At 65.7% G+C, this 54614-nt stretch carries 56 protein-coding genes and 1 other RNA gene (1 of these 57 cut by a window edge); 22 read left to right on the plus strand and 35 right to left on the minus strand.

All coding sequences use genetic code 11. The annotated features are described in order from the left end of the window. Together pgaC and pgaD are read left to right on the plus strand one after the other, a co-directional pair. Positions 1-873, plus strand: the 3' portion of a protein-coding gene (gene pgaC, locus G315_RS0111260; protein WP_018146198.1) for a poly-beta-1,6-N-acetyl-D-glucosamine synthase. It extends 390 nt beyond the left edge of the window; only the last 873 of its 1263 coding nucleotides appear in the window; its start codon lies beyond the left edge, outside the window; it ends in the stop codon at positions 871-873. A 34-nt stretch (positions 874-907) separates the two neighbouring features. After that, the gene (pgaD, locus tag G315_RS0111265; RefSeq protein WP_018146197.1) at positions 908-1423 is read left to right on the plus strand and encodes a poly-beta-1,6-N-acetyl-D-glucosamine biosynthesis protein PgaD; all 516 of its coding nucleotides are present in this window, start codon (positions 908-910) and stop codon (positions 1421-1423) included. 112 nt (positions 1424-1535) lie between these two features. Here pgaD and G315_RS0111270 read toward each other — a convergent pair whose 3' ends face one another. After that, a complete protein-coding gene (locus tag G315_RS0111270) occupies positions 1536-2210 on the minus strand; it encodes a rhodanese-like domain-containing protein (RefSeq protein ID WP_038032300.1) in 675 nt (224 codons plus the stop codon). Between the two features lie 260 nt (positions 2211-2470). Between G315_RS0111270 and G315_RS0111275 the strand changes: the two genes are divergently transcribed. After that, complete coding sequence (locus tag G315_RS0111275; RefSeq protein ID WP_231370716.1) at positions 2471-3073, plus strand: Sbal_3080 family lipoprotein; 603 nt, start codon at positions 2471-2473, stop codon at positions 3071-3073. A gap of 35 nt (positions 3074-3108) precedes the next feature. Here G315_RS0111275 and G315_RS0111280 read toward each other — a convergent pair whose 3' ends face one another. The 3 genes from G315_RS0111280 to G315_RS0111290 form a co-directional block, all read right to left on the minus strand. Then, entirely contained in the window at positions 3109-4413 is a 1305-nt protein-coding gene (locus tag G315_RS0111280) for a redoxin domain-containing protein (protein WP_019612524.1), read from the minus strand. 108 nt (positions 4414-4521) lie between these two features. Next, on the minus strand, positions 4522-6036 hold the full coding sequence (locus G315_RS0111285) for a GGDEF domain-containing protein (protein WP_019612525.1): 1515 nt from the start codon (positions 6034-6036) through the stop codon (positions 4522-4524). A 111-nt stretch (positions 6037-6147) separates the two neighbouring features. Next, positions 6148-6381 (minus strand): hypothetical protein, encoded by a 234-nt coding sequence (locus G315_RS0111290; protein ID WP_018146192.1) that lies wholly within the window; start codon positions 6379-6381, stop codon positions 6148-6150. A 137-nt stretch (positions 6382-6518) separates the two neighbouring features. On the opposite strand from G315_RS0111290, the gene G315_RS0111295 reads away from it, so the two are divergent. The 5 genes from G315_RS0111295 (at position 6519) to G315_RS0111315 (ending at position 11180) form a co-directional block, all read left to right on the plus strand. Next, positions 6519-7835: a rhodanese-like domain-containing protein gene (locus tag G315_RS0111295; RefSeq protein WP_019612526.1), complete on the plus strand. Its 1317-nt coding sequence runs from the start codon at positions 6519-6521 to the stop codon at positions 7833-7835. 220 nt (positions 7836-8055) lie between these two features. Beyond that, the gene (locus G315_RS0111300) at positions 8056-8700 is read left to right on the plus strand and encodes a TetR/AcrR family transcriptional regulator (protein ID WP_018146190.1); all 645 of its coding nucleotides are present in this window, start codon (positions 8056-8058) and stop codon (positions 8698-8700) included. Further along, positions 8697-9188: a DsrE family protein gene (locus G315_RS0111305; protein WP_018146189.1), complete on the plus strand. Its 492-nt coding sequence runs from the start codon at positions 8697-8699 to the stop codon at positions 9186-9188. Before G315_RS0111300 ends, G315_RS0111305 begins: the two co-directional genes overlap by 4 nt. 70 nt (positions 9189-9258) lie before the next feature. Continuing rightward, positions 9259-9759: a DsrE family protein gene (locus G315_RS0111310; protein WP_026182152.1), complete on the plus strand. Its 501-nt coding sequence runs from the start codon at positions 9259-9261 to the stop codon at positions 9757-9759. A 380-nt stretch (positions 9760-10139) separates the two neighbouring features. Beyond that, complete coding sequence (locus G315_RS0111315) at positions 10140-11180, plus strand: GGDEF domain-containing protein (protein WP_019612527.1); 1041 nt, start codon at positions 10140-10142, stop codon at positions 11178-11180. A 16-nt stretch (positions 11181-11196) separates the two neighbouring features. Here the strand turns inward: G315_RS0111315 and G315_RS0111320 are convergent, their stop codons facing one another. The 3 genes from G315_RS0111320 to mscL form a co-directional block, all read right to left on the minus strand. Continuing rightward, positions 11197-11964 carry an ABC transporter permease gene (locus tag G315_RS0111320; protein WP_018146186.1) on the minus strand — a complete coding sequence of 256 codons (768 nt, stop codon included), beginning with the start codon at positions 11962-11964 and terminating at the stop codon, positions 11197-11199. Further along, a complete protein-coding gene (locus G315_RS0111325) occupies positions 11961-12929 on the minus strand; it encodes a daunorubicin resistance protein DrrA family ABC transporter ATP-binding protein (RefSeq protein ID WP_019612528.1) in 969 nt (322 codons plus the stop codon). The genes G315_RS0111320 and G315_RS0111325 overlap by 4 nt, the downstream gene beginning before the upstream one ends. 67 nt (positions 12930-12996) lie before the next feature. Further along, a complete protein-coding gene (gene mscL, locus G315_RS0111330; protein ID WP_019612529.1) occupies positions 12997-13407 on the minus strand; it encodes a large-conductance mechanosensitive channel protein MscL in 411 nt (136 codons plus the stop codon). 227 nt (positions 13408-13634) lie between these two features. Here mscL and G315_RS0111335 point away from each other — a divergent pair, with 227 nt between their 5' ends. Beyond that, on the plus strand, positions 13635-15128 hold the full coding sequence (locus G315_RS0111335) for a plastocyanin/azurin family copper-binding protein (RefSeq protein WP_026338873.1): 1494 nt from the start codon (positions 13635-13637) through the stop codon (positions 15126-15128). Positions 15129-15286: 158 nt separating this feature from the next. Here G315_RS0111335 and G315_RS0111340 read toward each other — a convergent pair whose 3' ends face one another. Further along, a complete protein-coding gene (locus G315_RS0111340; RefSeq protein ID WP_019593882.1) occupies positions 15287-15634 on the minus strand; it encodes an antibiotic biosynthesis monooxygenase in 348 nt (115 codons plus the stop codon). 263 nt (positions 15635-15897) lie between these two features. Then, a complete protein-coding gene (locus tag G315_RS0111345; RefSeq protein ID WP_019612531.1) occupies positions 15898-16200 on the minus strand; it encodes a DUF3817 domain-containing protein in 303 nt (100 codons plus the stop codon). Positions 16201-16309: 109 nt separating this feature from the next. Here G315_RS0111345 and G315_RS0111350 point away from each other — a divergent pair, with 109 nt between their 5' ends. After that, entirely contained in the window at positions 16310-16927 is a 618-nt protein-coding gene (locus tag G315_RS0111350; RefSeq protein WP_019612532.1) for a class I SAM-dependent methyltransferase, read from the plus strand. A 38-nt stretch (positions 16928-16965) separates the two neighbouring features. Here G315_RS0111350 and G315_RS0111355 read toward each other — a convergent pair whose 3' ends face one another. From G315_RS0111355 to G315_RS0111375, 5 genes are all read right to left on the minus strand, one after another. Then, positions 16966-17235 (minus strand): hypothetical protein, encoded by a 270-nt coding sequence (locus G315_RS0111355; RefSeq protein ID WP_019612533.1) that lies wholly within the window; start codon positions 17233-17235, stop codon positions 16966-16968. Between the two features lie 172 nt (positions 17236-17407). Beyond that, positions 17408-17842, minus strand: a complete 435-nt coding sequence (locus G315_RS0111360; protein ID WP_019612534.1) for a DsrE family protein — start codon at positions 17840-17842, stop codon at positions 17408-17410. A 340-nt stretch (positions 17843-18182) separates the two neighbouring features. Continuing rightward, entirely contained in the window at positions 18183-19817 is a 1635-nt protein-coding gene (locus tag G315_RS0111365) for a methyl-accepting chemotaxis protein (RefSeq protein WP_019612535.1), read from the minus strand. 264 nt (positions 19818-20081) lie between these two features. Next, a complete protein-coding gene (locus tag G315_RS0111370) occupies positions 20082-20714 on the minus strand; it encodes a hypothetical protein (RefSeq protein WP_019612536.1) in 633 nt (210 codons plus the stop codon). A 69-nt stretch (positions 20715-20783) separates the two neighbouring features. Next, positions 20784-21413 (minus strand): alternative oxidase, encoded by a 630-nt coding sequence (locus G315_RS0111375; RefSeq protein ID WP_018146176.1) that lies wholly within the window; start codon positions 21411-21413, stop codon positions 20784-20786. A 236-nt stretch (positions 21414-21649) separates the two neighbouring features. Here G315_RS0111375 and G315_RS0111380 point away from each other — a divergent pair, with 236 nt between their 5' ends. After that, positions 21650-22069, plus strand: coding sequence for a rhodanese-like domain-containing protein (locus G315_RS0111380; protein ID WP_018146175.1), 420 nt, complete (start codon positions 21650-21652; stop codon positions 22067-22069). Between the two features lie 165 nt (positions 22070-22234). Next, positions 22235-23164, plus strand: a complete 930-nt coding sequence (locus tag G315_RS0111385; RefSeq protein WP_019612537.1) for a hypothetical protein — start codon at positions 22235-22237, stop codon at positions 23162-23164. 86 nt (positions 23165-23250) lie between these two features. Here the strand turns inward: G315_RS0111385 and pyk are convergent, their stop codons facing one another. Continuing rightward, complete coding sequence (gene pyk / locus G315_RS0111390) at positions 23251-24714, minus strand: pyruvate kinase (RefSeq protein ID WP_019612538.1); 1464 nt, start codon at positions 24712-24714, stop codon at positions 23251-23253. A gap of 293 nt (positions 24715-25007) precedes the next feature. Further along, positions 25008-25592: an ion transporter gene (locus G315_RS0111395; RefSeq protein ID WP_018146172.1), complete on the minus strand. Its 585-nt coding sequence runs from the start codon at positions 25590-25592 to the stop codon at positions 25008-25010. A gap of 478 nt (positions 25593-26070) precedes the next feature. Here G315_RS0111395 and G315_RS0111400 point away from each other — a divergent pair, with 478 nt between their 5' ends. Beyond that, complete coding sequence (locus G315_RS0111400) at positions 26071-26718, plus strand: HD domain-containing protein (protein ID WP_019612539.1); 648 nt, start codon at positions 26071-26073, stop codon at positions 26716-26718. Between the two features lie 328 nt (positions 26719-27046). Here the strand turns inward: G315_RS0111400 and G315_RS0111405 are convergent, their stop codons facing one another. Together G315_RS0111405 and G315_RS0111410 are read right to left on the minus strand one after the other, a co-directional pair. After that, the gene (locus G315_RS0111405; protein WP_019612540.1) at positions 27047-28138 is read right to left on the minus strand and encodes an SEL1-like repeat protein; all 1092 of its coding nucleotides are present in this window, start codon (positions 28136-28138) and stop codon (positions 27047-27049) included. 168 nt (positions 28139-28306) lie between these two features. Further along, on the minus strand, positions 28307-30103 hold the full coding sequence (locus G315_RS0111410) for an SLC13 family permease (protein ID WP_038034829.1): 1797 nt from the start codon (positions 30101-30103) through the stop codon (positions 28307-28309). A 94-nt stretch (positions 30104-30197) separates the two neighbouring features. Here G315_RS0111410 and G315_RS14350 point away from each other — a divergent pair, with 94 nt between their 5' ends. Then, positions 30198-30347 (plus strand): integrase core domain-containing protein, encoded by a 150-nt coding sequence (locus G315_RS14350; protein ID WP_081612137.1) that lies wholly within the window; start codon positions 30198-30200, stop codon positions 30345-30347. 96 nt (positions 30348-30443) lie between these two features. After that, positions 30444-31178 carry an NYN domain-containing protein gene (locus tag G315_RS0111415; RefSeq protein WP_018146167.1) on the plus strand — a complete coding sequence of 245 codons (735 nt, stop codon included), beginning with the start codon at positions 30444-30446 and terminating at the stop codon, positions 31176-31178. A gap of 160 nt (positions 31179-31338) precedes the next feature. Here the strand turns inward: G315_RS0111415 and G315_RS14580 are convergent, their stop codons facing one another. Beyond that, positions 31339-31713, minus strand: a complete 375-nt coding sequence (locus tag G315_RS14580) for a hypothetical protein (RefSeq protein WP_155986096.1) — start codon at positions 31711-31713, stop codon at positions 31339-31341. Positions 31714-31734: 21 nt separating this feature from the next. Further along, entirely contained in the window at positions 31735-32298 is a 564-nt protein-coding gene (locus tag G315_RS0111420) for a GNAT family N-acetyltransferase (RefSeq protein WP_019612542.1), read from the minus strand. A gap of 608 nt (positions 32299-32906) precedes the next feature. Between G315_RS0111420 and G315_RS0111425 the strand changes: the two genes are divergently transcribed. Next, positions 32907-33896, plus strand: coding sequence for an IS481 family transposase (locus G315_RS0111425; RefSeq protein ID WP_019612543.1), 990 nt, complete (start codon positions 32907-32909; stop codon positions 33894-33896). A gap of 81 nt (positions 33897-33977) precedes the next feature. Here G315_RS0111425 and G315_RS0111430 read toward each other — a convergent pair whose 3' ends face one another. From G315_RS0111430 to G315_RS14355, 13 genes are all read right to left on the minus strand, one after another. Further along, the gene (locus G315_RS0111430) at positions 33978-34295 is read right to left on the minus strand and encodes a HigA family addiction module antitoxin (protein WP_018146164.1); all 318 of its coding nucleotides are present in this window, start codon (positions 34293-34295) and stop codon (positions 33978-33980) included. After that, positions 34295-34573 (minus strand): type II toxin-antitoxin system RelE/ParE family toxin, encoded by a 279-nt coding sequence (locus G315_RS0111435; RefSeq protein ID WP_026182149.1) that lies wholly within the window; start codon positions 34571-34573, stop codon positions 34295-34297. Before G315_RS0111435 ends, G315_RS0111430 begins: the two co-directional genes overlap by 1 nt. An 83-nt stretch (positions 34574-34656) precedes the next feature. Then, positions 34657-35763, minus strand: a complete 1107-nt coding sequence (gene modC / locus G315_RS0111440) for a molybdenum ABC transporter ATP-binding protein (protein WP_019612544.1) — start codon at positions 35761-35763, stop codon at positions 34657-34659. Further along, positions 35760-36452: a molybdate ABC transporter permease subunit gene (gene modB, locus G315_RS0111445; protein WP_019612545.1), complete on the minus strand. Its 693-nt coding sequence runs from the start codon at positions 36450-36452 to the stop codon at positions 35760-35762. The genes modC and modB overlap by 4 nt, the downstream gene beginning before the upstream one ends. 6 nt (positions 36453-36458) lie before the next feature. Next, positions 36459-37238, minus strand: a complete 780-nt coding sequence (modA, locus tag G315_RS0111450; RefSeq protein WP_019612546.1) for a molybdate ABC transporter substrate-binding protein — start codon at positions 37236-37238, stop codon at positions 36459-36461. 192 nt (positions 37239-37430) lie between these two features. After that, positions 37431-37817: a winged helix-turn-helix domain-containing protein gene (locus G315_RS0111455; protein ID WP_019612547.1), complete on the minus strand. Its 387-nt coding sequence runs from the start codon at positions 37815-37817 to the stop codon at positions 37431-37433. Positions 37818-38134: 317 nt separating this feature from the next. Beyond that, on the minus strand, positions 38135-40093 hold the full coding sequence (acs, locus tag G315_RS0111460) for an acetate--CoA ligase (RefSeq protein WP_019612548.1): 1959 nt from the start codon (positions 40091-40093) through the stop codon (positions 38135-38137). Between the two features lie 102 nt (positions 40094-40195). Then, a complete protein-coding gene (locus G315_RS0111465) occupies positions 40196-40807 on the minus strand; it encodes a 3'-5' exonuclease (RefSeq protein ID WP_018146157.1) in 612 nt (203 codons plus the stop codon). A gap of 125 nt (positions 40808-40932) precedes the next feature. Continuing rightward, positions 40933-42759, minus strand: a complete 1827-nt coding sequence (locus G315_RS0111470; RefSeq protein WP_018146156.1) for a putative nucleotidyltransferase substrate binding domain-containing protein — start codon at positions 42757-42759, stop codon at positions 40933-40935. A gap of 195 nt (positions 42760-42954) precedes the next feature. Then, entirely contained in the window at positions 42955-44724 is a 1770-nt protein-coding gene (locus G315_RS0111475; RefSeq protein WP_018146155.1) for a sodium:solute symporter family protein, read from the minus strand. Between the two features lie 7 nt (positions 44725-44731). After that, positions 44732-44995 carry a DUF4212 domain-containing protein gene (locus G315_RS0111480; RefSeq protein ID WP_018146154.1) on the minus strand — a complete coding sequence of 88 codons (264 nt, stop codon included), beginning with the start codon at positions 44993-44995 and terminating at the stop codon, positions 44732-44734. A 56-nt stretch (positions 44996-45051) separates the two neighbouring features. Further along, the gene (locus tag G315_RS0111485) at positions 45052-46926 is read right to left on the minus strand and encodes a DUF294 nucleotidyltransferase-like domain-containing protein (protein ID WP_019612549.1); all 1875 of its coding nucleotides are present in this window, start codon (positions 46924-46926) and stop codon (positions 45052-45054) included. Between the two features lie 231 nt (positions 46927-47157). Then, positions 47158-47322 (minus strand): DUF1328 domain-containing protein, encoded by a 165-nt coding sequence (locus tag G315_RS14355; RefSeq protein ID WP_018146152.1) that lies wholly within the window; start codon positions 47320-47322, stop codon positions 47158-47160. A gap of 341 nt (positions 47323-47663) precedes the next feature. Between G315_RS14355 and G315_RS0111495 the strand changes: the two genes are divergently transcribed. Together G315_RS0111495 and G315_RS0111500 are read left to right on the plus strand one after the other, a co-directional pair. Then, positions 47664-47957 (plus strand): hypothetical protein, encoded by a 294-nt coding sequence (locus G315_RS0111495; RefSeq protein ID WP_019612550.1) that lies wholly within the window; start codon positions 47664-47666, stop codon positions 47955-47957. 311 nt (positions 47958-48268) lie between these two features. Beyond that, positions 48269-48877, plus strand: coding sequence for a porin family protein (locus G315_RS0111500; RefSeq protein WP_019612551.1), 609 nt, complete (start codon positions 48269-48271; stop codon positions 48875-48877). Positions 48878-48973: 96 nt separating this feature from the next. Here G315_RS0111500 and gorA read toward each other — a convergent pair whose 3' ends face one another. Then, the gene (gorA, locus tag G315_RS0111505; protein WP_019612552.1) at positions 48974-50368 is read right to left on the minus strand and encodes a glutathione-disulfide reductase; all 1395 of its coding nucleotides are present in this window, start codon (positions 50366-50368) and stop codon (positions 48974-48976) included. A gap of 198 nt (positions 50369-50566) precedes the next feature. Next, the gene (locus G315_RS0111510) at positions 50567-51316 is read right to left on the minus strand and encodes a glutathione peroxidase (RefSeq protein ID WP_018169361.1); all 750 of its coding nucleotides are present in this window, start codon (positions 51314-51316) and stop codon (positions 50567-50569) included. A gap of 264 nt (positions 51317-51580) precedes the next feature. Between G315_RS0111510 and ffs the strand changes: the two genes are divergently transcribed. From ffs to recR, 4 genes are all read left to right on the plus strand, one after another. Further along, positions 51581-51677: signal recognition particle sRNA small type (ffs, locus tag G315_RS14360), an RNA gene on the plus strand. 86 nt (positions 51678-51763) lie between these two features. Further along, positions 51764-53608 (plus strand): DNA polymerase III subunit gamma/tau, encoded by a 1845-nt coding sequence (gene dnaX / locus G315_RS0111515; protein ID WP_018176410.1) that lies wholly within the window; start codon positions 51764-51766, stop codon positions 53606-53608. A 51-nt stretch (positions 53609-53659) separates the two neighbouring features. After that, positions 53660-53986 (plus strand): YbaB/EbfC family nucleoid-associated protein, encoded by a 327-nt coding sequence (locus G315_RS0111520; RefSeq protein ID WP_018146146.1) that lies wholly within the window; start codon positions 53660-53662, stop codon positions 53984-53986. A gap of 22 nt (positions 53987-54008) precedes the next feature. After that, positions 54009-54599, plus strand: a complete 591-nt coding sequence (gene recR / locus G315_RS0111525) for a recombination mediator RecR (protein ID WP_018146145.1) — start codon at positions 54009-54011, stop codon at positions 54597-54599. Positions 54600-54614: the final 15 nt, after the last annotated feature.

Below are 54614 nucleotides of genomic sequence, written 5' to 3' on the forward strand. Positions count from 1 at the left end.
AACGACTTTCTGATCTGTATCGATGGCGACGCGTTGCTGCATCCGAACGCCGTGGCCTGGATGATGTTCCACCTGACTTCGGGTCCCCGAGTGGGCGCCGTTACCGGTAACCCGCGCATCGTCAACCGCAGCAGCCTGCTGGGCAAGCTTCAGGTTGGGGAGTTCTCGGCCACCATCGGTCTGATCAAGCGCGCCCAGCGAGTCTACGGGCGCATATTCACCGTCTCGGGAGTGATCGCGGGTTTTCGTCGCACGGCCCTCGATCGGGTCGGGTACTGGAGCAGCGACATGGTCACCGAGGACATCGATATCTCCTGGCGGCTCCAGCTTGACCACTGGGATATACGATACGAGCCCAATGCGCTGTCTTACATCTACATGCCGGAGACTCTGGCAGGACTTTGGCGTCAGCGCCTGCGCTGGGCTCAAGGGGGGGTGGAGACGGTGCTCCGCCACGGCGCCAGTCTGTTCCATTGGCCCAAGCGGCGGCTATGGGGCGTGGCCCTCGAGTATGTGGTCAGTATCGTCTGGGCCTACGTCATGTTTGTCATCATCCTTGTGGCCTTGCTGGGTCTGGTTATCGAGCTTCCGGAAGGCTGGATCCAGCCGGGGCTTCTGCCGCAATGGGCGGGCGTAATTCTCGGACTGACCGCGCTGATGCAGTTCCTTGTCAGTTTGATGATTGATCGTCGCTACGAGGTCGATGGCCGGTTTTTCCGCAATTATTTCTGGGTGATCTGGTATCCACTGGCGTTCTGGCTGTTGTCCATGGTCACCACGGTCGTGGCGGTCCCGCGCGCCCTTCTCAAGCGTTCCGGAGAGCGTGCTCGATGGATCAGCCCGGATCGCGGGCTGCGGCCCCCGGAAGAATGAGCCCATGAAGCACTTGCGACCGCGTGTTCCCAAAATGATCGACCGCTCGGATCTGGAGCCGAGTAGAAAGCGCTATATCAGTCAGTTGGTCAGTCTCGTTGGATGGGGCATCTGGATCTACCTGTTCACACCCCTGATCGCATTGGTCGGGTGGGCGCTGGGCGTGGAGTTGTTCGAGCGCTACATCCTGGATGACCCCATGGGCACGTTGCGGGCAATTCAAACGTACGCCATCACGATTGTCTCGGCGGGCGTGATCTTCATAGGGTGGGCCGGTTACAACTGGTTCCGCTTTTACAACAAGGAACGTCGGCGCGCACCGGAACCGGTCGGGACCGAGGAGTTGGCCCGGCATTTCGGCATCGATCGTGACGAGGCCGAGATTATCGCAACGGCTCGCATTGTGACGGTTCATTTTGATGAGACCGCACGGATCGTCGATGTCCAGACCATGGTTCCGCGAGCTCCATCGGAGCTCGCAGGCGATTCCGACGAATCCAGTGACTCTGACCCGCCGGCGGACCCGAATGGGGAGCGCCGCTACGGCTGACTGGCGGTGGTTTCTTTGTACGCCCGTTATTGGTCGGCCTTGCCGCCCGCGGGGTTACCTACACGCCGGATTGCTTCGCAGCGCTCGCAATGACGAGATGGACGTGAACGGGCTAGTCGCTGGTCTCGCCCTCGACCGTGGTCAGGCCGAAGGCGTGCCACATCTGCATGCCGCCGCGGTACCACTTGATGCGCTCGGCCGGGTAACCGAGGTTGGTCAGGGTGCGGATGTTGGTGGGTGACTGGCCGCACCAGGGGCCGTTGCAGAACAGCACCAGGGTCTTTGCCCGGCTGAAGTCGTAGAAGTCGCCGTCGAAAATTGCGCCGAAGTCTTCGGTCAGCACGTTGCGCACGTCGTCCGGGTCCGCGCCGGAGGCAAAGTGCAGGCGGTCCCAGGGGATGTTGACGGCGCCGGGGATGGTGCCGCGGCGGTATTCGCGCGGGGTGCGCGAATCGATGATCACCAGGTCGTCGTGCTCCGTGGTCTGCTGGAGGTAGTCGATGAACTCCAGCTCGCCCAGGGTCTCGACGCCGGGCCCAAGGCTCATCGGCTGGATACAAAACGGCGGGCAGGGCCGTGCGATCTGTGCGTAGTCGAGGTCGATGGTTGCGAAGGTGTCCTGGTCGCGGGTCACCGTTACCAGTTCGTCGCCGTGGCGCACCTCGAACTCGGCCATGTCGGTGGTGATGCCGACCTCTGTTTCCGCGAATGCCGGAGCGCTCAGGAACAGGACCGCCGCTGCGAGCAGGTTTGATCGCACTTTTGGTGCGGTAAAGGGTGCTTTCATGGGGGAGGCTCCGCTATGTCTCTCATACCTCGAACGTAGACTCGAACTGCGGCGATTGCGCGAAATAATGCCTGCCCGCGTGGGCATTTCCTGACCCGGTAACGTCCTGCACAAGGGGGCGCGCGATCCATCTGGTGGGGGGTGACCGATGATGTACGGACGCCTTGATATTCGGGGGGTCGTGCAGGTCTGGTAGGGTGCGCGCTCGCTCGCGCGGGGCAGGTGCGCGCAGGATTGCGTCCAGAGGAAGGAAGGTGTTTGTGTTGCGAGGAATGCGTACGTTCTGGGTGGCCGGCATTGCGCTGGTGGCCACCGGGTGTTCCATCACCCAGTCGATCGAGCCGCTGGATGCGGTGGATGTCAGCCTGGTCTGCGTGCTCGACAACCCCGAGATCCACATGGCTGGATTTCAGCCCGAGATGCGCGAACTGATCGAGCAGCGAGGCATCCGCACGGACGTCTATTCCGGTTCCCGCCCTGCACGGTGTTCGCATTACCTGGAACACACCGCGAACTGGAAGTGGGATCTGGCAATGTACCTCTCGTACGCCGATCTTCGCGTCTATGACGCCCAGGGCCTGGCGGGGCAGGCCACCTACGATGCCCGCAGCGGTAGCGGGCGGATGGACAAGTTCGGGCCGACCCGAGAGAAGCTTGCGCCGCTAGTGGACGAGCTGTTTGCGCAAGTGAATGCCGTGGAGTTGATCCGCGGAGGTGAACAGGCGGATCAGGAACGCGTTGAAGACTCCGACGGCCGTTCGGTCGAGGCGCGACTGGAAGAGCTGGATCGCTTGCACGACCGGGGGCTGATTACCGAAGCGGCCTACGAGGAGCGTCTGCGCGCCATCCTGGCGGATCTTTAGCACACCCCGCGCGGCGCCGCGCCCTTTCCGGGCCGCTATGCGTCGTCGTCCAGCAGGTCGCGGATCTGGTCGGTCACGCCGGGTTCGGTCCATTCGATGGCGCCGAACAGGTAGTAGCGCAGGCGGCCCTTGCGGTCGACGACGTAGCTGGTGGGGTAGGCCATCGCGCGCCAGTCGTCGAGGGAGTCCTGTTCCGGATCGAGGAGGATGGTGAACTCGGTCTGCACCTCGTCCTCGATGAAGCGGCGGATAGTGTCCTTGTCCTCTCCCAGGTTCACCGCCAGGATGCGAAAGCCTTGGTCGCGCAGTTCGTCCTCCAGCAGTTGCATGGACGGCATCTCGTGCACGCAGGGCGGGCACCAGCTGGCCCAGAAATTGATCAGCACCACCTCGCCGCGATAGTCCTCCAGTCGATGGATATCCCCCGCCAGGTCGGGCCGCTCCAGCGGCGGGGCCGCCACGGGTTCATCCAGGGCGTTGAGCTGTGCGTCGGTGCCGCTTGGGGTGCGTACCGTCAGGTCCGTGTCCGCTTCGGCCACGGCGGGCGTCCGTTGGTGAGGCAGCCGCGTCAGCAGGTCCATGGCGAAGATAATCTCGCGGTGGAAGGTCTCGCTGGCGAGCCGCTCGGCTTCCGTCGCATCGGGGCGGAAGAAGAAGCGGTCGCGGATCCCGGGAAGCAGCCGCGCACCCACCGCGCTACTGCCCTCGGTCAGCCCGCTGCGAATCCGCCCGAGATGCTGGCGCTGGGGCGACTGGGCCGGTTGCAGGATGTACACCGGCAGATTAGTCAGCCGGACGATGGGTTGTAGTTCGGCCTCATCGGTATCCACCCCGGTATGCAGAAAGGGGCTGGTCATCAGCAGTCCGGCCAGGTAGTCGGCCTCGGGGTGGGCTTGTTGCCACTGGTACAGGCCGGTGAGCAGCCAGGGCAGGGCACGGTCATGCCCGAAGGCATAGACCGGTCGTCCGGTATCGGTGTGGGTTGCCTCGATCAGGTCCGTCACCGTGGCGGTGGGCATGTCGTCGAAGCTGGATGCCGCCTCGGGCAGGAAGTGGCCGCTGAACGGATCGACCAGCCAGGTCTCGACCCCGGCCGCCTGCAGCGCCAGCGCCTGTTGTCGATGGCCGTCCTGCAGGCCGTGTTCGGAAGGAAACCACAAAAGCACGGCGTCGCCATCGGCGCGATAGCGTTCCACCGGGATCTCGGCCCCGCCGGCCTCGATCGAGGCGGTGGCGTCGACTGCGCCCGTCGGGCCGTTCGCCTCCTGCGCCGGTGCAGCGAACGGGATCATCAGCAGGGCCGCGAGGGCAAACAGGCGTACGAGGATGCGGTGTGTCATGGAAACCTTGGTGAAGGGGCTCGGGAATAGACGCGCGAGAGCTTGATATTGCTCCACGGATCTCCTGCGGGGTGTCAGGATTGTGTTCGCCGTCGGGGATTCCGGTCCCTACAACGCGGGCATGCCTGCAACGGATATGGGTTCGGCGGGGGCGATGATGATGCGGTCACGTCCGCCGTCCTTCGCGGCATACAGGGCCTGGTCGGCGCGTCCCAGCAGCGAGTCCATGGTGTCGCCGGGGTGGAAGCTGGCGATCCCGGCCGAGCAGGTCTGGCCGTTGGGCATCGCGGTGCGCAGGCGTTCCAGCACGCGGCGGGCCTGCTGCGCATCAATGTGCGGGAATACCACCACGAACTCCTCGCCGCCAAAACGTGCCAGCAGGTCCGTGGGCCGCAGGATGGGGCGCCAGGCATCCACCATTTCCTGCAGCAGGGCATCGCCGGCTGCATGGCCGTGGGAATCGTTGAAGCGCTTGAAGTGGTCAATATCCAGGAATGCGAGGTTGAGCGGGCCCTGGGTGCGTTCGGCGCGGGCGATCTCGCGGGTTAACTGTTCTTCCAGGTGGCGCCGATTGCCGGCCCCGGTCAGCGGGTCGGTACGCGAGAGGTTCTCCAGGCGCTTGGCCTGGTGCTGGGTCTCGCGCAGCAATCCAGCCATGCGGTACAACACCAGCAGGAACAGCAGGATGGAGGCGATCGCCGCAACGCGAATGATCTCCATCTCGCTGCCCGCCGTGAACAGGATCACCATCGGCACCAGGACGGACGCGGCGCCCAGCACGAGCAGACGCCGGCCGGAGAGTTCGGCGTGCGAGGTGTGTGCGCGCGGTTCGGTCTTGGCGGAAGGATGCCATGCCGCCGCCACGATGAGGGAATAGGCAATCAACCAGAAGGCATCGGTCAGTCCGCCCGCGGTGTACCAGCCGGTGGAGTTGCCGTGGGCGTAGAGCAGGTCGGCCGTCAGATAGGCGAGCATCCCCAGGAGGAGGAAGCTGTGGGCCGTGATGCCGGTTCGGTGGAGGAACACCAGGCGCAGGACCAGGGGCAGCAGGATCAGGTCCGCGACCGGATAGCCCGTGGATACCAGCAGTTGCAGCCAGGTCAGGTCGGGGTCGTAGGTGTAGGGTGCGATCAGCAGGGCCCACCCGAGCACCGCGGCCGAAATGCCCACGATCAGGGCATCCACAAACGCGCCGTCGTCGCGTGCGGTCTGGCTTCCCAGTTGCCACAGCGCGATGGCGAACAGCGGGTATACCGACAGGTAGAAGATATCCGCGGCTGAGGGGAAGGGTTCCAGGCCCTGCAGATCGAGCCAGTACCAGATGCCGTGGCCGATGGCCGCCAGCGTCAGTGCGGTGGCGATCAGGCCCCAGGCGGTCGCGGCGAATGGCCTCGGCCGGCGCAGTGCGGCGATGCCGACAGCGAGGGCAGCGCTTGTGGTGCCCAGCACGTAGAGACTGCTGGCCAGCAGGCCATAGGGCAGGGCGACATAGGTTGCGGTCAGCAGGAGGCCAATGCCCAGAAGAACCTGCCAGGTATCCGGCCGAACGGCCCGGGCGCCGCGATGGTTTCCCCCGTCAGCGCAGTGCGTGTCGTCGTGCTGGATACTGGCCCATTTCCCCATAGACAATATGGTGACAGACCGATTGCGGGTTGTCCCGTTTCGGCATGCCTCTTGAGCCGCTCAGCCGGGCGCCACGGGCTACAAATAGCCCGTGGCGCCCGGCAGGTTACGTTACAGGCCGATCAGTTCGGCGTGGACACCGGTCGCGGTTACCGTGTCCAGCAGCTTGCGGCTGTCGACCCGTTCCGGATCGTACTCCACCACCATCAGGTGGGGCCGTTCGTCGTGACTGGAGGCGGCCATGACGCCGGGGAGTTCACGCAGGGTGTCCTGGATGCGCTCGCGGGCCGCGTGGTCGGTGTTTTCGTCGATGTGGATGGTGACATCCGCCATGTGATTGCTCATTGGGGGTTCCTTCGGCTGCTGGGCCGTGTGCCTTTACCCTGAATATAGACACTGTACGGGGTGGCTCAAGCGGAGGCCTGGCCGGCGGCGGAACAGGGGGCTATGGTGGAGGGATGGACGCCAAAAGGAGAATCACGATGCGAGCGATCTGGCTGGGACTGGCCCTTGCCGCGGTAGGTAGTACCGCGCAGGCCGAAGAACTGACGGGCGACACGCTGCTGGAGGCCGCCAACGCCGAGATCACCAACATCGACAAGGAGGGCCTGCAGGAGTGGATCGCCAGCGAGCCGGACCATGTCGTGATCGACGTGCGCACCCGCACCGAGATCGAGCGCACCGGCGGGCAGATCCGGTCCAGCGAGACGCTCAATATCCCGCGTGGCTGGATCGAGTTCGAGGTGCCCGGCGAGATCCCGGACAAGGACACCCCGATCGTCGTCTATTGCGGCCAGAACCTGCGCAGCGTGGCCGCCGCGCAGACCCTGCAGCAGATGGGCTACACCAACGTGCAGAACTACCCCGGCGGCTTCTTCGAGTGGCAGGACGCGGGCCTGCCACTGTACGTGCTGGACAAGGCGCGCGACTCGTTCCTTTATGACCGGCCGCAGGAGGTGACCGATGGCGTGTGGTCGGCGATTGGCGCGACCCAGCCCTCCACCTACGAGAACTCCGGCCACAACAACAACCTGTCGTTCATCATCACCGAGGACGGCGTGGTGGTGATGAACGCCGGCGACAACTACCTGCTGGCTAAATCACTGCACGAGGAGATCCGGAAGCTTACCGACCAGCCAGTGAAATACGTGGTGCTGGAGAACGCCCAGGGCCATGCCATGCTCGGCATGACCTACTGGCAGGAGCAGGGCGCCACGGTGATCGCGCACAAGGATGCCTGGCGCGAGATCGAGGCCAACGGCCAGGCCAGCCTGGAGGGTGCGCCCAACCGCACCCGTGACAAGGCGTTCATGACCGAGCTGGGTACGCCGGATGTGACCTTCGCCACGCGCCTCGACCTGGACATGGGCGGCGAGACCATCCAGATCCGCTACCTCGGACCGGGCCATGCCCCGGGCGATATCGCCATCTGGGCGCCCGAGCGCAAGGCGCTGATTACCGGCGACCTGGCCTTTCACCAGCGCATGCTCCCGATCTTCGATTACACCGATACCGCCGGCTGGATCGAGACCTGGCATGAACTGGAGGCCCTGGATGCCGACTACATCATCCCGGGCCACGGCGAGCCGGTGAATGACTTCGACGTGCTGCGCCGCTACACCCACGACTACCTCGTGCATCTGCGCGAGGAGGTCCAGCGCATCCTCGACGAGGGCGGCACGCTGAACGATGCCTACAACATCGACCAGTCCGCCTACCGCCACCTGGACACCTACGGTGAACTGCACCGCCAGAACGCCGGCCGCGTCTTCCGCACCATGGAGTTCGAGGACTTCTGAACCGGAATCCGGGTGCGGTGACCTGGTCATTGCGAGCGCAGCGAAGCAATCACCATCCATAACCCGGGCCGCCCATCCGCGGCCCGCCCCCTCCAGGGTATTGATCGGGCCTGTGCAGCGCATGGGCTCGATCGTTTTCCCGCGATGTATCGTGGCCGGCGTATGGCGTTTCGCATATGTTCGCGCTAAATTAGAACGAACGTTCGGTTCGGTTGTGGTGATGACGGAAAATCCGAGGCAATCGGTGCGCGGTGCCGCACTGCGCAAGCTCGTGCTGGATACCGCCCTGGAGCGGTTCAGTCGCGATGGCTATTTCAATACCTCCATCCATGACATCCGTCGCCAGGCCGGGGTCTCCATCGGCTCGATCTATCACCACTTCGGCAACAAGGAGGCGCTGGCCAAGGCGCTGTACGACGACCTGCTGCAACGCATGGACGCCGGCCTGGCCGAGGTAATGAGGCGCGAGAGTGACTGCCGTGCGCGCTGTGACGGGATCATCGCGTTCCTGTTCGTGGCCGCGATCGAGGCCCCTCAGACCCTGCGCTTCGTGCTGGAGGCGCGCCACCGCGAGTTTCTTCCGGACGAGCCACCGGTGTGTTCCTCGCAGCCGTTCCAGCGCATGCGCCAGTGCATCGAGCAGGGCATCGAGTGTGGCCAGGTACGACCGATGGAGGTTCCGGTAGCCGCCACCGCCGCATTCGGCGGCGCGATCCGCCTGTTGCACCTGCACCTCGACGGTGTCCTGGAACAACCGCTGGCGCACTACCTGGCCGAGACACAGGAGGCCGCTTGGCGGGCTATTGCCGTGACCCCGGTGGATCCATCCAATCCCGCTTCAACCCCGAAGGAGAGTCCCCAATGAAGATCGTTGCATCCCTGTTCCTGCTGCTGGCCCTGTCCCTGACCACCCTGAGTGTCCACGCCGACGTCCCCACCGATGCGCTTGCCCTGGAGGGCGTCGAGCAGGGCCGGGTGGTCTTCGACCTCAACAACACCGACCCGGAAATGCTCGCCCTGTACCTGATGGTGATTCGCGAGACGCATGAAGACTTGACCGACCAGGGTGTGGAACCGGACATGATCCTTGCCTTTCGCGGGCGGGCCGTGACCATGGTGTCCGAGGACCGCGAACGCTTCGATCTGACCGAGTTCGACCACCTCGACGCCATCGAGGAGCACGTGGCTGCGTTGAAGGAGAAGGGCGTTCGCATGGAGTCCTGTGCCGTGGCCACCCGCCTGTTCGGGGTCGAACATGGCGAGCTGCTGCCCGGCATCGAACCGGTGCGCAACACCTTCGTCTCCCTGACCGGCTATCAGGCGCAGGGCTACGCGGTCATCCCCATCTACTGAGTCCGATTGATTCAGGCTCCGAGTCCGGGGACGAGACACCCGGACCTAAACCACGAAAGGAGGAGTATCCATGCGAAACCGAATAGTGATCCTGCTGGTGGCCCTGCTGCTGCCGCTCGGGCTGGGTTCGACGGCCGCCGCCGAGGGCCTGGACAACCGTGAGGCGACCCAGGGCATCGAGACCATGCGGGCGGTCTACGACATGCGCAAGTCCGACCCGAACGTGATGCTCGCCTATTTGCGTGGCATCGCCACCAACCACGAGAACCTGATCAAGGAGGGTGTGGAGCCCGATCTGCGCATGGTCTTCATCGCCGAGGCCGTCAAGTTCATCACCACGGACCCCGAGCCGGAGATCGCCATCGACCACGGCGACACCCTGGAAGAGATCGCCACGGCCGTCGACCGCCTCGATGAGCTGGGCGTGAAGATGGAGGTCTGCGCCGCCGCGACCCGCGCCTACGGGGTGGACAACGACAAGGTGCTGGAGCCCATCCAGCCGGTCCGCAGTGGGTTCATCGCCGTCATGGGGTACCAGAACCAGGGCTACGCACTGGTCCCCGTCTACTGAGTTCCCGTCGGCCCTCACACGGGCCCGTGCTTGTCGTCGCAGGGAGGCGACGACTTTTTTGCCGGCAGCGCGGTGGAAAACCGCTGCGAACCCGTCCGGGGGACGTCGGGCGGACGGGGCATCCGCGACCCGGTCTCCCTGCTCATCGATCCCTCCTCTATCGGCCTCGAGTGATGCCCTCCACTCGGCCCCGTGCTTTGCGAATACCATGCTGCGCGAGATTCGGGAATTGCTCCGGCGGGAAACCTTGCGGGCGGGGCGGTGTCCCAGCCTCGCGTGCTGCCAAACGGCATTGGCGCGAAGTGATTTCGCACCGCGGGCGCCCCGGACGATCCAACCGGGGCGCCCGCGGCCCTCACCGAATCCATGGGATCAACGCAATGCCCAGCAGCCGTGATCTGCTTGACGGACTGGCCCACCTGACAGGGATTCGCAATGCCCAGCGTCTGGAATACAGCCTGCTCAAGACGCTGGACGACATCTACGAGAATGCCTGCATCTGGGCGATTCAGCTTGATGTCGAAGGCCAGCCCCGGAGCCTGCATACCTTTGATCGCAAGCACGATGCCGTGATGACGGTGCCGTTCGACCCCAAGGATCAGCCGGTCCCTGACGGGTTGCTGGAGCAGGCGTTGGCAACCGGTCAGCCGGTTGCCGAGGCCGATGCGTCCGGTCGTCGGGTCTCGGTCTTTCCGATGTCCGGGCTCAACGAGTTCAGTATCTGCCTGGTGTTTTCATTCGATGGCGACGATGCTGACGAGTCCCTGGATGCCCGCCTGGTCAAGAGCTTCCTTTCGGTGTATCGCAACTTCGTCAAGCTGATTGATGACGCCCAGACCGATGAGCTCACCGGTCTGCTTAACCGCAAGACCTTCGACGACAATTTTCGCGACCTTGCGACACTGGAGCGCAGCGTCCACCGGCCGGGCCTGGCGGAGGACCGCCGCCAGGAGGCCGATCCCGAGGAGACTCAGATCTGGCTGGGCGTGATCGACATCGACGACTTCAAGAAGGTCAATGACGGATTCGGCCATGTCTACGGCGACGAGGTGTTGATTCTGCTCGCGCGGCTGCTGCAACAGAGTTTCCGCGACAATGACTTGGTCTATCGCTTTGGCGGCGAGGAGTTCGTGGTGCTGGCCGAGCTTGCCGGTGCCGACAGGGCGGCCGCAGCCTTCGAACGCCTGAAACACGCGGTCGCCGCCTACACATTGCCGCGAGTCGGCCGGGTCACGACCAGCATCGGCGTGACCCAGTTGCGCCCCTACAAGACCGCCAGCGTGGTGCTGGACGAAGCCGATCAGGTCCTGTACTACGCCAAGGCAAACGGCAAGAACCAGGTCTGTTTGTTCGACCGCCTGGTTGCCGAAGGCGCGATTCAGCCGCCCACGATCAGGACCGGGGAAATCGAACTGTTCTGACCGCGCTTGTCAGCCGCTAACCGCGCGCTAGGCGGCGGTTGAGTGCGTAGACCGACAGCGGCGCGAACACCAGCACGATGCCCAGTGCCCAGGCCAGCGACCAAAGTGCCGGCTCAAGGGCCGGACCATCGGCATTCATCAGTGCGCGCGCCGCGTCGGCCAGCAGCGACACCGGGTTGGCCTGCACGAAGCCCTGCAGCCACGGTGGCATCGTATCCACCGGCACGAAGGCCGAGCTCACGAAGGTGACCGGGAACAGCGCGGTAAAGCCGAACAGCTGCACGTGCTCCGGGTCGCGTGCGATGACGCCGACCAGCACCATCACCCAGGAAAAGGCCACGGCAAAGGTCAGCACCAGCGCCACCATCGCCAGTAGATGGGCCCATGAAGTCTCGAGGCGAAAGCCCAGCAGGAATCCGACGACCAGCAACAGGGCAATACACAGCAGCTGCTTGACCACGTCCGCCAGGATGCGCCCGGCCAGCGGCGCCCAGCGCGGGATGGGCAGGGCGCGAAAGCGGTCGAACACGCCGCGGGTCAGGTCGGTGTTCAGGCCGTGGCCCACGTACACGGTGACGAACAGCATGTTCATCACGATCACGCCTGGCAGCACGAACGCCAGGTAGTTCTCTGGCGAGCCGGCAATTGCCCCGCCGAATACGAACAGGAACAGCACCAGAAACAGGATCGGCTGGATGCTGTAGTCGCCCAGCTCCCAGGGGTTGCGCCGCACCTGCACCAGGCTGCGCCAGGCCAGCGCCAGGGTCTGATCGAGGGCCTTCATGGCGTGTCCTGCGCGTTGCCCGACTCTTCGCGGCTGGCCCCGCTGCGCCCGGTCAGGGACAGGAACACATCGTCCAGACTGGCGCCGCGCAGCCCCAGCTCCGCGACCTCGATGCCGGCGGCGTCCAGCTCTCGCAACAATGCGGGCAGCAGGGCCGGGTCCGACACCGGTACGCTGATCGTTTCGCCCTCCACACGGGGCGGGGTGCCCACCATCGCGGCGACCCGCTCGCCGGCTGCCGCGGCCTGTTCCGCGCGGGCCACCATCAGGAACAGCGAGCGTCCGCCGACCCGGGCCTTCAGTTGTGCGGCGGTGCCTTCGGCGATCACGCGTCCGTGGTCCAGTACTACGATGGAATCGGCCAGGGCATCGGCTTCCTCCAGGTACTGGGTAGTCAGCAGCACGGTTGTGCCGTCGGTCTGCAGTTGGCGGACACGCTCCCACAGGTCGCGGCGGGCCCGCGGGTCGAGGCCAGTGGAGGGCTCGTCGAGGAACAGGATGCGCGGGCGCCCGACCAGGCTGGCGGCCAGATCCAGCCGACGCCGCATCCCGCCGGAGTAGGTCTGGGCCGGGCGCTGGCCGGCCTCGCGCAGGTCGAAATCCTGCAACAACTCGTCAGCGCGGGCCCTGGCCTCACGGCGTTTCAGGCCCAGCAGGCGGCCGATCAGGATCAGGTTCTCCCGTCCGGTCAGCTTCTCGTCCACCGAGGCGTACTGGCCGGTCAGGCCGATGATCTCGCGCACCCGAGCGCCGTCGCGAGCCACATCGAAGCCGCCTACACGGGCGGCCCCGGCGGTGGGCGTCAGCAGGGTGGCGAGCATCCGCACCACGGTTGTCTTGCCGGCGCCGTTTGGCCCCAGCAGGCCCAGTACGTGGCCGGCCGGCACCCGCAGATCCACGCCGTCCACGGCCCGCGTACCGCCAAAGTCGCGCACCAGGCCTTCCACTTCGATGGCGTTGTCCAAACTCGTCTCCCTGTTCGATGCCCTTGCTGAGACGCCGTCTGGCCGTACCGGTTCCTCAGCGTGTCCCTCAGTCGTCTTGCCGCACCTTCAGCAGGTCGCGGATCTCCGTCAACAGTTTCTCTTCGTTGCTGGGTGCCGCGGGTTCCTCCGGCTTGGCCTCTTCCTTGCGCTGCAGGCGGGCGATCCCCTTGATGGCGGCGAATACCACCACGGCGATAATCAGGAAGTCCACCACGCGCTTGATGAACAGTCCGTAATTGATCGTGACCGCCGCCACGCCGTTCTCCGCCTCGCGCAGCACGATCGCGAGTTCTCCAAAGTCGACCCCGCCGATCAGCAGGCCGATGGGTGGCATCACTACATCGGATACCAGTGATGACACGATTTGGCCGAAAGCCAGCCCGATGATGACCCCCACGGCCATGTCGACCACGTTGCCGCGCGCCACAAACTGCTTGAACTCGTTCACGATGCCCATGGCCCTTCACCAGTCGATGGATGCTGCTAGATCTATAGGCCAGCGCCGGGGCGGTTGCCATGGCAGGGCGAAGGGGGGAGACCGGAGTTTGCGCGGTGGGCACGTCAGTTTGAGTGCCGCGCCGTTGCGCTTGACGCGCGTGATTGTGCCGCGCGACGCTGTAAATAGATGCATAGTCTATAAAGGTTATAGCGGAGCGTCGTGGATCCGATCCAGAAGAGGGGGCAATGAAACGAATAGAATCGGCATATCCTTCGGCCATTGGCCGTAACCCACTGGGTGGACATTTCGCGGCCGGGTTTGCCGTGGTCCTGTTGTGGTGTTTCGCCTCAGTGGCCCAGGCATCGACGGGCCCGGATTTCAGCGAACTGTTCGGCGACAGCGACTTCCTCGAGATCATCGAGCGTGACGAGGGGCTCGAGACGCGGCCGACCGGGTATGTGCACCCGGATGCCGAGCCCGATCATGTGTTCCGCATTGATCTGGACGAGGGGCAGGTGCCGATCGGGCAGGGCGTGGTCTATGACGGCTTCCTGATCGACGGGAAACTGCCCGGGCCAACCTTGCGGGTGACCGAGGGCGACATCGTGCGCATGGAGATCACCAACAGCGGCGATGTGATGCATGGGGCGTCGATCCATGCCGCCTATACCCAGACGTCGAAGCACGTGGGAAACATCCTCCCCGGGCAGACCAAGTCGGTCACCTTCCGGGCAACCACGCCGGGCGTGTTCATGTATCACTGTGCCCCGGGTGGTCATGCCATCCCGATGCACGTGATGTTTGGCCAGTACGGGATGATCGTGGTCGAGCCGCGCGATAAGTCCTACCAGCTGGAGGCGGATCTGGGGCAGGAGCCGGATCTGAAGCTGTACATGCTGCAGCACGAGCTGTACGCCAGTGGCAAGGAGGCGGTGGAAGGCGATGTCAGCTATACCGCCTTCAATGGCGCGCTGTTCCGCTATGTGGAGAACCCCATCCGGGTCCGTCCGGGCGACTACGTGCGCATGTACTTCCTGAATGTCGGCCCCAACCTCCTGTCCACCTTCCATATTGTGGGCATCCTCTGGGACTACGTGTACTGGCAGGGGCACCCGGAAGCACAGTGGCCCGGCGGGCAGACGGTAACCGCGGGCCCTTCGGACTCCTGGGTGATCGAGTTCCGCATCCCGCCGGAGGAAGGCGTCTACACGATGCTGGATCATGGCGTCGGGGCCACCAGCCGGGGTGCCATCGGGCTGCTGGACGCCCGAGCGGACGCGGAGACCTCCTCCGAGATCCTGGCCGAAGGCCCCTCGTACGAGCCGGCAGAGCGTGCGGAGCGGATCGGTGAAGCCCGGCGTGTCCTCGCGCCGTTCGGCATTCCCGACGCCGACACCAATCCGGTACCCGCCCGGGCGGATCGTCCGGTCCGGTTCGGGGCGGATGTGGACGAGGTCGTGATCGAGATGAAGGGCAATTCCTTCTACCCGAAGGTGGTCGAGGTGGCGCCGGGCACCAAGATCACCTGGGTGAACGAGGATGTCTTTACCTATGGTTTCGGGGAGACCTCGGGTGCGCACAATGCCGTCGCCATGCGTGGCCCGCAATCGTTCGCCACGGCGATGCTGGGTCACGCCGAGAGCGACAGCGTCACGCTGACCGAGCCGGGCACGTACGACTACATCTGTGCCCCGCACCCGTACATGGAAGGCCGCATCATCGTGCGCGATCCTGAGTAGGTCAGCGCTGAGTCAGGCCATCCTGGCCTTCTCGGAGCACGGGGGCTGCAGCGTGCAGTAACAAAATGCCAGCCCATCAGTGTTTCCTGAACACCCGGCAGGCCGGCTGGACGCGGCCCGATCGGATCGAGCCGCGTGTGACGGGTTGGTGGCGAGGATCAGGCTCCGTGGGCGCTGCGGGAGTCGTCCGGCGCCTGGTCGCGGTCGTGCATGCCGTAGTCGCGCACGACCTCGGCCACGCGCAGGCGGTAGTCGGCGAAGATGCCGCCGCGGCCGGCCGCCTGCACCTGGCGGTGTTCCTCCAGGTTGCGCCATTCCCGAACGGCGGCTTCATCCCGCCAGAAGGACAGTGACAGCACCTTGCCCGGCTGGCTCAGGCTCTCGAAACGCTCGATGGAGAGGAATCCGTCGACGTCCTTCAGGTGTTCGCGCAGACTCGCGGCCGCATCCAGGTAGTCCTGTTTGCGTTCGGCGTGTGGTTCTACTTCGAAGATTACGGCGATCATGGTGGGCTTTGCTTCGGCCGGGATGAAGGGCCGATTAAACCACGTGAATGCCGGTGCTGGGGATGGGGTTCAAGGGGCGAGGAGCCCGTTGGATTGATTACAGCGCCCCCCGGACTCCGCCATCCCGGCCGGAGCGAAGCGCAGAGCCGGGATCTCCTGCGTTGGCGACTCCCCCAACGGCGGAGACCCCGGCTCGCCGCTGCGCGGCGTCCGCGACGAAGGGCAGGGGCGCGGGCGGTTGGAGGGCTGGTGATGAGTGGGCTTCAGGCTGTATCGGGGGTGCTCGCGGTCGGCGTCTCGCGCCGGATCAGGTGGTCGACGTAGAGGAAGCCGAAGGGCACCACCCCAAGGAACAGGACCAGCAGCCATTTCCAGACTGGCCACCCGCTCAGGTGGCTGGCGATCAACGACGTCGCGCCATAGACGATGAACAGGATGCCGTGCACCCAGCCCACGTAGGTCACCGCCAGTGGCATATCCGCGTAGGTGCGTAGCGGCATGGCGACAAAGAGCAGGGTGACGAGGGAAATGCCCTCGACAATGCTGATCAGGCGGAAGAATTTCATAGGGCTGGCCCGGCGGCATGGGAATCGGCGCGGAGGGTAGCACACGGGGCCCGAACGCCTGATAACCTTCCGGTACGATAAGCCTTTGCTCCGGTAACCAGGAACCCGCATGAGCACCAAGCCGCACTGGGAAGACGTCTACCAGACCCGCGCCACCGATGCCGTGGGGTGGTATCAGGCGGAGGCGCGGACGTCGCGAGCCCTGATTCGGGCGGTGGCGTCGGCCCCCGATGCCGCGATTGTCGATATCGGTGGCGGTGCCTCGGTCCTGGTGGACGAACTGCTGGCTGAGGGCTATCGCAACCTGACGGTGCTGGATCTGTCCGGGGCGGCGCTCGAGAAGGCGCGCGAGCGGGTCGGGGAGTGCGCCGCAGCGGTCGCATGGCAGGAAGCGGACGTACTAGAACACGCATTCCCAGAGGCCGCGTTGGATGTCTGGCATGACCGCGCGGTGTTTCACTTCCTGACCCATCCGGATCAACGCGCCCAATACGCGAGGCAGATGCAGCATGCCCTTCGCCCGGGGGGGCATATCGTAATCGGGACCTTTGCGCTGGATGGCCCAGAAAAATGTTCCGGCCTGCCGGTGCAGCGGCATTCCCCGGAGACCCTGCAGGACGCGTTCGGCCCGGATTTCGCGCTGGTGAAGTCGCAGCGGGAGGTCCACGTGACCCCGGGCGAGACCGAGCAGTCGTTCAACTGGTGCGTGTTCCGCAAGAACGACTGATCCCGAGTGCTCCACGTTCAGCGGTGCCGACGCGGCGATCAGCGGCGTTTGACCTCCGCGGCATGGGCCTTGGCCCGGGAGCGGATCTCCTCGAAAAACAGTGCCTCCCAGCGGGTGTTGCGTTCGTCCCTCGACAGGGCGTTGTCCTGCGCCTCGCGCTTGAGGCGCTCATCCGCTCCCGTCTCCGCAGCGTCCAGGATCTGCTTGAAGCTCTCCTGTGCCGCGGCCGCCTTCGGGTCGATCCCTAGGCGTTGCAGGACATCGGCCAGCAGTGCCCCGCCTTTCTTCCACTTCGACCAAAGCCTCATAAGTGGCCCCCTGGGGTTCGTTTGGAACGGCCCGGTCCCATGCGTGACGGGCTCGGAGCCTGGGCTCCGCCAGACAACAAACAGTGTACCCGGGCGCGCCTGCAATGGAATCCGGCCGTCCAAACGGAAAAGGCCCTCCGAAGAGGGCCCCGTCAGCATCGAAAGCGGGCGATCAGTTCGAGAAGAAGCGCACGTTCGGATCGGCCATATAGGCACCGACTTCTTCCGGGTCGGCCGGGGTGATGCCGTCAAGCAGGTCGGCCTCGGTGTAGTCCGTGTTCGGCAGGAAGATGGCGCAGGTCTCAACGGTGGCGCCGTTGTTGAGCAGGTTCATCATCAGCTGCTGTGCGTTCCGGTCGGCCGGCTGCATGGTGGCGCCGTCGAAGTCTTCGGTCGCCATCGTCGCGGCGGGACCGCACAGCAGGACGCGGATCTCCTGACCCTGACGCATGCTCTGGTTGGCCAACACCATGGACATGAACTGGGTGTGGTCGTCGGCCGAGGTGACGCTGACGAACAGCTTGGAGGGCTCATCCGCCTGCGCAACTGTGCCGGCACCGGCGAGGGCGAGAAGGGCGGAAGCGGCTAGAGTCTTGATGGCTCGCATGGAAGCTCCTGATCGGTTCTTAAAGTGGAATGCCAGAATATAATCGTATGCTGATACTAAAAGCAAAAGAATGCGTCTAGATCGCGTTTATCGGGCCACCCCCAAAGGGTCCACCTTCGTCGGGTGGAGGCATCGCGGGCAACTTAAATCTGGGAGTGCGTTCGGCGGCTGGAGTTCCCGGTGCCCCGTGACGAGCCCCCATTTTTCGCATCGCAAGCTCGGATCGCGCGGCTGCTCCTGACGGATCCGTTTTTTTCGGATGCTTTCGTGCAAAGCGGTAGCCGCCCGCCTGGCAAGCCGGAGCCGAAGCCGAGCTCACGGTGCCCTATAAGCGTGGGGGTCAGCCAATGCGGTAGGCGGAGGCCAGGTCGCGTACGCGCGAGGCGATGTCCGCGACCTCCTGGCTGGCGGTGGCCGTCTGGCGGGCCCCGTTGGCGGTATCGCCGGTGATGTCATTGATGGCGTAGATATTCCGGTTGATCTCTTCGGCCACCGCGTTCTGTTCTTCCGCCGCGCTGGCGATCTGTGTGGTCATGTCGCTGATTCGGCCGACCGCTTGGACGATGGATTCCAGCGCTTGCCCGGCGCGTTCGGCGTCGTTGCTGGTGGCCTCGGCCATTTCGCGGCCGCGGCCCATCGCGGTGACGGCGTTGCGGGTGCCCGCCTGCAGCGACTCGATCATCGCCTGGATATCCGCCGTGGAGTCCTGCGTGCGCGAGGCGAGGGTACGCACCTCGTCGGCGACCACGGCGAAGCCGCGTCCCTGTTCGCCGGCGCGGGCGGCCTCGATGGCCGCATTCAGGGCCAGGAGGTTGGTCTGCTCGGCAATGCCGCGAATGACGTCGAGCACCGAGCCAATCTGCTGCCCCTTCTCGTCCAGGTTGCGCACGGATTCCTCGATGGTCGCGACTTCGCCCGACAGGCGTCCGATGTCGCTGACCACCGTGCGCACCACTTCGCCACCCGCGCGGGATTCCTGATCGGCTTCCTGGCTGGAGGACGCGGCATCGGAGGCATTGCGCGCGACCTCCTGCACCGTCGCGGCCATCTCGTTCATCGCCGTCGAAACCTGTTCGGTCTGCGAGCGCTGCTGGTCGATGTTCCCGTTGGTCTGGGTACTGACGGCGGACAGCTGTTCCGCGGCAGAGGCCATCTGGTCCGTCAGCGTGCGCAACTCGCGGATCGAGTCCTGGAATTGGTCGAGCATGCTGTTCAGGGCGCCTGCAGTGGCGCCGATCTCGTCGTCGGAGCGAACGTCGACCCGGCGCGAGAGGTCATGGTGCTCGGCGATCTCCGTGAGTGTCTCGCGCATCCGCGAGATCGGGAGTGCCACCGAGCGATACGTCCACACCCCGGTGACCACGACGATGATCAAGACCACCAGCATCAGCGCGCCGCTGCGCAGCAGAACCTGGGTGTAGAACGCCGATACCCGCTCGGCTTCGGTCCCGGCAACATCGATCTGCAGGTCGACCAGCTGGGTAATCTGGTCGCTGATCGGATCGATGGTGTCGTACAGGGGACCGTTGAAGGCGTCGAGCTCGCCCTGGACATCGCCGGACATCCCGCCAAGAGCCCCCTCCAGACGGTCCAGGTGGGCGTTGGCTGCGCGGAACAACCCGCGGGCACCATCGGCCAGTTCCTGCTCACGGGGCGTCAGGGTCGTGGCCAGGTAGGCGTCCCAGATCTCGGCGATCTCCTCTCGTGCCTTACGGACGTCGGCGAGTGCCTCTTCCGCCGTCATCCGTCCGGCGTCCGCCTTGTTGACCGCGTCGATGACCAGCACCGCATAGTTGTCGGCGATGGTCTTCAGCTGCTGCAGGGGCACGACGCGGTCGTGATAGATGTTCTGCACGCCCTCTTCGATGTTGGCTGTGCCGCGGGCGGCCAAGGCCGCCAACAGCAGGAGCGCGGCCACGGGTACCACGATGGTGATGACCAGCTTGGATCGAACGGAGAGCGAGCGGAAATTCATGGGCGGTCCTTGTGTGGCCAGTATTGGGAGCAGCCCGCAACCTCGGGCCATGACCACAGTAAACGGCCTGGCCGGCCAAACCTTGAGGTGGATCACCCGTTGCGACGTCCGCTAGAGTCCGCCGCCAGCCGGTTCGAACGGGTGTCGGGCCTGCGCGGTTGGCGGCGTATTTGTTAGGGGTTCCGCGGGGTTTGCTGCGGGGCCGACTGACGAAGCAAGAGGCAAGGTTTGAACCCAAAGGTCGCGAAGGTCTCGCGTTCTACTTCATCTCGCGGACGGTCCGGACGACAGGGTCTCGCGGATGCGCCGCACGTCGCGCACATACTCCAGCATGGCTGTCATGGCATCGGCGAACAGGTAGGCGCCGAACAGGACCATCCCGCCCGCAAACAACCCGGCGAGGGGCCACAGGATCGCCGTCAGGATGGCCAGTCCCCAGCTCGCTGGTTCCACCAGCTCGGCTTCAAGGCCGAACGCGGCCACCGCAACGCCCGCAAAGGGCTCGACCGCCGTCAGGGAGATGACCGACAATGCCAGTGCGAGCAGCACGAAGGCAATCGCCAGCAGTTCGCCGACCAGCCGTGTGCAGACGACAACGCAGGTGATGGCGGGATAGTCCCGCGTCGCCAGCGCGCCCAGTGCGCGGGCCCTTCGCCACAGGAGAACGACCCAGGCCAGCACCGCAACGGCAAAGAGGGCCTGCAGCAACACCAGGGATGCGACCGGCCAGGGCACCTGCGGCGTTTCCTGTGCCAGTGTCCAGAGCGTCACCGATGTCAGTAGCCCGCCCAGGCCCGTCAGGACCGCCATACCGCGCAGCCCCCATCCCGCCAGCCGCTGCAGGGGGAGTGCGCCCTCGGTCCCGCCGGTTGTCTCGTCGTTCACGGCCGTCTCCATGTCGTTCGCATACGGCCACACGATAGTGCCCGAAAACCGGCCCCGTCAGGTCGCGGGAGAGCGCCCGGGTCAGTCTTTCTTGCCGAGCAGGTCGGCGAAGCCGTGGTTAACGTCCCGGTGGCCTGCCTCGTCGGCGCGTACCGCGCGGATCACGTCGGACAGGCGGGCATCTTCCGCAAGGTTCCAGTACTGGATCGCGCGTTCCGGCGCGGCGACGTTATCGAGCCCGCCGGACTCCACTTCCTCCAGGTACTCGGTATAGCTGACGACCGCTTCCTCTTCGAAGTAGCCTACGATCCGGTGCGCCGTACGCGACGAGATGATGTAGATCATAAAGAACAACGTGTAGAAGAAGCCCTGCGCCAGGATGATCAGGAAGCGCTCCAGCCAGTTGGGCGAGGTGATCTCGATGAAGGTGAGCAGGTGCATGCGCTCGTTCTCGGCCTCGTCCATCAGCGTGCGGATCCAGCCGTGGTCATCCTCCATGCGCCGCAGCGAGCGCAGGTGCTGCAGCGTGGCGCCCACCATGCCGGGGACGCCCGCAACCGTCTCCAGGACCACGGCGCGGTGTCCGTAGCGCCGGGCAAAGAAGGTGTCGGCGAAGAATCGCATCAGCGAGGTAAAGCCCCGCGCGACGCGGTCGGAGAAATCCCGGGGTTCGTGATGGCGGCTCAGGTCGATGTCGTGGTCGTTCGGCATGCTGCCCCTAACGCTGATCAGTGCGCCGTTTCAGGCGGCAGGTATCCATGGAGCATAGAACCCGCCGTCTGAAATGTCGTGGGGCCGCTTCACAGAGCGTGAAACCCCATGCATGACAGAAGCCCGGACCGGGTTTCTGATGTCCAATGTCGAGGTTGTGGATGCAGCGGTGCAATCGGGGGAACCGGGAGCCGAGAAGGCGGCCTCAGAGAGAGGCGAACATCAAAGGAGAGCGCATGGCGAACGAAACGAGCAAGCCGCAGCTGGAGATCAGCGTGAACGCGGCGCGCGAACTGGTCGATATCGGCCTGGCCGTGTTGCTGGATATCCGTCAGCCCTTTGAACTGGAGCTGGAAGGCGCGGTAGAAGGTGCTGTCCCTGTGCCCCTGTTCCGCCTGAAGCAGCTGCTGGGTCGCGAGCTGTCCGAGGAGGAACAGGAACTGCTGGATGCGGACGAGCCGGACGAGCGGGATTTCCAGCACTTCATCTCCCTGATCAACCGCCACCACGTCACCCAGGACCAGATCCTGCTGTGCCTGTGCAACAGCGGCCGCCGCAGCCTGCGTGCCGCAGAGCTCCTGCGGGACCTCGGGTATGCACGCTGCCTTTCCGTCCGGGAAGGTTTCCGCGGCTGGACCAGCAAGGGAGACACATGATCCATGGGCATGTTCGCCCGTGCTGATCGCGGATATGGGCTATCTAAGGAGGTGAGTGGGGGCGATTTCGCCTCAATGGTCACCGTTTCGGGCCCTGACCCGGGGCCGACCCCGTCATGACCGTCAATGGGCGCCGGCCGGGTGATTCTACGGAGGGGCGCTGCCATGCTTCGACTGCCGGCCGTTCCGTTTGCCCACCAATCCTGGTGCTGCCGACTGCGCATCGTCGCGCTTGTCGGGTTGGCTCTGCTTGTCGGAAGCCCTCTACTGGCGCATGCGGATGGCGCCGAAGACTGGCTGGCCGCCATTGCCGAATCACCGCTGGGCGAGCCGATTGCCGTTACCTCCACTGTGCAGGGCGGCGTCGTCGAGGGGGCGGTGCACGCCCGGCTGCCGTATTCGTTTGCGCTGGTGGCCAGTGAGCTGGAAGCGCTTTCGGCGTGGTGCGAAATCACCGTCCTGCACATCAACATCAAGAGCTGCGTCTACCGCGAGGGGGCGGACGCCTTGCTGCACCTGTACGTGGGCCGTGCGCGTTACGAGCAGGCAGAGTATGCAGAGCGTGTGGAGCTCGTCAGGCGGTCGGCCCAGATGGGTGAGGACTGGCTGCTGATCGAGCTGGAGGGCGATCGTGGGCCCTACGGAACCCGGGATTACTCCATCGTCGTCCACGTCGTGCCGCACGACACGGGGACCCTCGTCAACCTCGAGTATTCGTTGCGCTTTGGGGTGATTGCCCGGCTGGCCGCGCTCGTCTACCTCGCCACCGGGGGACGCGAGCGGGTGGGTTTCACCGTGGTCGGTTACGAAAACGGCGAGCCACAATACATCGGCGGCCTGGAAGGCATGATCGAGCGCACCGTCATGCGCTTCTATCTTGCACTGCAGGCCTGGCTCGACGTCCGCGACCGGCCGGCTCAGGAGCTCCTTTTGGCCCGCCTGGAACGCTGGTTCGACCTGACCGACGAATACCCGCGCCAGCTACGCGAGCTGGACCGCGAGACCTACCTCGAACAGAAGCAACGCGAGTACGCGAACCAGCAGAGGCTGCAGGATGCCCCACCGCCCCGCCGGCGCATCCTGCCCCTGGACTGACGGGCTATCCGAATCTCCCTGTCCTTGCAGCTCGGACAGGAGGCGGGTGTCGTGTTCTTCCGTCTTCGGCCGCACGGGGGTGTGGGTCAGGGGTGCTCCGGTGCGTCGGCGTATTGCTGGCGGGGGCGGTCGAGTTCGAGCAGTTCCAGGCGGTGGTTGCCGGTCGGATGGGGCCCCGAGGGGCCCTGGACGAGGAGGGCGAGGCCGTCGTCGATGCCGTGCTCGGTGAGCCACTGGCGCGCGAAGTCGTTCCAGTCGGCGCGGTCCTCGGCGACATCCACGGGGTGGACACCGTAGGAAAACTGCAGGCCCTGGGCGGTGGCCGGGTTCGGGGTGAAGGCGGCGATCCAGCAGGGCAGGCGCAGGCGGGCGATGCGCCGGGCGGTGGCCCCACTGGCCGTAGGCGCCAGCGTGACCCGTGGCAGGCGCCGCTGCGCGGTGTGCAGTACGCTGCGCGCGATCAGGTCGACGGCGCGGTCAAGACCTGCCTCGTCCGGGTCGTCGGGGCGGTCGGCGCTGATGCCGCCGTCGCGTTCCGGTTCGATGGAGCGGGCGATGGCCGCCAGCATCGCCACGGCCTCCACCGGGTACAGCCCCATCGCCGACTCGGCGGAAAGCATCACGCAGTCGGTACCGCCGAGGATGGCGTTGGCGACGTCGGTGGCCTCGGCGCGGGTAGGGCGGCGCGAGGCGACCATGGACTCCAGCATCTGGGTGGCGGTGATCACCGGGCGGTTGTGCCGGTTGGCGCGGCGGGTGATGCGCCGCTGGGCGAGGGCGATGCGCGCGATCGGGATCTCCACTCCGAGATCTCCTCGCGCCACCATGATGCCGTCGGCGGCCTCGAGGATGCCGTCGAGCTGCTCCAGCGCGGCAGCGCGCTCGATCTTGGCGATGATGAAGGGGGCGTAGTCCAGTGCTTCTGCCGCCTTGCGCACCGCAAGGATGTCGTCGCCGTCGATCACGAAGCTTTGGCTGACCGCATCCACGCCGTGTTTCGCCGCAAACCGCAGCCATTGGTGGTCGTCCGTGGTGAAGGCGCGGATGCCGAGATCGATGCCCGGCAGATTCAGGCCCTTGCGTGAGCGCAGTTCGCCGCCGGTATGCACGCGGCAGATCACTTCGCTGCGCTCGACCGTCACCACCTCCAGCTCGATGAAGCCATCGTTCAGAAACAGGGCATCGCCCGGCTGCACCGCCTCCGGCAGGCCCGCGAACGAGACGCTGACCCGCGAGGCATCGCCAATACAGGCCTCGGTAGTCAGGGTGATGGTCTGGTCGGTGTGCAGTTCGATCGGCTCTTCCGCCAGTTCGCCGATACGCATCTTCGGACCGGGAAGGTCACCGAGGATGGCGACGCGGGTGTCGGTCGCGCGCGCGGCGTCGCGGATGCGGCCGATCAGCTCGGCATGGTAGGCGGCATCGCCGTGCGAGAAGTTCAGCCGAGCTACATCGAGCCCGGCCAGCATCATGCGCCGCAGCGTCTCTGGTGAATCGGACGCGGGCCCAATGGTGGCAACGATCTTCGTCTTCTGCGCGGGAAACGGCATGGGCGGGTTATTCATCCGGGCGGTGTCTTAGGAGGGTAGACCGTCCGCGGGTACCTGTCGCCGTGCCCGTGGCGTGTCCATGTGCGGCCGCTGGAATCGGTATACGACCTTCGTAGACGACCCTCAGTGCGATGCGTCCGCTTTAATCGTGGCGTAACCCTGCCGGAGCAGTGATAGCGGCCCGTTGGGTCGAACGTTCGGACCATCGGAACAACATGGGTGTCCTCTTCTTCCTGGTCCTGGAGCAAGAAGGATGAGCGAGATAACAGCACAACCCATCGAGCGGTTTCCGTTTATTCGTTCATGTCTTCGCGCTTTGAGCGCTCCTCCTGACGTCGCTTGCGAATGGTGCTGGACTTTATGAATGGCAGGAGTTTCAGCAGCCCCGTAACAAGGCGTGAACGATAGTACTCGACGCGTACGATGAAGCGGACAGCCCAGTGTTCCTTACCCAACTTTTCCTTGGCCTCTGTTATCGCGGCACTGCTGCCGGCATTGCGGACGCTGGCCAGGCGGAACAGTTCAATCTGTCGGAGCAGGGCCGTGTGTCGCAGCAGCGGCAGGGGACGGAGAAGTCGGATCAGGCGAGTGGATTTGAGTATCTCGTGAAGCAGTGGAAACGAGAAGATGATAATCAACACCGACAGCCAGTTTTCTTTGGTCGTCTTCCAGCGGTCATGCGAGATGGCCATGTAAAAAGCATACTCGACCACGAACACGGCCCAGATCAGCCAATCGGCGACCGTGATCAGGGGGTGTTCCACGTCTAACCAGTAAGTGATCGTCAGCGGTACGGTCAGTATGGCGGCAATGATGACGGCAGCGGTCAGGTAATTGCTGAGCGATTCTTCAAGCGCCGATTCAAGCTTCAGTCGCACCGGCTCCCTCCCGCTACCCTGAGTGGCCGCCTTCCAGCGCACGAATGGCAATGGATAACGTCACGCGAGGGATTCGTGCCTTTGCATGGCGCGTTCGTCATCAACACAGACTGTTCGCCACCATAGGCCGAGGTCAGGCTGGCGTCGGTACGGTGCCAAACAAAGCGGTTTCGAGGCTCTTTGCGGCGGAAAAGCCCGCCTTTTCTCCAGCAGGGCGAGCGCCGCGGTTGACGCCAGGAGCCCGTACCGCTGGGGTCGGTGAAGGCCGGCTGCAAGAAGATGGGGATCTCTTCTTCCGGCTGAGGGGGTACCACTAGCTCCGCCATGATCGGAAGGAGGGGCAACAGGCAAGGTCGACCCCATGCCATGCGCGCACCCAATAGCGTGACGCACTTGACTGAGACCGGCGCCGTAACATGGAGCCCTTCTGATTCGGTTTCTCTACAATACCCGGCATCACACCCTTCCGGATCAACCCATGCAGCTGGAACAACGCGCCCGTTCCTTCGCCATTGCCGCGCATGCGCGCGTCGAGCACGTCTGCCGGTATACCGGCGAGCCCTATATCGTGCATCCGGCGCGGGTTGTGGAACTGCTGCGTTCGGTGCAGCACACCGAGTGCATGCGGGCGGCCGTCTGGCTGCAGGACACCATTCGGGATACCGGGGTCAAACCCGAGACCCTGGAGCGGCTGTTTGGTGCGGAGGTCGCAGAAATGGTGGTGATGATCAGCGACGTGAGTCATCCGGAGGACGGCAACCGGGCCCAGCGCAAGGCGATCGACCGGGCGCATCTGGCGCGGGCGACGGCCCCGGCCAAGACCGTGAAACTGGCCCAGCTGATCGATCTGGCCTGTACCGTATTCATGCATGATCGTGCCTTCACCCCGGTGTTTGTTCGCGAGAAGGGGGCCTGGCTGGAGGTGCTGGAGGGCGGCGACCCGTTGCTCTGGCGCCAGTTGCGGGATCTGACACCGGCCATGCACCCGGAAATGGCGGACAAGGACGCCGACTGGCGTCGAAACTGCCCCTTCGCACGGCGCTCTCCCCTGCGCCGGTACGATGTCGCAGTGGGGCATGGTGTTCGGGAAGGATCCAGTAACCAGGACACGGCTGCGGCCGGGTGAAGCGACAGCCCGAACCGCGCAGGAACAGGAACCCGGTCCCCATTATCGCGGTCGGCGTCTGGTTGTTTCTTGCGCGGGTCTGACACCGTCCCCAGCAGCGGGGGCAGATCAAATTTGTCACGTTGGGAGCAGCGTTGGCCTCACTCGCCGGGGACGCTCGTGGTCCTCGTGCCGATCGGGTGATGGACTACTAACTGGAGGCTCGGCCTTGCGCGCCTCGGGAAGGAAGGGGGCAGACCTGGCCTTTTTCTCTGCCTTCACCACAGGGGCAAAAGGCAAGGTGTGACCCCATGCCGCATGTGACCCCATGCCGCAGCGCGCTGGTGGATTAGCGGGAGGTCTCGGCCTTGCGCGCTTCGGCCTCCGCGCGTTGCTCCGGGGTGAGCTGCTGGTGGATGTAGTCGCGCGCCTCGGCCGCCGGCTTGTGGCCCTGATCCGCCGCCCGCGAGAACCAGACCCAGGCCGATACCCGGTCGACCTCCACCCCATAGCCCTCGGCCAGCACGATCCCCAGGTTGTACTGCGCCGGCGCCAGCCCCTGGCGGGCGGAGGCCTCATACCAGCGCGCCGCCGCCGCTTGGTCCTGCGGTACGCCCAGGCCCCGATCCAGCAGGACCCCAAGATTCGCCTGGGCCTGGGGATGGCCCGCTTCGGCCGCGGCGCGATACCAGTGTGCCGCCGCCGTCAGGTCTTCCTGCGTACCGTTGCCGTCGCGGCAGAGGTTGCCCAAGCGGGCGGCGGCGTCCGGGTCCCCAGCCTCGGCGGCTTGCCGATACCAGTGGGCGGCCCCGGTCATGTCCGTTGCCACGCCGTCGCCCTGTTCCAGGGCCAGGGCGAGGTTGAAGGCCGCGTCGCGGTGTCCCGCCTCGGCGGCCCGGGCGTAGTACTCGGCTGCGGCGGCCCGATCGCGCGCGCATCCGCTGCCTTGCTGGTGCGCGACACCGAGACTGTTCAGGGCGTCGGGGTCGCCGTGCTCCGCGGCCCGCTTCCACCACTGGACCGCCTCTTTGGCGGCCGTTTCACCGCCCTGGTTCAGCAGCAGCACCGCCAGATTGTTCTGCGCCACCACGTGCCCGGCCTCGGCCGCGCGGCCATACCAGTGCCGGGCCGCATCGGTATCCGCCGGGTCTGCCTTCTCGGCCATCACGCCCAGGTTGAAGCTGGCATCGATCAGCCCCTGGTCCGCGGCCAGTGTCCAGTACTCGCGCGCACGCTCGGCATCAGCTTCCAGGCCCAGGCCGTCGGCATACAGAATCCCCATACCCAACCGGGCCCAGGCGGAGCCCGCCTCGGCGCTGGCCGCCCAGCGCTCTCCGGCGGTCCGATAGTCGCCCCGTTCGAACGCGGCAAAGCCGTCCTGATCGGCTTGGCTCGGCCCTTCGGCCGGTTGGTGGTCCGGGGAGTTGGCAGACGTGCCCATAGCCGTTGCTCTCGCTGGCAGTGTTTGCGGAGCGTCCGAGCATACAGCCTGGACTCCCGGCCGCAAGCAACCCCAGGCCCCTACCAAACCGGATGAAGAGCGGAGTGGTCCGCAGCGTTGGTCTGCGATGGGGCGCTTCCCCTTGGGGTCGGGCTGGTGCGAGCGATCCTATGGCGGCCAGATCCACAGGATCAGCGGCACCGCGGTCACGATGACCAGCAGCGACAGCGGCAGCCCCATGCGCCAGTAGTCGCGGAACTCGTAGCCGCCCGGTGCCATGACCAGCGTGTTCGACTGGTGCCCGATGGGCGTCAGGAACGCGCAGGAGGCCCCGATGGCCACCGCCATCAGGTACGGATCCGGCGCCGCCTCCAACGACCGGGCCAGCGCGATCCCCACCGGCGCGGCCAGCACCGCCGCGGCGGCGTTGTTGATCACGTTCGACAGCAGCATCACCACGGCCATTAGCAACGCCAGCATCACGGCGGGAGAGGCGGCCTCGCCCAGCGCGAACAGGCCATCGGCGATCAGCTGCGAGCCGCCGGTCGTCTCCAGCGCCTGACCCACCGGCAGCAGCGCCGCCAGCAGCACGATCACCGGCCACTCGATCCCGCGATACACCTCGCTCGGCCCGATCAGCCCGACCAGCACCATCGCCAGCGCGGCCCCGACCAGCGCGGGCGCCGCCGGTACCCAGCCCAGCGCCACCGCGCCCAGCGCCAGCGCAAACAGGCTGCTGGCGAGGATCACCTTGCGCGGCCGGGTGATGCGCAGCCCGCGCGAGGCCAGCGGCAGGCCGCCGAGCTCGCTCAGCGCGGCGGGCAGTTCCTCCTCGCCGCCCTGCACCAGCAGGATGTCCCCGGCGCGGAACCGCACCTTGTCCAGGCGCTCGCTCAAGCGTACGCCCTGGCGCGCAACGGCCAGCACATTCACCGCGTAGCGCTGGCGCAGTTCCAGGGCGCTGGCCGTGGTCCCGACCAGGCGCGAGCCGGGTGTGACGATCGCCTCCTCCAGTGCCAGTTCGCCCAGCGCGTTCTCGCGCTTTTCACCGTTGCCTTCCTGCTCGGCCTGCTCTTCCGCCTCCTCGACCCGCGCCTCCAGCTCCATCTCGGTCACGTCCAGCAGCGTCTTCAGGCTGTCGGAGTCCGCCTCGACCAGCAGGATGTCGTCCGCGCGCAGCACCTCGTAGATGGCGGGCATCGGCTCGCGGCGTTCCCCGCGCACCAGCCCGACCACGACCACCTCGGCCTCGCCGCGCAGCTCGCGCATCAGCTCGTAGACAGTGTGGCCGACATAGCGGTTGCCCTCCGGCACCCGCACCTCGGTCAGGTAGGCGCTGATCTCGAACAGCTCGCCGCTGGCGGCCGGGCGCTCCCGCTGCGGCGTCAGCCGCCAGCCGATCAGTGCGATGAAGATCACGCCGACCACCGCGATCCCAAACCCCACCGGGAGGAAGTCGAACATCGCAAACGCGGTGCCCGTCGCCTCCGCGCGGTACTCGGCGATGATGATATTCGGCGGCGTGCCGATCATGGTCAGCATCCCGCCCAGCAGCGAGCCGAACGCCAGCGGCATCAGCAGGAACGCGGGCGAACGCCCGCTCTGGCGTGCCATCCAGATGGCCACGGGCATCAGCAGGGCCAGCGCGCCCACGTTGTTCATGAACCCCGAGGCCAGTGCCACGACCCCCGTGAGGGCCGCCACCTGCACCCAGGGCTGGTCACCCACACGGGTGAGCTGGCGCGCCACCGTGTCCACGACCCCGGCGTTCAACAAGCCCCGGCTCAGCACCAGCACTGCAGCGACCGTGATCACCGCCGGGTGGCCGAAGCCGGAGAACATCTCGCGAAACGGGACCAGCCCGAGAAAGGCCGCTGCCAGCAGCGCCCCGATCGCCACGATGTCGTAGCGCCAGCGGTTCCAGACGAACAACGCCAGGGTCACGGCTAGCAACCCGAAGATCATCCACTGCTCGGCCGTCACTCACCGCTCCCTCAGGTGTCCCTTTCACCCAATGTAGGGCCTTCGCGGCTCACGTGCACCGTTTTCGGCGGCAAGCGTGCGGTGCATCAGAAACGGCCAATGGCACACCGAGCAGTGGCTGCAGGACTACAACGAAACCATCCCCCACGATTCGCTGGGGGACCTGACGCCGGTCGAATACCGGCAGCTACACCACCCGGAAACCTCTGGTTATGCGTGGACCTAATCCGGGGAAGTGGACAGTGGGGCGGTTGGTAGGCGTTGCCGCATGTACACTTCTAAGACCAAGACCGGATTGTTGCGGCAGTAGGAGAGCTGGGCGATGAGTAAGGACAGCAACCTCGCGGTGTTGATCGACGCGGACAATGTGCAGCCGGCCATTGTGGATGGGCTTCTCGCAGAGATTGCCAAGTACGGTACGGCAAGCGTCAAGCGGATTTATGGTGACTGGACAGGGCCTGCACTCAAAGGCTGGAAGGAGGCGCTTTTGCAGCATTCCATCCAGCCGGTGCAGCAGTTCGGTTATACCCGCGGCAAAAATGCGACCGACAGTGCACTGATCATCGACGCGATGGATCTGTTGTACACCGGCAATTTTGGCGGATTTTGCCTGGTTTCCAGCGATAGTGACTTCACGCGGCTTGCCTCGAGGATTCGCGAGTCCGGGCTGACTGTGTATGGCTTTGGCGAGCGGAAGACCCCTGCACCCCTCGTTGTAGCCTGCGACAAGTTTATCTACACCGAGGTCCTCACCGAGGGCAATGAAGAAGAGCAGCAATCACGGAAGCGCTCCGCCAAAGAACTCAAATCCGATACCCGACTGGTGAATGCGTTGCGCAATGCAGTCGAGGGCTCGTCGGACGAGGACGGCTGGGCACAACTGGGGCCGGTCGGTAGCAATATCGCGAAGCAGAGCCCGGAGTTCGATGCGCGCAACTTTGGTTACCGCAAGCTGCGCGATCTGGTCGAGGCGACCGGGTTGTTCGAGGTTCAGGAACGCTCCGCAGCCGATGGTGCATCCAAGGTCATCTACGTACGGGACAAGCGCAGGCCGTAGGTCGCGCCCTGGGCCGGGTATCTCCGAAGCCTCTGTTGGCAGGCTCTGAAGTCCTTGGCAGCCCATTTCTAGGCCGAAAATTGGCTGTTTAAGGCCGTATGAGGCGCTTGGTCTGTCTCTTTCCGCACTATGTTCAGTGTCTTACCGAGGTCCGACCCCATCAGGATTTCCTCGCGCCACACGGAGCCGCCGGTAATTCGCCTTCCAGAGTTCGCTGCCATGCCGTGGCAACTTCCTGAGAACTGAATATCCCATGTAAGTTTCCATTAGGAATTGGCGTCCATATGGTCGCCCTCGAAAACTGGCGACCAATGACAACGATGCGGGTCATTTTACCGATGTTTGCTTCCGTGAACGTCTCAAAGCTGGTGGCACCTAGTTCTGTCAACTTGACGTAAACCGGCCAGCCCATATCTGTCCTTTCCCCTGCCATTGATTTCTGCACATAGGGCGAGCACAGATGAAACTCCAGCTCAGTGTCTGCTACCACAATGGCAGGAGTAACCAGCAACAGAACAGCGATCCATTTCAGCATGACGATTGCCTAAGGCCAAGCTCAGCCGGGGAAGGCCGCATCGGGGCCTGATGTCGGCTGGAGCCGCGTGTTAGAGCACTTTCGTAGCACGGTAAGGTCAAGTGCGGCGTGAAGCGGGTCCCCAACACCGGCGTCTACGGGGTACGGAAGCCGGTTGCCGGCCTCGGCATATCCCCTTCGGAGGTAATACTGGACAAGTTCCCGACGCGCGGACACGACTACCAACACGAACACCTCCACCCCCGGCACGGTGCTCGCCCATGCCTCCGCGCGCACGAGAAGCGAGTTACCTATCCCCTTAGCCTGCATTCCTGGCGCGACCGCAAGCATGCCGATATGCGCCTCCCTTCCTTTAACGTCAACCTGAACGCAGCCGACAATTCGCCCATCATCCAACGCGAGAATAATCCTCGCCAGCCCCATTGCCGCCCCGATCTGCATCGGATTGGTTCTCTGGCCTCCAAGCAAAAGCGATTCGTGAGTCCAGCCCTCGTCTCCAGTGCTGGGCCGATATGCGGAATTCACAAGCCGAGCGATGTCCTCCACATCGCCTGGTGTCGCCGTCCGATACACCAAATCGACCATTACCTTCTCCGCGGCTCTAACAGTGATTAGGTAGCGTGCACGGATATTGGTTGAACGTGCGCGCTATATCTTGAACGAGCGGAGGGAAGCACTGCATTGCCGATTTCCTGCGCGCTGGTCGGCCATTTTCACGCCTGAAATTGGCCGTTTAAGGCCTTCTCTGGGCCTGCAGTAGCTTACCGAGGTCCGGCCCCATAACGCTCCAACGCTGCCGAGAAAAGTCGGTTTCCTGTCCTCATGTCCTCAGGCCGCGTCGATAACGCTTGCAACTCCCGATAAGGAGATACCAACCAAAAGAAGGGTTAGCCCAATCTGTGCAGCCCGTAGCCAGCCGCCAACGATCGTCACGTGTGTAACTGGCTTCCCGTTTGCATACGTATCTCGGCTTGGGGAGATCTTTATTCCTCGGAATGAGAAGAGAGCCAAAACCAATGTCCCTATGATTTGCAGAATGGCGGAAAGGCCGACGAGGTACACCATATGCTCTTTCACGAAGATAGCTAGATGTTGGGTAACGGATGATTCTATACCGCACGAGAAGGCACCCCTGTTTCGTGGCCGGGAGTGGCTGAGTATCGTGTGCGACGGCCCCACGCAGGACGGATAGCATGGCGAGTACGATCCATTCGAACGCGCGCACCACCCCTCAGATCCGGCGAGAGCTGCAGGAGGCACCGCCCGGCGTGAGCGACCCCGAGCTTGCTCGGCGCTACGGCATTACCCGCATGACCGTGCGCAAGTGGCGCTACCGCCGGGAGGTGGAAGATCGGTCTCATTGCCCCAAGCGGCTGCACACGACCCTGACCCCGGAGCAGGAGTCGATTGTGGTCCAGGTGCGCGAGGTCGCACTCCTGTCGCTGGATGACCTGCTGATCGTGGCGCGCGAGTTCCTGAACCCGGATCTCAGCCGGGCGGCGCTGGCGCGCTGCCTGCGCCGGCACGGCGTGGGCGACCTGCGGGCCCTGCAGCGGGAACGCGACGGGGAACCCGAGGAACCGGCGTACAAGCCGTTCAAGGACTACGTGCCGGGCTTTGTGCATGTGGACGTGAAGTACCTGCCGCAGATGGCGGACCAGGCCTCGCGGGGCTATCTGTTCGTCGCCATCGACCGGGCCAGCCGCTGGGTGTACCTGGAGGTGCGGCGCACCAAGAGCGCCGAAGCCGCGCGCGGCTTTCTGAAGAAGCTGCTCGAGAAAGCCCCGTTCCATATCACCCATCTCGTCACCGACAACGGCAAGGAGTTCACCGACCGCTTTGCCGCGACCGGGGAGCGCGAGCCGACGGGGTATCACCCCTTCGACCGGCTGTGTGCCGAGCACAGGATCGAGCATCGCCTGATCCGGCCCAAGCGGCCCCAGACCAACGGCATGGTCGAACGCTTCAACGGGCGCATCGCCGACCTGCTGCGGACGCGGCACTTCAACTCTGGCCTGCACCTGGACGAGGCGCTGCGGCACTACCAGCGGCTGTACAACCATCACATCGGCCAGAAGGCGCTGGGGCATCGAACGCCGGTGGAAACCCTCAAGGCCTGGCAGCATGAACGCCCCGAGTTGTTTCGAAAACGTGTATATGACCAGCCGAGACCTGACAGCTAGATCGAACATGTTAAAAGGCCTTTCGAATCCTTGTCCTATCGAGGTCTGACCCGGTGATGCCCACCGACTGTGTAATGTGACTTACGCCGTTGGTTGTCCCTTGCCGGCGTGTTCGTCGAAGCGAATCTGCTGGACGGCATCCAGCTTCACGTGCCTGCGCGCACACCAGAGGTCGTGCTGGTCCTGCATGGCTAGCCAGCTTTCGGGTGAGCGGCCGAGCGTCTTCGATAGGCGCAGTGCCATCTCGGGGCTAACGCCGCTTCGGCCCTGAAGGACACGACCGAGTGTGGAGGGCGAGACATCAAGCTTGTCTGCCAACTGACGCGCGCTCAGGTCGTACGGTTGCAGATAGACCTCGCGAATGAACTCACCCGGGTGCGGGGGGTTGTGCATGGTCATCAGTGATAATCCTCATAGTCCAGGATGTGGACATTGCCGTCACGGAACTCGAAGGTCAGGCGCCAGTTGCCGCTGACCCGGATGGTCCAGCGTCCTTGCGCCGAGCCCTTGAGTGGGTGCAAGTGGAAGCCGGGGATATCCACGTCCTCGATTGAGGAAGCGGTATCCAGGGCCGCCAACTGCATCCTCAGCCGCTTCGCGTGCCGAGGCTGTATCCCGGTGACGCTTCCCGACTCGTAGAAACGGCGCAGTCCCTTGTGCCGAAACGACTTGATCATTTCTCAAGTGTAGCGCATTGCGCGACGCTCGACATGCTGGTTGCCGATATCGGATGGCCCGGCACGCAGGGCACTAGCTGTGATCAGTCGAGGAAGGCGACGGATTTGACGAGGGCGTGGGCGCGGGTGCCGGGCTGGAGGGCGAGGCGTTCGGTGGAGAGGCGGGTGAGTTCGGCCATCAGGGTCTGGCCGTCGTCCTGGCGGCAGGTGGCGAGGATGCGGGCGGGGCCGTGGTGGCCGGGGGCTTCGTCCAGGGACTCGATGGTGATGGGGATGATGTTGAGGATGGAGACGTCCTGGGGTGGAGTCAGGGCGATGGAGACGTCGCGGGCGTCGATGCGCAGGCGGGCCTGGCTTCCGGCGCCGTTGGTAGAGCCGGGGGTGGCGGGGACGCGATAGCGGGCGTCCGGGGGGCCGAAGGGGTGCAGGCCGTGTGCGTTGGGCGGGCCGAGTTCGCCCTGGAGGACGGAGACGGCGCCTTCGTCGCGGAACAGGGGGGAGTCGGCGCGGGCGAGGGCTTTGCGCAGGGGCTCCAGGCGTTCGAGCTGGCCGTCGTGCATGAAGGCGACGCGGTGGGCGAGGCGTTCGACTTCTTCCGGGGCGTGGGTGACCAGCAGTGTGGGGATGCCGGTGCTGTCCGACAGGCGGGCGAGGAAGGGCATGATCTCGCGCTTGGTCTGGGTGTCCAGGGCGTTCAGCGGCTCGTCGAGCAGCAGCAGGTCCGGGCTGATCAGCAGGGCGCGGCCCAGGGCCACGCGTTGGCGCTGGCCGCCGGAGAGCTGGTCGGCGCGGCGCTCCAGTAGCTCGGTGATGCCGAGCAGGTCGGCGACCTCTTTCAGGTGCAGGCGGCGCAGGGGCTCCGGGGTGCGCTTGTAGCCGTAGAGCAGGTTGCCGCGCACGGACAGGTGCGGGAGCAGGGTGGACTCCTGGAACACGAGGCCGACGCGGCGGCGGTGCAGCGGGACGAAGGCCTTTCTGGACTGCCAGACGGTGTTACCGAAGTGCACCTCGGCGCCGGGCGGATGTTCCAGCCCGGCGATGATGCGCAGAAGCGTGGTCTTGCCGCAGCCGGAGCGGCCGAACAGGGCGGTGACGCCCTCCAGCGGGAAGGCCGTGTCCACGTCCAGTGTGAAGCCGGAGCGCTCCAGGCGCGCCTTGATATGCAGCCCATTGCGGACGGGCTGGCTCACGGGCGCACCGTGTCGAAGCGGCGGTTGAACGCGTAGACGACGAACAGGACGACGAAGGCGAACACCAGCAGCCCGAGGGACAGGCGGTGGGCGGAGGCGAAGTCCATCGCCTCGGCGTGGTCGTAGATCAGGATGGACAGCACCTGGGTCTCTCCAGGGATCGCGCCGCCGAGCATCAGGATCACGCCGAACTCGCCGAGGGTGTGGGCGAAGGCAAGCGTGGCGGCGACGATGAAGCCGCCGCGCGACATCGGCAGGATCACGGTGAAGAAGCGGTCCATGCGCCCGGCGCCCAGCGAGCCGGCGATCTCGGTGGGCCGGCGGCCGAGGTTGGCGAAGGCCTGCTGCAGGGGCTGCACGGCGAATGGCAGGGAGTAGATCACTGAGGCGATCAGGATGCCCTGGAAGGTGAACGCCAGGTGGTTCAGGCCCAGGTTCTCCAGCGTGCTGCCGACCGGGCCGGCCGGGCCCAGCAGGACCAATAGATAGAAGCCGAGCACGGTGGGGGGCAGCACCAGCGGCAGGGCGACCAGTGCCTGGACCGTCGTGCGCAGGCCGCCGGGGGCGCGGCCATTGGCCAGCCACCAGGCGATGGGCGTGGCGATCACCAGCAGGATTAGCGTGGTGTACAGCGCGAGCTTGAGGGTGACCTCGATCGCCATCCAGTCCGTGGGGCTCAGCTCGAACATGTCGGTTTACGGGGTAGCGTCGTCGGGCAGCTCTTCGCCGGGCATCACGAAGCCGTAGCGGCGCATGATGTCACGGGCCGTGTCGCCGTTCATGTAGTCGGCGAAGCGGTGTGCGGTCTCGTTGTGTTCACCGCGCCGGGTGATGATGAAGCCCTGGGTGAGGGGTTCGTGCAGGGCGTCGTCGATCAGGTGGTAGTTGTGCTCGGCGAGGTCCGGGAACTCGGCCAGCGACAGGGCGATGATGCCGATCTCGGCACCGCCGGCCTGGATCATGCGTGCGGTCTGGGCGATGTTGTCGCCGTTGACGATCTTGGACTGCAGGTCGTCCCAGACGCCCACGGACTGGAGCGCCTCCATCGCGCGCACGCCGTAGGGGGCGTGGTTGGGGGAGGCGATGGCGACGCGGCGGATGTCGTCGCGTAGCAGGTCTTCCAATGTCATTTCCGAGGCATCCATGCGGTTGCTCCACAGCACGATGCGGCCGATGGCGTAGACCTCCGGCTCGGTCACCGCGTGGCCCTCGGCGCGCAGCTTCTGTGGGTAGGCGATATCGGCGGAGAAGAAGACGTCGTAGGGGGCGCCGTTCATGATCTGCGTGGTCATGCGGCCGGAGGAGCCGTAGGTCACGCGTACGGCATCGTCCGGGTGCGCCTCGCGGTAGGCGTCCAGGATCTCGTCCAGGGCGAAGCGCAGGTCGGAGGCGGCCGCGATGGTCAGCGGGCCGTTGGCGGTGGTCAGGCCGGGTAGCAGGAGCAGCAGGGTCAGGAGGAGGGCGCGCAGGTGCATGGTGTGGGTCTTCCCTGTGGCTGGGTCTTGTTGGGCTCGGGTGGTTCCGTTGGGAGACTGCTTCGTCGCGCTGCTCCTCGCAGTGACGCGGCGCTTGTCTGGGTGGATATGCGTTTCGTTATATTTCATTTTGCATATCGGTAGGCGCAATGATGCGTGGGCCAGGGAGACCCGTCAAGGCTGGGGGCGGCGTTACGGCTTGGGGTCGTCGGCGAGGAAGCCGGCGAAGGCGTGCAGCTCGTCGCGCAGGGCCTCGCAGGCCTGGCGTTCCATGTCGCGGTAGCGCGCCAGTACGGTCTCGCCGAAGGCGGTGACCTGGGCGCCGCCGCCGCCGGAGCCGCCCTTGGCGGTGGCCACCATGGGCTCGCGGAAGCTCTGGTTCATGGTCTCGACGAGGTCCCAGGCGCGGCGGTACGACATGCCGACGCTGCGCGCGGCGGCGGAGATCGAGCCCTTGTCGCGGATGGCCTCCAGCAGCATGGCCTTGCCCGGGCCCATGGCCGTGACCTCGCCCAGCAGCACGCGCAGGCGCGGGGCCTGGGGGTGGTCCTTTGGAGTGCCGGAGTGGTGGGTGCTCATGCGTTGTGGGGCCTGGGGTTTACCGGTGATGGTGCCGGGGAGGGGTTGTGAGTGCGAATGATAACCCCCGCCCCCGTCATTGCGAGGAGTCAACGACGAAGCACAAAAGCAGCGAAGCTGCGTTGAACGGCCAAAGGCCGGCCCGAAGGGCGAGCGCAGCGAGTAATCTTCTGATGCTGGCACTGCGCGAGTGGTCAGATTCCGGTGGTTACGGACGGAGATTGCCGCGTCGCCTTCGGCTCCTCGCAATGACGGGGGGAGGAAGGGGGCCCGGGAAAGCCGGGAAGAGGCCGGGGCGCGGGGCCCCGGCCCGGGGCTCAGGCCTTGCCCTGGAGCTGCGGGATGACGGCCTCGTTTTCCAGTGTGGAGGTGTCGGAGGTGATCTCCTCGCCCTTGGCGATGGAGCGCAGCAGGCGGCGCATGATCTTGCCGGAGCGGGTCTTGGGCAGGCCGTCGGCAAAGCGGATGTCGTCCGGCTTGGCGATCGGGCCGATCTGGTCGGCGACCCAGTTGCGCAGTTCCTTGACCATCTCCTCGGCCTCGTCGCCGGTCAGGCGATCGCCCTGCAGGATCACGAAGGCGACGATGGCCTCGCCCTTCACGTCATGCGGGCGGCCGACCACGGCGGCCTCGGCGACCGCCTTGTGCGCGACCAGGGCGGATTCGACCTCCATGGTGCCCATGCGGTGGCCGGAGACGTTCAGCACGTCGTCGATGCGGCCCATGATCCAGAAGTTGCCCTCGGCGTCGCGGCGCGCGGAGTCGCCGGCCAGGTAGTACTTGCCGCCGAACTTGGGCCAGTAGGTGTCCTTGTAGCGCTGGTCGTCACCCCAGACGGTGCGCAGCATATGCGGCCAGGGCTTCTTGATGACCAGGTAGCCGCCCTCGTCGGCGCCCAGGCTCTTGCCGTCCTCGTCCACCACGTCGGCGGCAATGCCGGGCAGGGCCTGGGTGCAGGAGCCGGGGACCAGCGTGGTCGCGCCCGGGATCGGGGCGATCATGTTGGCGCCGGTCTCGGTCTGCCACCAGGTATCGACGATCGGGCAGCGCTCTTCGCCGACGGTGATGTAGTACCACATCCAGGCCTCGGGGTTGATCGGCTCGCCGACCGTGCCCAGCAGGCGCAGCTTGGACAGGTCGTACTGCTTGGGCAGGTCCGGGCCGGCCTTCATCAGCGCGCGGATGGCGGTGGGGGCGGTGTAGAACACGGTCACGCCGTGGTCCTGGCACATCTTCCACCAGCGCCCGGCGTCGGGCACGGTCGGGGTGCCCTCGTAGACCACCTGGGAGGTGCCCACGGCCAGCGGGCCATAGGCCACATAGGTGTGGCCGGTGATCCAGCCGACATCCGCGGTGCACCAGTAGACGTCGTCGCCCTGCAGGTCGAACACCCACTCGTTGGTGACGATCGCGCCCAGCAGGTAGCCGGCACTGGAGTGCTGGATGCCCTTGGGCTTGCCGGTGGAGCCGGAGGTGTAGAGCAGAAACAGCGGGTGCTCGGCCTCCACCCATTCCGGTTCGCAGTCGACGGATTCGCCGTCCACGGCGTCTTCCCACCAGACGTCGCGGTCGGCGTGCATGGTCACGTCGTTGCCGGCCCGCTTGCAGACGACCACCTTCTCGACGTCGCCCGGGTTGGAGTCCAGCGCCTTGTCGACGTTGGCCTTGAGCCCCACGACCTTGCCGCCGCGCTCGCCGCCGTCGGCGGTGATCACGACCTTGGAGCCGGAGTCCACCACGCGGTCCCGCAGGGCGTCCGCGGAGAAGCCACCGAACACCACCGAGTGGATCGCGCCGATGCGGGCACAGGCCTGCATGGCGATCACGGCCTCGGCGTTCATCGGCATGTAGATGATGACGCGGTCGCCCTTCACCACGCCCATGCCCTTGAGGGCGTTGGCGAGCTTGCCGACCTCGTTGTAGAGGTCACGGTAGGTGAGGTGGCGGGTGTCGCCGTTCTCCGCCTCGAAGACGATCGCGGTCTTGTTGCCGCGGACTTCGAGGTGGCGGTCGATGCAGTTGTAGGAGACGTTCATGCGCCCGTCGGCGAACCACTGGTAATGCGGCGCCTTGGACTCGTCGAGGCCCTGGGTGAACTCGGTCTGCCAGTCGATCTTCTCGCGCGCGAGATCGCACCAGAAGCCCTCGTAGTCGGCCTCGGCCTTCTGGTGCAGGGCCTCGAGATCGGCCGGCTTCAGGCGGGCGTTTTCGGTGAACTCCGCGGGCGGCGCAAAGTGGCGCGTCTCGGTGAGGGTGGACTCGATGTTGTCACTCATCAGGGCCTCCAGATCGGTTTTTGGTATGGGGTATGGGAGTGGCCAACCGCCAGCCCCTTTGGTGGGTGCGAGGATAGCATGCGAACCGGGCGCTGGCCGCGCTTACCAGAGCCACGCGGGGCGGAACAGCACGCGCCCCAGTGGCAGTTTTCCATCCGGCGATTGCCGGCTCAGCAGTGCGGCGAACAGCTCGCCCGCGGCGATGGCGTCGAACAACGCGTCGTGCGCGCGGTAGGCCGGCAGGTTGTAGCGCGCGCGCAGGGTATGCAGCCGCAGCCCGTGGGCGGGGATCGGCTGGCCGGCGCGGCGCAGGGCCGTCTCCGCCAGGCGCAATGTGTCCACGATGGCCAGCGGGGCGCGCACGCCGTACAGGCGCTGGCAGGCCTGCTCGAGGAAGCCGATCTCCAGGGCCGCGTGGTGCGCCACCATGACGCGCCCGGCGAGCGCATGGAACAGGGCGTTCAGGGCCTCGTCCAGCGGTACCCCGCGGGCGGCGCGCCGATCGGTGATGCGGTGGATGACGGCGCTGGCCTCCGGCACGGGCCCTTCGGCGCGCACCAGGCGTTGGTCCGCGGTGGCGAGGTCGATGCGCGGGCCTTCCATCGCCACCCAGCCCATGCTCAGGATGCGGTCGTGTTCCGGGTCCAGGCCGGTGGTTTCCAGATCCACTGCGAGAAAGCGGCTGGCGGCCACCGGCTGGCCGGCGGGCGGCATGGGGGCCTCGAGGAGCTCGCGCAGCGGGCCTGGCGGGGCGCGGCGCGCAGCCCGACGCCGGGCGCGGCAGAAGCGCCAGTGGCCAGGCGGGCGGAGCCATGTGGCAGCGTGCAGAGGGCAGACCATCAGAGGGCCGTCTTGCGGGCGTCGTTCACCAGGCGGAAGGCGGTCTTCAGGTGACTGCGCTCCAGGGTGGACAGTCCGGCCGGGTCCAGCGCGTTGTCCGGGGGCTGGCCGTTGCGGATCTGGCGAGCCTGATGGCGGGCGCGCAGGTTCGCGATGTACAGCCAGGCATCGGCCAGGTTGTCGGCCGTGCTCTCGTGGATAACCCCTGCCCGGGCCGCGGCGCTCAGGCGTTCCACCGTGCTGCGTGCCGCGCTGCCGGCGCGCAGGGCAAAGACCCGTGCCATGGCGACGATCGGCAGCAGCCCACGCATCTTCAGGTCGAGGGTGTCGGCGTGTGCGCCGCTGTCCTCCAGCACGAACTGGCGGAAGAAGCCGAGCGGCGGGGGCAGGTTGCGCGCCTGGTCGGCCAGGGTGCTCAGCAGGGCCTCGTGGCGCGCACCTACCTCCAATGCCTGTTGGCGCAATGGTTCGAACAGTTCGGCCGCACCGTGGATCACGCGCATGTCGAGGTAGTGGGTGGCCAGCATCGCATCGCGTGGGGCCGGGTGGTGCAGCACGCGTTCCATCTCGCGCGCCCAGTCGGCCGCGGGTCGGCGCCAGTCGGGATGGGTGGGATCGACATCGCCGGGGCAGGCGCGGATGCCGCAGGCGTCGAGGCCGGCGGTTACCCCGCGGGCAAGCTCCGCGAACCAGACGTCGACGTCCGGCGAGGCGTCATCGGCAATGATGAGAGCGGTGTCCTGGTCAGTGAACACGGTCTGCTCGTGGCGGCCCTGGCTGCCGCTCGCAAGCCAGGCAAAGGCGCAGGGTGCCGGGCCGCGGTCGCGTTCGTCCAGCTCGATCAGGCGCTGGGTGAGTGTGTCGATCACCGTGGTAACCGTCTGGGTGAGTTGGGCGGCGTCGGCGCCGGCCTCCACCAGTTGCACCTGCAACTGGGGCAGGGCCTGCATTACACCCTGCAGGCCGGCAAGGTCGTCGGCCCGGCGCAGGTCGCGCACCAGGTAGATGGCGCTGGTCCCCTGGTGGCGGATCAGGTCGGTGCTGGAGAGGATGCCGGCGAGGGTCCCGTCGGCCTCGTGGACGACCGGGAGGTGGTGGATGTCGTGGCGCGCCATGCGCAGCAGGGCCTCGAAGGCGGGGGTGCCGCGCGCAACCGTGGTCAGCGGGCTGGCCATGGATTCGGCAACGGGCTGGCCAGGGTCCACGCCGTTGGCGACCGCACGGCGCAGGTCGGTGTCGGTGAGGATGCCGCAGGGTTCGCCCGGGCGCTCGGGCGTGTGCAGCAGCAGTGCGGAAATGTCGCCCCGGTCCATCAGGCGCGCGGCCTCGCGCAGGCTGAGCGTGCTGACGGCCAGTATCGGGTCGCAGGTCATCAGGGCGCGCACTGGCGTCGTTAGCAGGCTGCGGTCGCCGTGCCCGCCCTGTGCTGTGCGGTCAGCGGCCAGTGGGCGCGGGGCGTCGGCGTCGAGGAACTGGGCGATGGCGTCGTCGCGCGCGGCCAGCTCAAGGGCGCGATCCAGCGGCAGGTGGTAGACCAGGGCGTCCTCGGTGACCGGGCCGAGCGGGCGCGCCGGGGTATTGGGGATGTGCACCAGATCGCCCTCGCCCAGGCGGTCGTGCAGAGTGTCCTGCGCGTCGCGGATCTCCAGCGTGCCGGTGCGCACGATCCACAGGCCGGGTTCGGCGTCCGGGGGAAAGCTGGTGCCCTCGCGCAGGTAGCGCAGAGTGAGCTGGCGCAGAAAGGCATCCCGGCTGGCCTTTGGCAGGGGGGCCAGATCGGGGCAGTGGTCGAGAAACTCGCGGATCTCTTCGAGTTCGCCGTTCATGCGTGGGTCCGTGTGGGGTGGGGCAACCGGCAATCGACCGGGGTGGGGTCGATTGCCGCTTGGCCCGCAGACACTGTGCCAGATAAAAGGGGCCGACCCGGTGTACCCGAGCCGACCCCGTCTTTTCTCCTGTCGAATGACCATCCAGTCATGGTGGCAGGGGTCCCGCCATGTCGGTCATGGCGGGACCGTCCATCAGCCTTCGGTACGCGGTACGCGCACGCTTTCCACCAGATCCTGGATGTCCTTCGGCGGCTCCTTGGTCAGCTTCATCACGATGTAGGCGGTGACGAAGTTGAAGACCGCGCCGATGGCGCCGAAGCCGGTCGGGTTCACGCCCAGCAGCCAGCCGTCCGGGTTGTCCGGGAGCATGGCGGTGCCGGAGAAGAAGAACCAGCCCTTGTACGTGAAGATGTACAGAAGGGTGGTCAGCAGACCCACCAGCATGCCGGCGATCGCGCCTTCCTTGTTCATCTTCTTCATGAAGATGCCCATCATCAGGGTTGGGAACAGCGAGGCCGCGGCGAGACCGAAGGCCAGTGCCACCACCTCGGCCGCGAAGCCGGGTGGATTCAGCCCCAGATAACCGGCGAACAGGATGGCGACACCCATGGCGATACGTCCGGCCATGAGCTCCCGTTTCTCGCTGATCCTTGGCATGAACACGCCCTTCAGCAAGTCATGCGAGATGGCCGATGCAATGGCCAGCAGCAGTCCCGCTGCGGTCGACAGTGCGGCGGCGATACCGCCCGCTGCGACCAGTGCGATGACCCAGCCCGGAAGCCCGGCGATCTCGGGGTTGGCCAGCACCATGATGTCGCGGTCGAGGGTGACGATCTCGGAACCTTCCCAGCCGTATTCCTCTTCGGCGAAAGCCGCGAACTCTTCGTTGCCGTCGTTGTAGTACTGGATCACGCCGTCGTCGTTCTTGTCCTCAAAGGCAAGCAGGCCGGTCTGTTCCCAGCGCTCCATCCACGCCGGCCGGTCCGCATGGGCCAGGTGCCCCTCTTCGGTGCCGATCTCGCCCGGGTGGACGGTGTTGACCAGGTTCCAGATGGCCATCGCGCCGACTGCCGGGGCAGTGGTGTAGAGGATGCCGATGAACACCAGCGCCCAGCCGGCGGACTTGCGGGCATCACGCACGCGCGGAACGGTGAAGAAGCGGATGATCACGTGCGGCAGGCCCGCGGTACCGATCATCAGCGCCAGCGTCAGCAGGAACATGTTGAGCATGCTCATGCCGCCCACTTCGGTATAGGCGTGGAAGCCCAGATCGATCATGGTCTGGTCCAGCGCCTCCAGCAGGTAGGTATCCGTCCCCTGCAGGGTGGAGCCCAGTCCCAGCTGCGGTACCGGATTGCCGGTCAGGGTGATGGCAATGAAGATCGCCGGCACCGTGTAGGCAAAGATCATGATCACGTACTGCGCGATCTGGGTGTAGGTGATGCCTTTCATCCCGCCGAGCACGGCGTAGATGAACACCACGGTCATGCCGGCGATCAGGCCGGTGGCCAGTGGCACTTCCAGGATGTTGGAGAAGGCGATCCCGACCCCGCGCATCTGCCCGATCACGTAGGTCACGGACATCACGATCAGGGAGATCACCGCGATAATGCGCGCGGTCTTCGAGTAGAAGCGGTCACCGATGAATTCCGGCACCGTGAACTTCCCGAACTTGCGCAGGTACGGGGCCAGCAGCAGCGCCATCAGCACGTAGCCGCCGGTCCAGCCCATCAGGTAGGCACCCCCGGTGAAGCCGAGGAACGCGATCAGGCCGGCCATGGAGATGAACGACGCGGCGGACATCCAGTCCGCGGCCGTGGCCATGCCGTTGGCGATCGGGTTAATGCCGCGCCCGGCGACGTAGAACTCGCTGGTCGAACCGGCGCGCGCCCAGATGGCGATGCCGATGTACAGGGCGAACGTCGCCCCGACCACGAGCAGGCTTAGAGTCTGTTGATCCATGACAGGCTTACTCCTCGTGGACGTTGAACTTGCGATCCAGGACGTTCATGCGCCAGGCATAAACGAAGATCAGGATGATGAAGGTGTAGATCGAGCCCTGTTGCGCGAACCAGAAGCCCAGCGGATAGCCCCCCAGCTGGAACGCGTTCAGCGGCTGGGAGACCAGAATGCCCAGCACGAACGACACCAGGAACCAGATGGCCAGGCAGATGCCCAGCAGACGCAGATGCGCCCGCCAGTAGGCCTGCCGGCTCAGGTCTTCTTGTGACATGACGATGCTCCTCTCGTAAGGTTTTGTTGTTTGCCGTGACTCGTCTATGCGATTCGTCACAGCTGGTACTGCACCTCAAGCTGTCCCTGCAGCTTGCGGGCCTGCCGGAAACTCTCCTTGAGCACCCGTCCCTCCAGGGCACCCAGCTCTTCCGGCCGGATTCGGTTGTCGTCGTCGCGTCCCTCGCGCAGCGCCTTTTGCTGGGCGCGCAGGCGCAGCATCTGCAGGTAGCGCAGGGCGGCGTGGTAGTCACGGGCGTCGCTTTCGCGCATCACATCCGCCGCAACGGCCTGGTCCAGGCGCTCGTGAGTGCGCGTGGCCGGTAGCTCGGCGGCCAGCGCGATGACCCGTGCGCCGTCGACGAAGGGCGTGAGGCCCTGCTTCTTGATGTCGATGCCGTTGGCCCCGCTCTTGATCTCGCCAAACAGACCCAGCGGTGGACGGAACATCTGCTGGTTGGCGGCCATCTGGCGGCGGAAGCGGCTGTTGAAGGCGGTCTTCTGTAGCAGGCGGGTGCGCAGCGCCTCGACGGGTCCGGCATCGCCGTCCACGGCGCGCAGATCGAAGAAGATGCTGCTCTTGAGCAGGTGCTCCGGCGTGCCTTGCTCGATCCAGCGGGTGAAACGCTGATCCCACTCCGGGCCGCTCAGGCAGCACTCCGGGTTGCCGGCCATGATGTTGCCGGGGCACAGCATGAACCCGCACTCGGCCAGCGCCAGGTTCACGTCCTTCGCGTACGGCAGCAGGCGCTCGCGGATCGCGTCCGCGTCGCTGACCGCGGCGTCGAACAGGATGCCGTTGTCCTGGTCCGTGACCAGGGCCTGCTCCTCGCGCGCCTGGGAGCCGAACGCCAGCCAAGTGAAGTCGATGCCCTCGATCGCCTCGTGCTGCGGCCGCAACAGGGTCAGCACCCGGCGGGTGGCGTGTTCGTTGAGACGCGTGATCAGGCGCAGGACCTGATCGGCCTCCGCGCCCTGGCCGACCACCGCCTCGATCAGGCGGGGCACCTGGTGCAGGCGCTCGGCGACGACGGCGACGGAGTCGGCGCGGCGGATCGCGCGCACCAGACCGTCCAGGGTCAGCGGCTGACTGGTCAGCAGGTCGCGCTCGCCCAGCACGCCGACCAGGCGGCCGTCGCGCACCACACACAGATGGGTCATCCCGTGCTCGGTCATCGCCTCGATACCCTCGAAGCCCGGGGTGCTCTCCTCCAGCGCCACCGGGTCGGGGGTCATCACGGCCGCGACCGGGGTGTCGAGGTCGACATCCGCAAGCGCCACGCGCGCGAGCAGGTCATGCAGGGTGAAGATGCCCACCGGCCGCTGGTTGTCGTCGACCGCGACGATGGAGCCGACACGTTCGTCGCGCATGGTGGCCAGGACCTCGCGCAGCCGGGTGTCCGGGCGGCAGGTCACCGGGCTGCGCGCCAGGCGCAGGACCAGCGGCGTATTGAGTTGTCCGGCGCCACCGTCGCGGGCGGACAGGGTGTCCAGGCCCTGCTGCAGGCGGTCCAGCAGGTTGGCCAGGCGGCGCGTGCAAAAGTCGTTAAAGACCCGCGAACGGGCGCGCAGGCGATCGAAGTCCTCCAGGCTCAGTTCCAGGCAGACGGTGTCCTCCGCTGCGCGATGCACGGTATGTACCGCGCGGCGGCCGAGCAGGGCGCCGATCGGGAAGCATTCGCCGGGGATCAGCTCCCAGGCCTTGCCGGAGAGCTGTTCGTCCTCGCTGGGGGTCTCGCCGCGGATGCGGCCCTGGCGGATGATGTGGAAACGCTGGGCCGGACCGGCCTCGGGGTCGGTGATGCGCGCGCCACGCGCGTAGAAGCGGCTCTCCAGGCGGGGCAGCAGGAACTCCAGCGCATCCGTCTCGAGCTGGTCGAACGGGGCGTGGGCGCCGAGGAACTCCCGGGTGCTGTCGAGCGCGTCGGACATGGCGGTAGCGGCATCCCCAAAGTGATGGTGTTCACGTCTCGGGGGTCTACTGCAAGTTGCACGCCAATTCTTTGGCCCGCGCGAATCAGCAGGTTGTGGTCAAGCGGTCTGTTCCGTGCGTTACGTTGCGTAACGTGCGTGTTTCTTCTCGTTACACCGGCCCGCGGCATAACGGAGGCAAATGCGAATGCCGACCTATTCGCATTCGCCTCGGTCGTCAGTAAGCCTTCGTTACACCGGGGGGCGCCTGCCGGTGACGAAGAAGACCACCGCCAGGATCAGGCCCACGACAAACAGGATCCAGGCGATTTGCGTGGCGGCCCCGGCAATCCCGCTCAGCCCCAGCGCGCCCGCGACGATCGCAACGATCAGGAAAAGTAGCGCCCATCCCAGCATTGGTTCTCTCCTTTCGATTCGTTTGAATTCTTAGTGTAGGCCAGAATTCGCTGCCTCATGACTTCTTGTATTCGGCTTGGCGTACCAGTTCTCAGTTCCGGATTCCCATGGGCGACCTGGCGTATCCACCAAGGACACACTGGGGGCAGGTGAGTGATGCTCGCTATGGGTTTTCAATCGGATGAACGTGTGTCCGGTCGGGAAATGTGAACCTGTTCAGGACGGCTTCGGTGTATGCCGAGATAGAGGTCGCCGGCGTCGGTACAAAAATGTTGCTTGTCGATGGGTTGGGAAGCATTGATCGGCGCGCCCTGGAAAAGAATTCCTGGAGGGAAAATGCAATGAGCAGCGTTATCCGAAAATCATGCAAGGATGCGGACGGTCCGTCCCGATTCCTGTCGCTGCCGGTATATGGGGTAGCCCTGGTGCTTGGCGGCATGCTGGCGGGCTGTTCCGATCCGGGCCCGGCGCAGGAGGCCGGCGAGGCAGTGGACGAGACGGTCGAGGATGTGGACGAGGACCTGCGTGGCTGGATCGAGGATCTGCGCGAGGATGAAGTGCAAGAGGACGAATCCGGCCGCGGGGGGCATGACGACGCGTTCTCCGAGGAGGATCCGGCGCACGATATGGACTGATCAGTGGTCGCCGTGCCGTGGGGCCGGGTCGGGAAGGGATTCGGTCAAACGGATGCAGCAACCAGGAAACAAAAGGCTGGTGGGTGGGTCGCCATGAGCGGATGGCGGTTCGCTCATCAGCCTTTTTGGGGTTCTGTGCGTGTGCGCGGTATCACGAGTCGGGTCTCGGGGTGGTCCTGTTTTGCACGTGTTTGAAAATGAGTCACGCATTTCTGCTTTCCGGACCTGGGGTGTTTCGGGAAAATCGCCGGCGTCTTTATGGCAGTCAAGAAATTTTACATTTCGAGCACGATCAGGAAGGAGACGCGAAGATGAAAAAGATCTTGTTGAACACGGTTGTGGTGGCCGCTGCAGGGATCCTGGCGCCCCAGGTGGTGATGGCAGATGAGTCCGATCGGAGCGAGGGCCTGTACATGGGGCTCGGTACCGGTTTCAGCGCTCTGAAGAACGACCGCGACGAGGTCGCCGATTTCATCGGTTCCGGGGCCTCGGACTACCGCCTGGACGACGACGACAACGTCTGGCGCGGGTTTGTCGGGTACAACTTCAACCCGTATGTAGGGGTCGAGGGGTTCTACTCGGATCTCGGAAAGGTGAAGCTGCGCGGTGACGAGTCCGGTGCGCATACCGACATCAAGTCCCGAGCCTATGGCGCGAGCGTCCTCGGCAAACTGCCGATCGGGCAGCATTTCGAGTTCTTTGCGAAGGCGGGCCTCGCCAAGTGGGATGCCGACGTCCGGGGCAACCTGGGGGATGAGAGCATCACCCTGCGCGATAACGATGGCGTGGATCCGGTCTACGGACTCGGTGCGCAGGTGAATCTGGACAGCTTCCTGATTCGCGCCGAGTACGAACGCTATGACTTCGACAGCGACTACAAGGTCGACGCGTTCACTGCCTCGGTTGGCTGGCGATTCTAGAAAATGCGGGCACAGACGGCCCACGAGATAACGTCTTGACGCCGCCCCGGATGGTTGCCGGGGCGGCGTTTTACGTGGGGGAGGACGGCGTGGCCCTCAGGCGGCCTTGGCGATGCCTTCCTGGCGGCCCGGGCGGCCTTCCTTCAGGGTGACCAGTTCCTCGGCGCTGGTCGGGTGCAGCGGGATGGTCAGGTCCAGGTCGCGCTTGGTCGCGCCCATGCGCACGGCCACCGCGAAACCCTGCAGCATCTCGTCCACGTTCGCGCCGATCATGTGGATGCCGACGACCTTTTCGTCGTCCCCGGCGCAGACCAGCTTCATCGCCACCGGCGGCACCTCGCCCTCGGCGAATGCACGGTTCAGGCCGCCGAACTGCGTCTCGTAGATGCGTACCGTGTCGCCGTGCTTCTCCACCGCCTGTGGCTCGGTCAGGCCGACCATGCCCGCGGTCGGGTGGGTAAAGGTGACTGTGGGGATCTGGTCGTAGTCCACCGGCACGGGATTCGTCTCCGGGGCATACCAGTGCGCGGCCAGGCGGCGACCGGCGGCGATGGCCACGGGGGTCAGCGGGCCCTTGCCGATGATATCGCCCAGGGCGTAGATGCCCTCGACATTGGTTGCCTGCCATTCGTCGACCGGGATCGTGCCGTCACGGGCGATCTCGACGCCGATCTCTTCCAGGCCCATGTCGCTGGTGGCCGGCTTGCGGCCGACGGCCCATAGCACCTTCTCGTACGGGCCCAGTTCCTTGCCGCCTTCCAGTTTGACGGTGACCGCGCCGGGCTTGCCGCCCAGACCCGCGGCCTTCATGCCCAGGTGGCGTTCGATGCCCTGGTGCTCCATGTGCTGGTCCAGCGTCTGCGAGATCATCGGGTCGGCAATCTCCAGCACGCGGTCCTCCATGGCGACCACGTCGGTCTTCACACCCATGGAGCGCAGCATGCCGGCCATTTCCAGTCCGATGTAGCCTCCGCCGATTACGGCGATGGATTCCGGCAGCTCGGTCCACTCGAAGAAGTCGTCGGAGGTGGCACCCAGCTCGGCGCCCTCGAGCGGCGGTACCAGCGGGGCGCCGCCCATGGCCAACACGATGCGCTCGGCGGTGTACTCGGTGCCGCTCTCGCTGACCACCTTGTTCGTGTCGGCCAGGCGGGCCCGTTCCGGGATGTGGGTCACGCCCAGCTTCTCCAGGTGCCCGGACCAGAAGTTGTTCAGGTCCTTCAGCATTGCCTGGCGTTTGTTCGCCAGGTCGGCATAGCGGATGCCCTTGATCTCGACGTCCACACCGAACTCGCCGGCCTCGCGGGCGTGCGACAGGTGCTCCGCGGCGTACCAGGTGAGCTTTTTCGGGACGCAGCCCTCGTTCACGCAGGTGCCGCCCAGGGGCTTGGGATCGAACACGGCGACGCGGGCGCCGTGCGGGGCGGCACGTTCCGCAACGGCCAGGCCGCCGCTGCCGCCGCCGATCACGATGATGTCGTAGTGTTCCATGTCGGTTCCTCGAAGGAGTCGGTCAACGTTGGGTTTAGTCGAAGTTTCGCATAACGACCGCGGTCGTTACGGTCGTCAGGGTTTGCCATCCGTGTCCGGACGTCCGGATGGGTCGACGTCCGGACACGGATGGCCACCTGTGGGAGCAGATGGCCACCCGGGGCGGGCCGTGGACCCGCCCCGGGTGGTGGCGACGAGTTACGCCGCCTTTTTCTCGCGGGAGATCCACTCCTGCAGATCTTCCGCGCCGCCGATGCGGTGCCCGCCGACGAACACCTGCGGCACGGTCATCGCACCGGTAGCCGCCCGCAGGCTGCGCAGGCTGGCGTCGCGACCCAGCACGATCTCCTCGTAGTCGAGACCGGCGTTCTCCAGCATCTCCTTGGCGCTGGCGCAGTACGGGCAGCCCGGCTTGGTGAAGACCACGACGTCTTCGGGGCAGGCCGCGTCCGGGGCGACGTGGGCGAGCATCGTGTCGGCGTCGGAGACGACGAAGGGGTCGCCCGGCTCGTCCGGCTCGATGAACTGCTTCTCGATCACGCCGTCGCGCACCAGCATGGAGTAGCGCCAGGAGCGGTGACCAAAGCCAAGGTCGCTCTTGTCGACCAGCATGCCCATCTGTTCGGTGAATTCGCCGTTACCGTCGGCGATGAAGGTCACCCGGTCGGCCTGCTGATCGGCCTGCCAGGCTTCCATCACGAAGCCGTCGTTGACCGAGATGCAGACGATCTCGTCGATGCCATGCTGCTTGAGCACCGGTGCCAGCTCGTTGTAACGCGGCACGTGGGCGGACGAGCAGGTCGGGGTGAATGCGCCCGGCAGGGCGAACACGACCACGTTGCGACCCTTGAACAGGTCTTCGCTGCGGACGTCATTCCAGTCGTTGTCCTTGCGGCAGCGGAAGGTGACTTCCGGGACGCGCTGACCTTCGCGATTTTCGAGTTCCATGTTTCGTACTCCTGTTTGGGTGTTAATTGCAGTAGACCAGAAAGAAGATTTGGGTTCGGTCGAGGCGATGCCCGACTGCGAGACTCAAGATAAGGGCTGGCCTCTCATTGATCCAGTTTTCGTTCTCTATACGGTTGTTAGTTTCGGGCTATCGTCAGTTCCGGCCCTTTGTGGCGTCTCAAGGTTGACGCGTCCGCCGGAAATGCGGAAGCTTGCCGCCCGGATTCGGAAAGCCCGAATCGCGGTCCGCGTTATGGTGGTCCGTATCAGTCCCCTCGCGACGACAGGTTGTGAACCCCGCCAGGCCCGGAAGGGAGCAACGGTAGCAACTGCGTCGGGCGCCGGGGTGTGGCGGGTGCGGGCCACCACCCTTTTCCTTGCGGCCCAGATTCCTGCGGTGATTGCCCCGCACCCGGGCACGCAACAGACTCCACTGACGGGGGAGGCATGAGTCACCAGGTTCTAGCCCGCAAGTGGCGTCCCTCGCGCTTCGAGGACCTGGTCGGGCAGCCGCATGTGGTGCGCGCCCTGGCCAATGCCCTGAGCGGCGAACGCCTGCACCACGCCTACCTGTTTGCCGGTACCCGCGGGGTGGGCAAGACCTCCATTGCCCGGATTCTTGCGCGCTGTCTCAACTGCGAGACCGGCGTGACGGCCACGCCCTGCGGCGAGTGCCGTTCCTGTGTGGAGATCGCCGAGGGTCGCCACCTCGACTTGATCGAAGTGGATGCCGCCTCGCGCACCCGGGTGGACGATACCCGCGAGCTGCTGGATAACGTCTCCTATGCCCCGACCACCGGGCGCTTCAAGGTGTACCTGATCGACGAGGTACACATGCTCTCGGAGAAGAGCTTCAACGCCCTGTTGAAGACTCTGGAGGAGCCGCCGGAACACGTGAAGTTCCTGCTGGCGACGACCGATCCGCAGAAGCTGCCGGTCACCGTGCTGTCGCGCTGCCTGCAGTTCAACCTGAAACCGATGCCGCCGGCGATGATCGCCGAGCACCTGACCCGGATCCTGGCCGCCGAAGGCGTCGAGGCGGAGCCGGGTGCCCTGCTGCGTCTGGGCGAGGCGGCCGAGGGCTCGATGCGCGATGCCCTGAGTCTGACCGACCAGGCGATTGCCTATGGCGGCGACCGCCTGAGCGAATCCGACGCCTGCGACATGCTTGGATTGCTCCCGCGCACGCGACTGGCCGCGCTGCTGGATGCGGTGTTTGCCGGGGACGGCCTGGCCCTGCTGGCGGGCTTGGCGGAGCTGGAGACGCTGGGACCCGACTGGTCGCGCCTGCTGGACGAGCTCGCCGCGCTGGTGCATCAGGTGGCGGTGCAGCAGGTGGCCGGTGCCACACCGGCGGCGGGCGAGGAGGCGCTGGTCTGGGCACACGAGGCCGCCGGCCGGGTCGACCCGGAAACGATTCAGCTGACCTATCAGATCCTGATCCACGGGGTGCGTGATCTGCCCTACGCGCCGGACGCGCGCATGGGCGTGGAGATGACATTGCTGCGCCTGCTGGCCTTTCGCCCGGAGCCAGCCCCGGGGTATGGGGAGGACGAGGGCCAGGCCGAACGCCGGCCGGCCACGGTGCGCGGGGAAGCGTCTGCGCCGCGCGCCGCGCCCTCCCGTAATGCCGCAGCGGCGGCGCGACCCGCTGCAGTCGAACCGGCCGTGTCGAAATCGGCCGCGCAGGCGGCCTCGCGCAGCGGTGAAAACTCGCCGCCGCCCCGCGAGCGGGTGAGCGAGCCGCCACCTCCGCGGGAGGCACCCACACCGCCGGTGCACGCCGATGAGCCCACGCACCGGGAGTCGTCGCCGCGACAGGCCACGCCGGCGGCGTCTTCGACTGCGGAACCGGTCGCACCCGCCGTGGCCGCAGACGGGATGTTCGACTGGCACCGTTTTGCCGAGGGTCTGCCCATGGGGACGGTGCGCGAACTCGCCCTGCACGCGGAGCTGCGCAAGCATGACCAGGAGTGCGTGGTGATTGCGGTGGCTCCGGGTACGTTATGTACCGACCGGGCCAGGACCCGCCTGAAGGAAGCGCTGGAGAAGACGCTGGGGCACTCCCTTCGCCTGGAGATTGTCAACCAGTCCGAACCGTCGGAGACGACACCCGCGGCGCGGCTTGCGGCGGCCTCGGCAGAGCGTCAGGCTAGCGCCGAGACGACCATGCGCGAGGACCCGGTGGTCCAGGCCCTGGGCCAGGAATTTGGCGCCGAACTGGGCGCGGTGCGCATTCGCGAAACCAACGAAGACAACTCCGCGGGCGACGCGTCGTCGGCCCCGCGCTAACCCGTCGAATACGGACAAACCCGCCTTTGTGCGGGGCAGGAGATCGAACCGATGATGAAAGGTGGCATGGGTGGCCTGATGAAGCAGGCCCAGAAGATGCAGGAAGACATGCAGAAGGTGCAGGCCGAGCTGGCCGAGATGGAGATCGAGGGCCAGGCCGGCGGCGGGCTGGTCAGCGTGGTGTTGACCGGCAAGTACGCCGCGCGCCGCGTGAAGATCGACCCCAGCCTGTTCGACGATGATCGCGACATGCTCGAAGACCTGGTGGCCGCCGCGATCAACGATGCGGTGCAGAAGGTCGAGTCCACCACGCAGGAGCGCATGGGCAGCCTGACCGAGGGCATGGGCCTGCCGGCCGGCATGAAGCTGCCGTTCTGAACCGGCGGAGCGGGCGCGCCTGATGGAAGCGGAACTGGACGAGCTGGTCCAGGCGCTGCGCTGCCTCCCCGGGGTCGGGGCAAAGTCGGCGCGGCGTATGGCGCTGCACTTGCTGGAGCGCGACCGCGAGGGCGCGCGGCGCCTGTCGCGGGCGGTGGACGAGGCCGTGGCGCGCATCGGGCATTGCTCGGTATGCCGCACGCTGACCTCGGCCGAGACCTGTTCGCGCTGCGCGGACCCGGAGCGCGATTCGCGGGTGGTTTGCGTGGTAGAGAGCCCCGGCGACGTGCTGGCGATCGAGTCGGCCACGGATTTCGGCGGTCGCTTTCACGTTTTGCTGGGCCGGTTGTCGCCGCTGGACGGGATTGGCCCGGAGGAGCTGGGGCTCGACCGACTGGAGGCCCGCTTGCAGGCGGAGGGTGTGGAGGAGCTGATCCTGGCGACGAACACGTCGGTAGAGGGCGAGGTGACCGCGCATTACCTCGCGGAGATGGCCGCACGTCACGGGATTCGTACCACGCGTATCGCCCAGGGTATCCCCAGCGGCGGCGAGCTGGAGTACATCGATGCCGGCACCCTGGCGCATGCACTTTCGGGTCGGCGCGAATATTGATGCGTGGTAATATTT

This window comes from Thioalkalivibrio sp. AKL7 (assembly GCF_000381705.1).
GTDB lineage: Bacteria > Pseudomonadota > Gammaproteobacteria > Ectothiorhodospirales > Ectothiorhodospiraceae > Thioalkalivibrio > Thioalkalivibrio versutus.

Excerpts from the sequence above, each read along its gene's own strand:
- pgaD (WP_018146197.1), top strand. The coding sequence starts at position 908 with ATGATCGACCGCTCGGATCTGGAGCCGAGTAGAAAGCGCTATATCAGT.
- G315_RS0111270 (WP_038032300.1), bottom strand. The coding sequence starts at position 2,210 with ATGAAAGCACCCTTTACCGCACCAAAAGTGCGATCAAACCTGCTCGCA.
- G315_RS0111280 (WP_019612524.1), bottom strand. The coding sequence starts at position 4,413 with ATGACACACCGCATCCTCGTACGCCTGTTTGCCCTCGCGGCCCTGCTG.
- G315_RS0111285 (WP_019612525.1), bottom strand. The coding sequence starts at position 6,036 with ATGGGGAAATGGGCCAGTATCCAGCACGACGACACGCACTGCGCTGAC.
- G315_RS0111290 (WP_018146192.1), bottom strand. The coding sequence starts at position 6,381 with ATGAGCAATCACATGGCGGATGTCACCATCCACATCGACGAAAACACC.
- G315_RS0111295 (WP_019612526.1), top strand. The coding sequence starts at position 6,519 with ATGCGAGCGATCTGGCTGGGACTGGCCCTTGCCGCGGTAGGTAGTACC.
- G315_RS0111300 (WP_018146190.1), top strand. The coding sequence starts at position 8,056 with ATGACGGAAAATCCGAGGCAATCGGTGCGCGGTGCCGCACTGCGCAAG.
- G315_RS0111305 (WP_018146189.1), top strand. The coding sequence starts at position 8,697 with ATGAAGATCGTTGCATCCCTGTTCCTGCTGCTGGCCCTGTCCCTGACC.
- G315_RS0111310 (WP_026182152.1), top strand. The coding sequence starts at position 9,259 with ATGCGAAACCGAATAGTGATCCTGCTGGTGGCCCTGCTGCTGCCGCTC.
- G315_RS0111315 (WP_019612527.1), top strand. The coding sequence starts at position 10,140 with ATGCCCAGCAGCCGTGATCTGCTTGACGGACTGGCCCACCTGACAGGG.
- G315_RS0111320 (WP_018146186.1), bottom strand. The coding sequence starts at position 11,964 with ATGAAGGCCCTCGATCAGACCCTGGCGCTGGCCTGGCGCAGCCTGGTG.
- mscL (WP_019612529.1), bottom strand. The coding sequence starts at position 13,407 with ATGGGCATCGTGAACGAGTTCAAGCAGTTTGTGGCGCGCGGCAACGTG.
- G315_RS0111335 (WP_026338873.1), top strand. The coding sequence starts at position 13,635 with ATGAAACGAATAGAATCGGCATATCCTTCGGCCATTGGCCGTAACCCA.
- G315_RS0111340 (WP_019593882.1), bottom strand. The coding sequence starts at position 15,634 with ATGATCGCCGTAATCTTCGAAGTAGAACCACACGCCGAACGCAAACAG.
- G315_RS0111345 (WP_019612531.1), bottom strand. The coding sequence starts at position 16,200 with ATGAAATTCTTCCGCCTGATCAGCATTGTCGAGGGCATTTCCCTCGTC.
- G315_RS0111350 (WP_019612532.1), top strand. The coding sequence starts at position 16,310 with ATGAGCACCAAGCCGCACTGGGAAGACGTCTACCAGACCCGCGCCACC.
- G315_RS0111355 (WP_019612533.1), bottom strand. The coding sequence starts at position 17,235 with ATGAGGCTTTGGTCGAAGTGGAAGAAAGGCGGGGCACTGCTGGCCGAT.
- G315_RS0111360 (WP_019612534.1), bottom strand. The coding sequence starts at position 17,842 with ATGCGAGCCATCAAGACTCTAGCCGCTTCCGCCCTTCTCGCCCTCGCC.
- G315_RS0111365 (WP_019612535.1), bottom strand. The coding sequence starts at position 19,817 with ATGAATTTCCGCTCGCTCTCCGTTCGATCCAAGCTGGTCATCACCATC.
- G315_RS0111370 (WP_019612536.1), bottom strand. The coding sequence starts at position 20,714 with ATGGAGACGGCCGTGAACGACGAGACAACCGGCGGGACCGAGGGCGCA.
- G315_RS0111375 (WP_018146176.1), bottom strand. The coding sequence starts at position 21,413 with ATGCCGAACGACCACGACATCGACCTGAGCCGCCATCACGAACCCCGG.
- G315_RS0111380 (WP_018146175.1), top strand. The coding sequence starts at position 21,650 with ATGGCGAACGAAACGAGCAAGCCGCAGCTGGAGATCAGCGTGAACGCG.
- G315_RS0111385 (WP_019612537.1), top strand. The coding sequence starts at position 22,235 with ATGCTTCGACTGCCGGCCGTTCCGTTTGCCCACCAATCCTGGTGCTGC.
- pyk (WP_019612538.1), bottom strand. The coding sequence starts at position 24,714 with ATGCCGTTTCCCGCGCAGAAGACGAAGATCGTTGCCACCATTGGGCCC.
- G315_RS0111400 (WP_019612539.1), top strand. The coding sequence starts at position 26,071 with ATGCAGCTGGAACAACGCGCCCGTTCCTTCGCCATTGCCGCGCATGCG.
- G315_RS0111405 (WP_019612540.1), bottom strand. The coding sequence starts at position 28,138 with ATGGGCACGTCTGCCAACTCCCCGGACCACCAACCGGCCGAAGGGCCG.
- G315_RS0111410 (WP_038034829.1), bottom strand. The coding sequence starts at position 30,103 with ATGATCTTCGGGTTGCTAGCCGTGACCCTGGCGTTGTTCGTCTGGAAC.
- G315_RS0111415 (WP_018146167.1), top strand. The coding sequence starts at position 30,444 with ATGAGTAAGGACAGCAACCTCGCGGTGTTGATCGACGCGGACAATGTG.
- G315_RS14580 (WP_155986096.1), bottom strand. The coding sequence starts at position 31,713 with ATGCTGAAATGGATCGCTGTTCTGTTGCTGGTTACTCCTGCCATTGTG.
- G315_RS0111420 (WP_019612542.1), bottom strand. The coding sequence starts at position 32,298 with ATGGTCGATTTGGTGTATCGGACGGCGACACCAGGCGATGTGGAGGAC.
- G315_RS0111425 (WP_019612543.1), top strand. The coding sequence starts at position 32,907 with ATGGCGAGTACGATCCATTCGAACGCGCGCACCACCCCTCAGATCCGG.
- G315_RS0111430 (WP_018146164.1), bottom strand. The coding sequence starts at position 34,295 with ATGACCATGCACAACCCCCCGCACCCGGGTGAGTTCATTCGCGAGGTC.
- G315_RS0111435 (WP_026182149.1), bottom strand. The coding sequence starts at position 34,573 with ATGATCAAGTCGTTTCGGCACAAGGGACTGCGCCGTTTCTACGAGTCG.
- modB (WP_019612545.1), bottom strand. The coding sequence starts at position 36,452 with ATGTTCGAGCTGAGCCCCACGGACTGGATGGCGATCGAGGTCACCCTC.
- modA (WP_019612546.1), bottom strand. The coding sequence starts at position 37,238 with ATGCACCTGCGCGCCCTCCTCCTGACCCTGCTGCTCCTGCTACCCGGC.
- G315_RS0111455 (WP_019612547.1), bottom strand. The coding sequence starts at position 37,817 with ATGAGCACCCACCACTCCGGCACTCCAAAGGACCACCCCCAGGCCCCG.
- acs (WP_019612548.1), bottom strand. The coding sequence starts at position 40,093 with ATGAGTGACAACATCGAGTCCACCCTCACCGAGACGCGCCACTTTGCG.
- G315_RS0111465 (WP_018146157.1), bottom strand. The coding sequence starts at position 40,807 with ATGCCGCCCGCCGGCCAGCCGGTGGCCGCCAGCCGCTTTCTCGCAGTG.
- G315_RS0111470 (WP_018146156.1), bottom strand. The coding sequence starts at position 42,759 with ATGAACGGCGAACTCGAAGAGATCCGCGAGTTTCTCGACCACTGCCCC.
- G315_RS0111475 (WP_018146155.1), bottom strand. The coding sequence starts at position 44,724 with ATGGATCAACAGACTCTAAGCCTGCTCGTGGTCGGGGCGACGTTCGCC.
- G315_RS0111480 (WP_018146154.1), bottom strand. The coding sequence starts at position 44,995 with ATGTCACAAGAAGACCTGAGCCGGCAGGCCTACTGGCGGGCGCATCTG.
- G315_RS0111485 (WP_019612549.1), bottom strand. The coding sequence starts at position 46,926 with ATGTCCGACGCGCTCGACAGCACCCGGGAGTTCCTCGGCGCCCACGCC.
- G315_RS14355 (WP_018146152.1), bottom strand. The coding sequence starts at position 47,322 with ATGCTGGGATGGGCGCTACTTTTCCTGATCGTTGCGATCGTCGCGGGC.
- G315_RS0111495 (WP_019612550.1), top strand. The coding sequence starts at position 47,664 with ATGAGCAGCGTTATCCGAAAATCATGCAAGGATGCGGACGGTCCGTCC.
- G315_RS0111500 (WP_019612551.1), top strand. The coding sequence starts at position 48,269 with ATGAAAAAGATCTTGTTGAACACGGTTGTGGTGGCCGCTGCAGGGATC.
- gorA (WP_019612552.1), bottom strand. The coding sequence starts at position 50,368 with ATGGAACACTACGACATCATCGTGATCGGCGGCGGCAGCGGCGGCCTG.
- G315_RS0111510 (WP_018169361.1), bottom strand. The coding sequence starts at position 51,316 with ATGGAACTCGAAAATCGCGAAGGTCAGCGCGTCCCGGAAGTCACCTTC.
- dnaX (WP_018176410.1), top strand. The coding sequence starts at position 51,764 with ATGAGTCACCAGGTTCTAGCCCGCAAGTGGCGTCCCTCGCGCTTCGAG.
- G315_RS0111520 (WP_018146146.1), top strand. The coding sequence starts at position 53,660 with ATGATGAAAGGTGGCATGGGTGGCCTGATGAAGCAGGCCCAGAAGATG.
- recR (WP_018146145.1), top strand. The coding sequence starts at position 54,009 with ATGGAAGCGGAACTGGACGAGCTGGTCCAGGCGCTGCGCTGCCTCCCC.